44 protein-coding genes, 1 tRNA gene and 1 pseudogene are annotated in these 52,590 nt (G+C 37.5%); 14 read left to right on the top strand and 32 right to left on the bottom strand.

The window, feature by feature from the left end:
• Nucleotides 1–19: 19 nt before the first annotated feature.
• Nucleotides 20–307 (top strand): annotated as a pseudogene (locus tag K2N75_RS04580) (fumarate hydratase); the annotation flags it as partial.
• Nucleotides 308–317: 10 nt separating this feature from the next.
• Nucleotides 318–875, top strand: coding sequence for a Fe-S-containing hydro-lyase (locus K2N75_RS04575; RefSeq protein WP_297679763.1), 558 nt, complete (start codon nucleotides 318–320; stop codon nucleotides 873–875).
• 105 nt (nucleotides 876–980) lie between these two features.
• Here K2N75_RS04575 and K2N75_RS04570 read toward each other — a convergent pair whose 3' ends face one another.
• From K2N75_RS04570 to tgt, 7 genes are all read right to left on the bottom strand, one after another.
• Nucleotides 981–1,250: a type II toxin-antitoxin system YafQ family toxin gene (locus K2N75_RS04570; protein ID WP_115551795.1), complete on the bottom strand. Its 270-nt coding sequence runs from the start codon at nucleotides 1,248–1,250 to the stop codon at nucleotides 981–983.
• A complete protein-coding gene (locus K2N75_RS04565) occupies nucleotides 1,250–1,444 on the bottom strand; it encodes a hypothetical protein (protein ID WP_115551796.1) in 195 nt (64 codons plus the stop codon). The genes K2N75_RS04570 and K2N75_RS04565 overlap by 1 nt, the downstream gene beginning before the upstream one ends.
• Before the next feature lie 52 nt (nucleotides 1,445–1,496).
• Complete coding sequence (locus K2N75_RS04560) at nucleotides 1,497–2,681, bottom strand: protein kinase family protein (protein ID WP_297679762.1); 1,185 nt, start codon at nucleotides 2,679–2,681, stop codon at nucleotides 1,497–1,499.
• Nucleotides 2,681–6,490 carry an Eco57I restriction-modification methylase domain-containing protein gene (locus tag K2N75_RS04555; RefSeq protein ID WP_297679761.1) on the bottom strand — a complete coding sequence of 1,270 codons (3,810 nt, stop codon included), beginning with the start codon at nucleotides 6,488–6,490 and terminating at the stop codon, nucleotides 2,681–2,683. Before K2N75_RS04555 ends, K2N75_RS04560 begins: the two co-directional genes overlap by 1 nt.
• 64 nt (nucleotides 6,491–6,554) lie before the next feature.
• Nucleotides 6,555–8,351, bottom strand: coding sequence for a flagellar assembly protein A (locus tag K2N75_RS04550; RefSeq protein WP_297679760.1), 1,797 nt, complete (start codon nucleotides 8,349–8,351; stop codon nucleotides 6,555–6,557).
• Between the two features lie 14 nt (nucleotides 8,352–8,365).
• Nucleotides 8,366–9,031 carry a hemerythrin domain-containing protein gene (locus tag K2N75_RS04545; RefSeq protein ID WP_297679759.1) on the bottom strand — a complete coding sequence of 222 codons (666 nt, stop codon included), beginning with the start codon at nucleotides 9,029–9,031 and terminating at the stop codon, nucleotides 8,366–8,368.
• 204 nt (nucleotides 9,032–9,235) lie between these two features.
• Nucleotides 9,236–10,369 (bottom strand): tRNA guanosine(34) transglycosylase Tgt, encoded by a 1,134-nt coding sequence (gene tgt / locus K2N75_RS04540; protein ID WP_297679758.1) that lies wholly within the window; start codon nucleotides 10,367–10,369, stop codon nucleotides 9,236–9,238.
• Between the two features lie 55 nt (nucleotides 10,370–10,424).
• Here tgt and K2N75_RS04535 point away from each other — a divergent pair, with 55 nt between their 5' ends.
• Nucleotides 10,425–11,831: a TrkA C-terminal domain-containing protein gene (locus tag K2N75_RS04535; protein WP_297679757.1), complete on the top strand. Its 1,407-nt coding sequence runs from the start codon at nucleotides 10,425–10,427 to the stop codon at nucleotides 11,829–11,831.
• 45 nt (nucleotides 11,832–11,876) lie between these two features.
• On the opposite strand, the gene K2N75_RS04530 is transcribed toward K2N75_RS04535, so the two are convergent.
• Nucleotides 11,877–12,008, bottom strand: a complete 132-nt coding sequence (locus K2N75_RS04530) for a hypothetical protein (protein WP_297679756.1) — start codon at nucleotides 12,006–12,008, stop codon at nucleotides 11,877–11,879.
• 10 nt (nucleotides 12,009–12,018) lie between these two features.
• Entirely contained in the window at nucleotides 12,019–14,217 is a 2,199-nt protein-coding gene (locus tag K2N75_RS04525; protein WP_297679755.1) for an NADP-dependent isocitrate dehydrogenase, read from the bottom strand.
• Nucleotides 14,218–14,483: 266 nt separating this feature from the next.
• Here K2N75_RS04525 and K2N75_RS04520 point away from each other — a divergent pair, with 266 nt between their 5' ends.
• Nucleotides 14,484–16,661 carry a WD40 repeat domain-containing protein gene (locus K2N75_RS04520; protein WP_297679754.1) on the top strand — a complete coding sequence of 726 codons (2,178 nt, stop codon included), beginning with the start codon at nucleotides 14,484–14,486 and terminating at the stop codon, nucleotides 16,659–16,661.
• 21 nt (nucleotides 16,662–16,682) lie between these two features.
• A complete protein-coding gene (gene ispG, locus K2N75_RS04515; RefSeq protein ID WP_297679753.1) occupies nucleotides 16,683–17,774 on the top strand; it encodes a flavodoxin-dependent (E)-4-hydroxy-3-methylbut-2-enyl-diphosphate synthase in 1,092 nt (363 codons plus the stop codon).
• A gap of 32 nt (nucleotides 17,775–17,806) precedes the next feature.
• On the opposite strand, the gene K2N75_RS04510 is transcribed toward ispG, so the two are convergent.
• From K2N75_RS04510 to K2N75_RS04500, 3 genes are read right to left on the bottom strand one after another with little or no spacing between them, the layout of a single operon-like run.
• Complete coding sequence (locus tag K2N75_RS04510) at nucleotides 17,807–19,009, bottom strand: type II secretion system F family protein (protein WP_297679752.1); 1,203 nt, start codon at nucleotides 19,007–19,009, stop codon at nucleotides 17,807–17,809.
• Nucleotides 19,010–20,449 (bottom strand): GspE/PulE family protein, encoded by a 1,440-nt coding sequence (locus tag K2N75_RS04505; protein WP_297679751.1) that lies wholly within the window; start codon nucleotides 20,447–20,449, stop codon nucleotides 19,010–19,012.
• A complete protein-coding gene (locus K2N75_RS04500; protein WP_297679750.1) occupies nucleotides 20,446–21,138 on the bottom strand; it encodes an SH3 domain-containing protein in 693 nt (230 codons plus the stop codon). The genes K2N75_RS04505 and K2N75_RS04500 overlap by 4 nt, the downstream gene beginning before the upstream one ends.
• Nucleotides 21,139–21,263: 125 nt before the next feature.
• Here K2N75_RS04500 and K2N75_RS04495 point away from each other — a divergent pair, with 125 nt between their 5' ends.
• The 5 genes from K2N75_RS04495 to K2N75_RS04475 all read left to right on the top strand — a co-directional run bounded on the left by K2N75_RS04495 (nucleotide 21,264) and on the right by K2N75_RS04475 (nucleotide 24,929).
• A complete protein-coding gene (locus tag K2N75_RS04495; RefSeq protein ID WP_297679749.1) occupies nucleotides 21,264–21,506 on the top strand; it encodes a type II secretion system protein in 243 nt (80 codons plus the stop codon).
• A 9-nt stretch (nucleotides 21,507–21,515) separates the two neighbouring features.
• Nucleotides 21,516–22,358, top strand: a complete 843-nt coding sequence (locus K2N75_RS04490; RefSeq protein ID WP_297679748.1) for a prepilin-type N-terminal cleavage/methylation domain-containing protein — start codon at nucleotides 21,516–21,518, stop codon at nucleotides 22,356–22,358.
• The gene (locus tag K2N75_RS04485) at nucleotides 22,358–22,768 is read left to right on the top strand and encodes a hypothetical protein (protein ID WP_297679747.1); all 411 of its coding nucleotides are present in this window, start codon (nucleotides 22,358–22,360) and stop codon (nucleotides 22,766–22,768) included. The genes K2N75_RS04490 and K2N75_RS04485 overlap by 1 nt, the downstream gene beginning before the upstream one ends.
• 125 nt (nucleotides 22,769–22,893) lie before the next feature.
• Nucleotides 22,894–23,859 carry a CNNM domain-containing protein gene (locus K2N75_RS04480; RefSeq protein WP_297679746.1) on the top strand — a complete coding sequence of 322 codons (966 nt, stop codon included), beginning with the start codon at nucleotides 22,894–22,896 and terminating at the stop codon, nucleotides 23,857–23,859.
• A gap of 8 nt (nucleotides 23,860–23,867) precedes the next feature.
• Nucleotides 23,868–24,929, top strand: a complete 1,062-nt coding sequence (locus K2N75_RS04475; RefSeq protein ID WP_297679745.1) for a CNNM domain-containing protein — start codon at nucleotides 23,868–23,870, stop codon at nucleotides 24,927–24,929.
• Nucleotides 24,930–25,013: 84 nt separating this feature from the next.
• Here K2N75_RS04475 and K2N75_RS04470 read toward each other — a convergent pair whose 3' ends face one another.
• From K2N75_RS04470 to K2N75_RS04465, 3 genes are all read right to left on the bottom strand, one after another.
• The gene (locus K2N75_RS04470) at nucleotides 25,014–26,762 is read right to left on the bottom strand and encodes a Na/Pi symporter (RefSeq protein ID WP_297679744.1); all 1,749 of its coding nucleotides are present in this window, start codon (nucleotides 26,760–26,762) and stop codon (nucleotides 25,014–25,016) included.
• Between the two features lie 395 nt (nucleotides 26,763–27,157).
• Complete coding sequence (locus tag K2N75_RS09195) at nucleotides 27,158–27,268, bottom strand: DUF805 domain-containing protein (protein ID WP_363318424.1); 111 nt, start codon at nucleotides 27,266–27,268, stop codon at nucleotides 27,158–27,160.
• 7 nt (nucleotides 27,269–27,275) lie between these two features.
• On the bottom strand, nucleotides 27,276–27,410 hold the full coding sequence (locus tag K2N75_RS04465) for a hypothetical protein (RefSeq protein WP_297679743.1): 135 nt from the start codon (nucleotides 27,408–27,410) through the stop codon (nucleotides 27,276–27,278).
• A gap of 170 nt (nucleotides 27,411–27,580) precedes the next feature.
• Between K2N75_RS04465 and K2N75_RS04460 the strand changes: the two genes are divergently transcribed.
• Nucleotides 27,581–28,255: a hypothetical protein gene (locus tag K2N75_RS04460; RefSeq protein ID WP_297679742.1), complete on the top strand. Its 675-nt coding sequence runs from the start codon at nucleotides 27,581–27,583 to the stop codon at nucleotides 28,253–28,255.
• Nucleotides 28,256–28,273: 18 nt separating this feature from the next.
• Here K2N75_RS04460 and K2N75_RS04455 read toward each other — a convergent pair whose 3' ends face one another.
• The 6 genes from K2N75_RS04455 to K2N75_RS04430 all read right to left on the bottom strand — a co-directional run bounded on the left by K2N75_RS04455 (nucleotide 28,274) and on the right by K2N75_RS04430 (nucleotide 33,346).
• On the bottom strand, nucleotides 28,274–28,762 hold the full coding sequence (locus tag K2N75_RS04455; protein WP_297679741.1) for a GDYXXLXY domain-containing protein: 489 nt from the start codon (nucleotides 28,760–28,762) through the stop codon (nucleotides 28,274–28,276).
• On the bottom strand, nucleotides 28,755–29,897 hold the full coding sequence (locus K2N75_RS04450; RefSeq protein WP_297679740.1) for a DUF2157 domain-containing protein: 1,143 nt from the start codon (nucleotides 29,895–29,897) through the stop codon (nucleotides 28,755–28,757). The genes K2N75_RS04455 and K2N75_RS04450 overlap by 8 nt, the downstream gene beginning before the upstream one ends.
• Nucleotides 29,898–30,010: 113 nt before the next feature.
• Nucleotides 30,011–31,036 (bottom strand): ketol-acid reductoisomerase, encoded by a 1,026-nt coding sequence (gene ilvC, locus K2N75_RS04445; RefSeq protein ID WP_290879095.1) that lies wholly within the window; start codon nucleotides 31,034–31,036, stop codon nucleotides 30,011–30,013.
• 393 nt (nucleotides 31,037–31,429) lie between these two features.
• Nucleotides 31,430–32,518, bottom strand: coding sequence for a 23S rRNA (adenine(2503)-C(2))-methyltransferase RlmN (gene rlmN, locus K2N75_RS04440; RefSeq protein WP_297679739.1), 1,089 nt, complete (start codon nucleotides 32,516–32,518; stop codon nucleotides 31,430–31,432).
• Complete coding sequence (locus K2N75_RS04435) at nucleotides 32,515–33,090, bottom strand: purine-nucleoside phosphorylase (RefSeq protein ID WP_297679738.1); 576 nt, start codon at nucleotides 33,088–33,090, stop codon at nucleotides 32,515–32,517. The genes rlmN and K2N75_RS04435 overlap by 4 nt, the downstream gene beginning before the upstream one ends.
• Nucleotides 33,091–33,094: 4 nt before the next feature.
• Nucleotides 33,095–33,346 (bottom strand): RNA-binding S4 domain-containing protein, encoded by a 252-nt coding sequence (locus K2N75_RS04430; protein WP_297679737.1) that lies wholly within the window; start codon nucleotides 33,344–33,346, stop codon nucleotides 33,095–33,097.
• Nucleotides 33,347–33,430: 84 nt separating this feature from the next.
• On the opposite strand from K2N75_RS04430, the gene K2N75_RS04425 reads away from it, so the two are divergent.
• Entirely contained in the window at nucleotides 33,431–34,645 is a 1,215-nt protein-coding gene (locus K2N75_RS04425) for an argininosuccinate synthase (RefSeq protein WP_297679736.1), read from the top strand.
• 119 nt (nucleotides 34,646–34,764) lie between these two features.
• On the opposite strand, the gene K2N75_RS04420 is transcribed toward K2N75_RS04425, so the two are convergent.
• The 11 genes from K2N75_RS04420 to panC form a co-directional block, all read right to left on the bottom strand.
• Nucleotides 34,765–37,881, bottom strand: a complete 3,117-nt coding sequence (locus K2N75_RS04420) for a multidrug efflux RND transporter permease subunit (protein WP_297679735.1) — start codon at nucleotides 37,879–37,881, stop codon at nucleotides 34,765–34,767.
• 80 nt (nucleotides 37,882–37,961) lie between these two features.
• On the bottom strand, nucleotides 37,962–39,248 hold the full coding sequence (locus tag K2N75_RS04415) for an MFS transporter (protein ID WP_297679734.1): 1,287 nt from the start codon (nucleotides 39,246–39,248) through the stop codon (nucleotides 37,962–37,964).
• A gap of 90 nt (nucleotides 39,249–39,338) precedes the next feature.
• Nucleotides 39,339–39,962 carry an HAD family hydrolase gene (locus K2N75_RS04410; protein ID WP_297679733.1) on the bottom strand — a complete coding sequence of 208 codons (624 nt, stop codon included), beginning with the start codon at nucleotides 39,960–39,962 and terminating at the stop codon, nucleotides 39,339–39,341.
• Between the two features lie 32 nt (nucleotides 39,963–39,994).
• Nucleotides 39,995–41,458: a class I SAM-dependent methyltransferase gene (locus tag K2N75_RS04405; protein ID WP_297679732.1), complete on the bottom strand. Its 1,464-nt coding sequence runs from the start codon at nucleotides 41,456–41,458 to the stop codon at nucleotides 39,995–39,997.
• A 9-nt stretch (nucleotides 41,459–41,467) separates the two neighbouring features.
• Nucleotides 41,468–42,622 carry a glycosyltransferase gene (locus K2N75_RS04400; RefSeq protein WP_297679731.1) on the bottom strand — a complete coding sequence of 385 codons (1,155 nt, stop codon included), beginning with the start codon at nucleotides 42,620–42,622 and terminating at the stop codon, nucleotides 41,468–41,470.
• A gap of 9 nt (nucleotides 42,623–42,631) precedes the next feature.
• Nucleotides 42,632–43,840 (bottom strand): glycosyltransferase, encoded by a 1,209-nt coding sequence (locus tag K2N75_RS04395; protein WP_297679730.1) that lies wholly within the window; start codon nucleotides 43,838–43,840, stop codon nucleotides 42,632–42,634.
• 3 nt (nucleotides 43,841–43,843) lie between these two features.
• On the bottom strand, nucleotides 43,844–44,839 hold the full coding sequence (locus K2N75_RS04390; protein WP_297679729.1) for a glycosyltransferase family 2 protein: 996 nt from the start codon (nucleotides 44,837–44,839) through the stop codon (nucleotides 43,844–43,846).
• A gap of 241 nt (nucleotides 44,840–45,080) precedes the next feature.
• Nucleotides 45,081–47,600: a molybdopterin guanine dinucleotide-containing S/N-oxide reductase gene (locus tag K2N75_RS04385; protein WP_297679728.1), complete on the bottom strand. Its 2,520-nt coding sequence runs from the start codon at nucleotides 47,598–47,600 to the stop codon at nucleotides 45,081–45,083.
• Entirely contained in the window at nucleotides 47,597–48,175 is a 579-nt protein-coding gene (locus K2N75_RS04380; RefSeq protein WP_297679727.1) for a cytochrome C, read from the bottom strand. The genes K2N75_RS04385 and K2N75_RS04380 overlap by 4 nt, the downstream gene beginning before the upstream one ends.
• Nucleotides 48,176–48,304: 129 nt before the next feature.
• Entirely contained in the window at nucleotides 48,305–49,993 is a 1,689-nt protein-coding gene (locus K2N75_RS04375; RefSeq protein ID WP_297679726.1) for an ABC transporter ATP-binding protein, read from the bottom strand.
• Between the two features lie 87 nt (nucleotides 49,994–50,080).
• Nucleotides 50,081–50,926 carry a pantoate--beta-alanine ligase gene (gene panC, locus K2N75_RS04370; protein ID WP_297679725.1) on the bottom strand — a complete coding sequence of 282 codons (846 nt, stop codon included), beginning with the start codon at nucleotides 50,924–50,926 and terminating at the stop codon, nucleotides 50,081–50,083.
• Between the two features lie 123 nt (nucleotides 50,927–51,049).
• On the opposite strand from panC, the gene K2N75_RS04365 reads away from it, so the two are divergent.
• Both K2N75_RS04365 and K2N75_RS04360 read left to right on the top strand, forming a co-directional pair.
• Nucleotides 51,050–51,982 carry a hypothetical protein gene (locus K2N75_RS04365; RefSeq protein WP_297679724.1) on the top strand — a complete coding sequence of 311 codons (933 nt, stop codon included), beginning with the start codon at nucleotides 51,050–51,052 and terminating at the stop codon, nucleotides 51,980–51,982.
• Between the two features lie 106 nt (nucleotides 51,983–52,088).
• A tRNA-Phe gene (locus K2N75_RS04360) sits at nucleotides 52,089–52,164 on the top strand.
• Nucleotides 52,165–52,590: the final 426 nt, after the last annotated feature.

Here is a 52,590-nt window from a genome sequence, read left to right as displayed (position 1 = left end):
AGATTTGTATTAGAGACAGATGGTGATTGGTGTAGGAATCGGTGGGACAATGGAAAAGGCAGCACTTCTAGCAAAACAAGCCGCAGTGCGTGAAATAGATTCCAAGAATCCCGATGCGCGCTATGCAAAACTTGAAGAGGAATTGCTAGAAATTGCAAACAAAACCGGTGTGGGACCGCAAGGGCTAGGAGGCACGACTACGGCGTTCAAAGTCAATGTAGAATGGTATCCTACACACATTGCAGGGCTTCCTGTCGCGGTGAATATCAACTGCCACGCTGCGCGACACGCGGATATTGAGCTATAAGGAGGGAAAAATGTCAGAGCCAAAAAAAATTACTGCACCTTTGAGTAAAGAAGTAGCAAAAAGTCTTAAAGCGGGGGAAAGCGTGCTTATTAGCGGAACGATTCTCTGTGCGCGTGATGCGGCGCATAAAGCCTTAACAGAAGCTCTAGCGCGTGGAGAAAAACTCCCTGTGGATTTGAGCGGCGAGACGATTTATTATCTAGGACCCACTCCTGCAAAGCCGGGCAATGCGATTGGTAGCGCAGGACCTACGACAAGCGGGAGAATGGATAAATATACACCGACAATCATTGAACAAGGCATTCACGGAATGATTGGCAAGGGTTATCGCAGTAAGGAAGTCATAGATTCTATGGTAAAATACGGCGTGGTGTATATGGTGGCTGTAGGTGGCGCAGCGGCACTGATTTCAAAATGTATCACAAAATACGAAGTGCTTGCCTATCCAGAGCTAGGACCTGAAGCGGTTGCTAGACTTACGATTGAAAATTTCCCAGCCATTGTCGCAATTGACGCAGAGGGCAATAACTACTACGAAGTTGGGCAAGCACCGTATAAGAAGATTTAGGCTGCTTTCTTTTCCGCGCCTTTAGGGGCGCGGGGCGATTGTCATCACAAACAAGCTTAAATTCAAAGTGGGCTACAATGTGGTGCAAGGCGAATGGTCTATCGCCTATCCAAACAAATCACTATGGCTACCCACAGAAACACAAGTTAAAATCAAAAGATTTTCTTGCTTTTGATAGACAAGCAGCAAATCGGGCTTGATATGACATTCTCTAAAATCCTTATATTCACCTTTGAGCTTATGGTCTTGATATTTTTCTTCCAAGCGTTCATTGTTGGCTAATTTTTGGACAATATTATCAACTAACATTTGGTTATCTACCGAAAGCTTCTTGTATTGCTTTTTATATCCCTTAAGAATCTTAATTTTATACATTAAGATTCCATTATTTTTTTGTATTCTTCAAAGTCTCGGCAAATCTCATACTCGCCATTTTTTATTTCTTTAATGGCTTGTTTCATCAAGCATTCTTTCTCTCTTTTAGTCTTAACTTTGGCGTTATCAAGCTTTGCCATAGACTTGATAGCCTTTTGCAACTCTTTGCTTGCGTTTTCGATGATTAGCGTCATTGTGTGCTCCTTGTTGTTTGGGGTTCTGGTTTTATGAAACATTTGGAATCTTTTAGTTCTGTTTATCGTATTGACTGCAATAACCCGAAAAGGCTTTTTCTAATTCATCTAATGTTTTGTATCTTTCCTCTATATTTCCACTTGTTCCTTTATCAAAAAAAGGGCATTTTATCCTACCATTATTGGTTTTGCCTGTTACGACAAAAAATAAAATACGAGTAAGAGCAAAAATTTCGTGGTGTTTATCGTAATTTTCAAACCCTACCCTTGACAAATCAGAATAATCATTAAAAGAACCTTTAATTTCTGTATTTTCGCTTGTTAATTCGCTATTTGGTGTTTTGACTAATCCAAAATCAGAAATTTTTACCACAAGCAAATCATTATCATATTTTTTTAATAAAATATTGTTTGGGCTTATGTCTCTATGGAGTATATCTTTATCAAATACATATTTAAATGCTTTAATAATTTGCAATCCGATATTTTTTCTAATTTGTATATTTAGATTATTGTTATGTTCATCAATATAGGATTTAAGGGTAAAATCTGCATATTCCATAATATATTCATTCCTTTGAGGATTAAATGAATAAACTTCTAGCATATAGGGATTATTAAATGACTGCATTGTGTCAAATTCTCTTTTAAACCTTTCTAGCTCTTTTGTGTCTAAGTTCTTTTTTGCTCTTTTTAATGTAAAATATTTATTATAAAATTTATCTTTATATTTAAAAACTTGAGCATAAGAACCCTCACCAATTAGTTTCAAATTAGCCGATATTGTGGGATTAGTTGAAATTTCTATATTATTTTTAGGATTAAAAATAGAGATTTCATAATAAAGCGTTATTTTTTCCATTCCAATAGGTAATTCACTGCCGCCACTACTCTCTAAAAAAATTAAACATTTATCAAATATTTGATTATAGTTAGATTCAATCTCAAATGCAAAATTTGTTTCTTTCAACTGCCTCTCAAGTCTTTTTGAAATCTCTATGGCTTGTCGTAATTTTTTACTTTCTTCCGCCCAATAATGTTTATTACTTGTCTCTGTTGCTGGAAGTCGTTCATTCATAGCTTTAAAGCAGGTAATAATTTGTGAATGCAGTGTTGAAAAAATAATTTGTAACTTTTCATTCCTTGTATTTTTGTATAGCTCTTTATATTCATTACTCAAAACATTTTCTAACTCTTTTTCGGTAGCAGTTATAGCATTTAAAATAATCTTTTCCATTATTTATCCTCTATGATATTTATTTCGTTTTCGTTTAGATTATATAATTTATACACTAATTTATCAATTTCGGATTCTAAGGTGCTTGTATTGGTTGTGGAATCTTTGGCTTTGAGTTTTAGGATTTTATCTGCTAAAGCAATAAAAGGTTTTTGCTCTTTTGGTGTAAGATTAGGGATACAAAAATTTTCTATATAGGCTGGTTTGATTCTGTAAAATCCTCCCCGCATAACGACACTTATTTTTTGTAAAAACCACCAAGTCAATTTGGAATTTAATATAGCTAATAAGTATTTATAATCTAAATGCTTAAATTCCTCACTTTGAATATATCCGTAAATAGTAGCAGAAAAATAAAATTTGCCCGTAAAATCTAAGCTAAAATGTGTGTTATTGCAAATATCTGGACAAAGTAACTTTTCTATATTTTCTCCTTTTAACCCTTGCGCTCTCCCAAACTGATACCATTTATCTGTATCAAATCTTCCTTTTTCTCTGGCTCGCAAAACTTGTTCGCATTGTTTCAGATAGGCATAACCTTTAGGGAAATGTGTTTGCAAATCTAGCTCGCTATATAGGCTCATTTTTTCTTTACCTTTAGAATCCACTTCTTTAAAATAGGGAAAAATCACTCTTAAATCAGATTCTAACTTTTCATAGCGATGAAAGCTACTACCCATTAACAAAGGCTTTGCAAAATCTGATTCGATCTCTACAATCAAACCAAGTTCTTTAGAGTAGCCTTTTATTAATCCTTTGGAAGTTTCTTTGCATTGTTCTAAGAAATATACGCTATCTTTGCTCGTAGCAATTCCTACATATATTTTCTCAAAAATATCTCTTGCACTAGGGTGTTGCAAGATTTTCATTAAAATATTTTGCGTTTTATCGCCACTTAGATTCCAAACTCTGGAATCTAAATCTTTGTGTGGGAATATCCTCAAATCATCTTGAGTTATAGAATTTAGAAATTCTGTCATTTCTTGCTCTGTTTGAATTGAATCTGGAGATTTAATAAATTGTAAATTCTTTGCTTGATGATTAAACCAATGTAAAGCTGTATAGGTGCTTGCTTTAAAAACTTGAAAATCTCCAAAGTGAATGATTTTTGCGGCTTTATTTTTGACAAGATTTCTTAGCCCTTCTCCAAAATCTGCATTGAGCCATTTATGCGGCATAATAAAATTAATGGGTGCATTAGGCTTTACAATTTTTAATCCCATTTCGACAAATAGCACATAAATATCATAATTTTTTGTTGCTGCTTGGTAGGATTTTTTGTATTGTTCTGAAACTTGTTTATTCAAACCTTGTATTCTGATATACGGCGGATTCCCAATCACCAAATCAAAGCCTAGAAAGTCGCCATTACTATCGAGCACTTCAGGAAAGGCAAAACGCCATTCAAACGCATTTTTGTAGGTTTCTCCACTTAGGGCTAAATCTAGCTTTTTGCGTAAGGCTTGGATTTTGCCATAGGATTCTAATGCCCTCTCTTGCTCCTCTTTACTCAAAGTCGGAGTGCCAAAAAGATTAAATTGCAAAGAGTTTAAGCCCTCTAACAAACTTTCATCATCAAGCAAATAATTGTTGAATTGTTTGATATGGGATTCTATTGCCTTTTCTAGCTCTCTTTTTGTCTTTGGGTCTTTGAGGGTTAGGGTAAAGGTTGCTTGAATCGTCTCGATTTGCTTTTCAATATCTTTTTTAGAGATTGTTATCAAGCTTTGGTCGGCATTTTTGTATTCAAAAACAAGTTTTTTGTATTGCTCGATTTGGAAATTGATATTTGGAATCGTGCGTAATGAATCGCTTAGATTAAAGCGAGAGATGAGACTATTCCCACACTTGATATTAATATCAATATTAGGCAAAGTTTGGAGTTTGTGAATCTTGCAATTTTGGTCTTTGCTAAAGTTTAGATAATACGCATTTTTAAGCAATTCTATCCAAAGCCTAAGCCTTGCGATATTGCACGAATTGGGATTAATATCCACGCCAAAGAGGTTATTTTCAATGATAGATTTTTTAAGCGTAAAAAGTGCGATTTGGATTGTGTGGTTAGAATCTTGTAGCCTTTTGTAAGCAAACTTTTCGCCCTCTTTGGTAGTAAGGTGGATTTCATCGTCTTTAATTTGCAAATCTTTATACCCAAATCCCAAAAGCCCTAATTTGTGATAAATTGCAATCATTTCATTAAGTGCAGAGACAAGAAAATGTCCGCTACCCACGCTTGGGTCGCAGATTCTAATGCTTTCTAAAAGCTTTTTAAATTTTGATTCTTTGTCAAAATTCCTATCAATCTGCTTACGCAGGGATTCTAAATCTTTTGCACTCCAACTAAAAGCTGTATTGAATCTATCTAGAACAATTTTTTGCAAACTTTCCTTACACATATAGGAGGTAATGAAGTTTGGGGTATAGAAACTGCCCTCTTGATAGCCATTGAGCTTTTCAAACATTGCTCCTAACACGCTAGAGTTAATCAGTTTATCGCTTGGTGTGGAATCTTGGCTCTTGCCAAAGTCAAAGCATTCTAAGAAGTCAAAGAGATAGGTGAGAAAGCGGACAGGCTCTCTCTTTTTGTATTCTGTTTGTGTAGTGGCAAAGGGCAGAATCTCTAAAGCATCATCAAGCGCACTTAAGTCGCAAATTTCTTTTTCATCTCGGATAAAAAGTGAGGAATTGAGATAGGGCAGGAAGTTAAAGCCTTTGTCTTGTTTTCGCTCCGCATAATCCTTTGCCAAAACCTCAAAAAAGAGATGAGCCAAAATGCTAAAACTCGTGATTTTTGTAGAGGTTAAGAATCGCAAGTTTTTGTCAAAATTGTCAAAATTATTGAAATGCAGCAAGTTTGCTTCAATGAGCTTGAGGAACAAAATACGATTGAGCCAAAGAATGATATGGCTCATCGTGGTTTCAAAATCACTTGGTTGGTTTTGGGATTCTAATTTAGAGGCAATATGTTTGGCAAAACTTGATTTTTGTGCCTCGTCTATTTGAATAAGAATCTTGCCCTTAGTCTCTATTTCTTTTAAGCCCAAAATATGCAAAAGCTCATAGTAGAATTTGGGATTAAGTGCGTTAGAATCTCTGTGAAATTCATCGTGCAGAAATTCTTTGTTTAAAATCGCATAAGATTGCTTGAAATGTTTGTCATTACGCAAGTCAAAATGTGTGCCTTGCAGTGAAGTATTAAACAAATCTCCCTCTAAATTGCCTTGAAACTCTTTGCTTAGAATCTTTGCGAGTTCTGCATAGAAATCCTTTTGATTCTCAAGCAAATCTTTTTTATTTAAAGATTTATAAGCGTCTTGAATCTTCTTATTTTTGTAAAAATATCTTTCAAACTCTTTTGCTCTAAAAAGATAGAATTGATAAAAATCTGTGATGAGGATATATTTTAGTCGCGTGTTGTTTTCTCGTTCGCGCAAATAGTAGAGGATACACTCGTGCAATGCCTTGCAGTTAGGATTCTCTGCACTAAACATTTCAGTTTTATTCTTTTGTGTTTTGGCTTCAATGAGGATTTCAACCTGCGAATCTTTAAGCAAAGCTAAGTCAATTTCGCTATTGCCTTTTTGTTTGAAAGCCGCTTGAGTGTGGAATCCTAACCCTTGCAAAAAGGGTGCAAGAACATTTGCAACAATGGCTTTTTCATTTTGCCCTTTGTGTTTTTCAAGGGATTCCAAATATTGCGCAACTTTTTCTTTAAACTCCTCTAACTCCGAAATTTTGGATTCTGCATAGTCTTTGTTACAAGAAGCAAAAAATTCTTTTGGGGTGAGAGGTTGGAATTGTAGAGGCATTGGGTTCCTTTGTTTTGGGGTTTGCATTGCGCTTGGAGAGGATAGATTTGCGCGATTTTATGCCTTATTTTTGTTGTGGGCGCATTTCATCAATCCAACTTAGCAAGGACAAATCAAAATCTTTGTTGCTCCTTAGTCGGAAAAAGTCCCCGTCTTTGATGACTTCAAAGAAATGCGCAGGTGCTTCTTGGCTAAGAACCGTTTTGAGCGTTTCTTCGCGATTGCCCATATAGGCTTTGAATTTTATCATCGTTTCTGCCGCAGGAGGATTGCCACGAATCATCATTTTAGCACTCAATGCACCTTCATCAATGCCCTTGAGGCGCACTTCATTAGTGTAATAAAGATTGACAATCTCATTATATTCTACCAAATGTTCTTTGTAGCGCTCTAACGCTTTTTCGTATTGATCTACAATACTTTGGAGGTTTTTGGGCAATTTTTCCTCCGGCTTTTCTTCTTGGTCGTGCTGGATTTTATGCACTTTGCCTTGAGAGGCTAGCAAGTAGGCATAGATTTCGTCCATTTGCTTTCTTAGGTGTCTTAAGCGGATTTTGATTTGGTCAGAGAGCATTACATAATCCAAGCGGTCGCGGCGCATAAAGGAGAATTTAGCAGGATTAAGTTCAAAGGTATTGTGTTCGCCCAAGATATTATCTACCACGAGGCTATAACGAGGATAAATTTCATTATAAGAGCGCACCTCTTTGATATAAATATAATCCGCTATAATCGTGCCTCCAAGCGTGCTATTAATGTAGGCGACTTTGGCTTCCACGCTTCCTTTTTCTAGCACATCAATCACGACGGTGTGCGCCTTGATTGCGCCGCGATGAGAGCCGATGAAGGCGGTGTCGGTTTGGATTTTGGATTTGCTGTGTGTTTGTCCCTCAATGTTGAGTGCAGCTGGCTGTGCAGCAGGGGCACTTGGGGTATTAGATATATTTTCTGTTGTTTCGTCTTGTTTTTTGGGGGCAGATTGTCTGGTGTTTAATTCATCACTGATGATAAAACAAAGCGGTTTAATTTCCTTAAAGAATCCGTCTTTGCCTGCTTGAAATTTGATTCTATCTACATCTTCTCGTGCGCGGATGCTCGCATCTACACTTACTGCATTGGATTTAATAGGCTTGATTGCGAGCATTTCTCCTTTGAGATTCCGCCCCACGCGTCCCGCAACGGGCTTGATGTATTCAAAAAGCTCATCGCCTTTATGCACAGCTTGCATACAGATTTTTGGCACGAAAGCTTCAGTAGGTTTTTGCGCTTCTGCACCAAGAATCTCGGTTTGTAGCTTTTGGTGAATTTTGAGTTCCCCATCTTTCCCTTCTACGCTTGCGACGCCCGTGCCAATAGTTAGAATGGTTTTGGGAGAAATTTTACCCCTAATAAGTTCATTGATAAAAGCGTCAATTTGCGAGGTGAGCTTGCCATATTCGCGGATTCCGATGAGATAATCTTGCAATATCATCGTTTTGTAAAGTTCTTGATAGATTTCAGATTTTAGCTCTTCGTGATGTTTGATTTGATTGTTACAAAGCAAAACTGCGTGCAAAGCGGTGTTTTCGTTGGGAACAAGTTTGATTCCAAAGGTGCGCGCAGGTTTTTCGCTTTTTTTGCAAATCTCAATCTTATAAAGCTGCTTAATGTCAATATTGGCGGTAAAATTAGAATTTTTATTAAAAAGGCTAATGTCGCTAACAGGTTTGTATTTGTTCTCACCCTTTTTGCTATAAAAGGTGCGGAAATCTAGTAAATAAAAGTCAATTTCTTCACCAAAATTTTTGCGCTCTTGCAATAAAAGATTCCGTAAATTTTTAACATCATTGAAAACCTTATGTCCTTTTGATGTAAATGCCATTGTGTTTTTATTTCCTAGAATTGTTTAAAATATTTTTTAGCAAGTGTTTCAAAATTGTCCTCATCATCTAAATTGGAATCACGATAAACAAGCGGTTGTTTGCAAACTTTGCACCGCACAAATGTGCCTTCTTCTTGCATAATTTTGTGCAAGGCGTCGCAGACTTTAAACTCTTTTAAGAGGCAGAGGCAAATGTATTTGTGCCACGGCTGGTGGGCTATGTCTTCTGTTTCGGCTAGAATTTTTGTTTTTTGCTCTAAACTATAAGGAATCTCTTTGACATCGTGGAGTCGGTTGCGGTAGGATTCTATTTGTTTGTCTTCGGTTAGAATATGTGCAATGAGCCAATTATGCAAACATTCATAAAATTCCTTAGCGGTATGTTCTATATCTTCTAAATCCATTAGCAGCATAGAAAGGTTGGAAACTAGCTCACGATGACGCGTTTTGTGCTGGTTCAAAAAAGGATAGCCAATGTGCTGCATATATTTTTCTTCGTCGTTGAAATGCTCTTTGGCGCTTTCAATGACGGCATTCATTCGTGATTCTAACTCTTGAGCTTTGTTGGGAGAAGCGCTTTTGACGAATTTTTTGGTTTCTATAAGTAATTGCATAAAAGCTTTATGTTGTTCGTCTAAATGTTGATTTTTAATGCTAAATTCTTCACTCCACGCTAGCACCGCTATCCCTTTTTGATTTCTTAATGAAAGTATTTTAAAATTATAATATTTTGCACTTTAAATTTGCTTTTATAATATAAAGTTTATTTAATTATTCAAGATTCTGTGTGCAAGGACAAATCCTCCTGATTTGTTATTGCAAGTTAGTATTGCAATCTAGTTCTTGTAAAAAAGAATCGCTTACAATGGAATCGCGAGCAATTTTTATGCAGACATTGATTCTATGGAGTCCTTATAAAATCGTGTAAATTCTCCTCTTAAAATCGCCTCTCTTGCGTCTCTTACTAAGTCCAAATAAAATGCAAGATTGTGAATGCTTGCAAGACGAAAATAGCTGATTTCACCTGCGCGAAACAAATGGTGTAAATAAGCGCGGGAATGGTTTTGGCAAGTGTAGCAGGAGCATTTGGAATCTAGGGGTTGTGTGTCAAGTTTAAAGCGTGGGGATTTAATAGCAAATTTACCAAAATGTGTAAAAATCGTGCCGTTTCTTGCATTTCTTGTAGGCATTACGCAATCAAACATATCCACACCTCTCGCGATTCCTTCTAGTATATCGCGAGGCGTGCCAACACCCATTAAATAGCGTGGCTTATCTTTTGGCAAAAGCGGTGTAGTAAAATCAAGCGTTGCATACATTTCTTCGTTTGGCTCACCCACTGCTAGCCCGCCAATGGCATAGCCGTCAAAATCTCCCAAACTCGTTAAATCCTTTGCACTTGCTTCTCTAAATTCTTTATCTGTGCCACCTTGCACGATTGCAAAGATGTTGTTCGTTAGGATTCTGCCTAAATCAGCGGCGCTTTGTTTTTTGTAATTGTGGTAGTCAATGGCGCTTTTAGCCCATTTAGTCGTGCGCGCAATGGAATCCCTAATGCGTTCTTTACTAGCGGGCAATCCGACTAAATCGTCTAAAATCATCATAATATCGCTATTTAGATTGTACTGAATGTCTAAAACCTTTTGCGGAGAGAAAAAATGGCTAGAGCCGTCAATATGGCTTTTAAATATGATTCCGTCCTCACGCAATTTCACATTAGAATTAAGGCTAAACGCTTGGAATCCACCACTATCGGTTAGGAAGTTGCGGGGAAATTTGCTAAATGCGTGCAGCCCGCCAAGTTCTCTAATCACCTCATCGTTAGGGCGCAAATAAAGATGATAAGTGTTGGCTAAAATTATCGGGGCGTTGAGGGCTAAAAGGTCGCTAAAATCTAATGCCTTGATAGTTGCTTGTGTCCCAACAGGCATAAAAATCGGTGTTGGCACTTCGCCGTGTGCGAGTTTTAGCACGCCTGCGCGCGCATTTTCGTCCGTCCTTTGCAAATTAAATTCCATTTTCAACCTTTTTTTGCTACATTTTCGCGAATTTTTATCACTACAAAGGGGAGTTATGCGAAAAGTGCTTTTGATTTTAGACGGAATTGTAGCAAAAGAATTCCTAAGCATATTAATGGCAAAGCATTTGGATAAAAATACTTATATTTTTGTTTCGCTTGATAAGAATCTTTTGCCCCAAAATCTCCCACAAGACCACGAGTGCTTTTCGTTTGACCCGAGTTCGCCCAATAAGTTGCGCGAGATTCTAACTGCGCAAATTACAGATTGCTACATTATCACAGACAAAGCAGAAGAGCGCGAGATTATCTACCATACTTTGCGCTCCTATAGCAAAACCTTGCAAATTAGCATTTTAGGAGAGATTCCTTTGCAAGGTAATGATAAGCAGCTTTTGATGATTAATGAAGCACTTGTATTAAGCGGTAAGCTGTTTGAAAAATTCCCCAATGTGCCACGCACTGCAAAATATATTGGTTTAGGACAAGGCGAAATTATGCAAATTAGCGTGCCTTTTGGAAGCCCTTATGCGTATCGTAGTGTGGGAGTGATTAAGCAAAAGAAATGGAAAATTGTTGCGATTTATCGCGCTGAAGAGTTGATTTTGCCCAAATATTCTACCACGATTCTGCCTAATGATTCTTTGTTGCTCATCGGCGAGCCCAATACTTTGCGAGAAATTTATCATCGGATTAAAGAGGAGTTTGGGCAGTTTCCAACGCCTTTTGGGCGCGATGTGGTAATGTATTTTGATTTGTCGCATTCCAAAAACCTTGAAGAATGTATCCATCAGACATTATGGCTCTTTTCACATTTTAAAAACAAGCGTCTGCATTTATGCTTTTTCAATCCCACAAGCATAGAGGAGATTGTGTGCTTAAGAAATGATATGCGTTTAAATGGAGAGCATATCTCGTGGAGTGTGGAATTTTATGAAAATTCGTTAAAAGAAATTTTGAATCGCGATAAGACAAACAAAAACATTGGCTTGATTTTGTTAGAGGGATATTTGTTTGAAAAATATAAAGACTATTTATTGGATTTGGGGATTCCGCTTTTGAAGTTTGGTATGCAATCTTTAGAAAAACTAACCCACAGCGTGGTTGTGTTGCCCGAAAAACTAGAGGAAGCAGAGAAAATCTCCTCTGTTGTTTTTGATTTATCAACCCAAATTGGGCTTAAGATTCTGCTTTATGACTTCAATCCCAATGAGGAGGACCACGACCAAGCTTTGGATTATTATAAACACATTGCTAAGGTGTTTGACAAAAAGATTATCATTGAGCAATCCAACACTCAAAATCCTATCCTGTGGCTTAATCGTCAAAAGCATATCTTGCAGATTCTGCCTTTGCGCAAAGAAAATGTGAAAAAATTTTGGTTCTTTTCGTTGCGCAATGTAGAAAATTTAAGCACACACTTAACAAATCTCCCGCAGCTTTTTATTCCGCTTTCTGTATAGGCTTCGTCCTTGTTGTGTTCTCTTTTGCAAGATTATAGATTTGCGCTAAAGCGGGTGCAAATGCTCACGCAAATCGCGCCACGACTTCTTACGAAGTCTCGCAATGACAAAAATCAACCATTGTGTTATTGCGAGCAAAGTGAGAGACAAGGCAATCTGCGATATTGCGCGCAACAATAGGCGCGCTCTATTTAATCTTGGCTAAAATCGCATTAAAAGTTGCACTTGGACGCATAATCGCATCGCATTTTTCATCGTCTAGCTTGTAGTATCCGCCTAAATCTACTTTTGCGCCTTGTGCGCTTAAATATTCTTGATGAATCCTCTCTTCATTCTCGCTTAATTCCTCTGCGATTCCTTTAAAAAAGTTTTGCAAACTAGAATCGCTACTATCTCGCGCAAGAGATTGGGCAAAATAAAGCGCAAGATAGAAATGGCTTGTGCGGTTGTCGTCTTCTCCTACTTTGCGTGAAGGGGCTTTATTGTTGTCTAGCCATTCTCCAATCGCACTATCAAGGCTGTTTGCTAGAATCTGTGCTTGCTTGTTGCCTGTTTTTTGAGCATAAAATTCTAGGCTCGCCTGTAATGCCAAAAATTCGCCCAAACTATCCCAACGTAAGTGATTTTCTTCTACAAGTTGTTCTACTTGTTTTGGCGCGCTTCCGCCCGCACCGGTTTCAAACATAGAGCCGCCGTTGAGCATTGGCACGACAGAAAGCATTTTTGCGCTTGTGCCAAGCTCTAAAATCGGGAATAAATCGGTTAAGTAATCACGCAAAACATTTCCGCTAATGGAGATTGCGTCTTTGCCTGCACGAATGAGCTTGAGGGATTCTAAACACGCTTCTTTTGGAGGTAGAATCGCAATGTCTCTGCCTTTTTCTTTTAAGCGCGCCTCTACTAAATCTATCATAATTTTATTGCTTGGACGTTTGGAATCTAGCCAAAAAATTGCCTTGTTGCCCGTTAAATCTGCGCGTTGTATGCCTAAGTCAATCCAATTTTGCACCGCTTCAAATTTTGCTTGATTTGCGCGATAAATATCACCTTTTTCTACTTTGTGCTCTAGCAGAGTTGTGCCTTTTTCATCTACGATTCTAAAGATTCCATCTTCTTTAGCGATAAAGGTTTTATCGTGAGAACCATATTCTTGTGCTTTTTTTGCCATTAAGCCGACATTGGAAACGCTACCTAGTTGGCTAGGATTGAGTGTGCCATTAGCACGCAAATCCTCTACAACGGCTTCGTAAATTGTTGCGTAAGTTTTATCCGGAATCAGCGCATTGGTGTCGCGTTCTTTTCCTTCTTTGTCCCAAAGTCTTGCACCATTTTTAAGCATTGCAGGCATAGAAGCATCTACAATCACATCGCTCGGAATGTGTAAATTTGTAATGCCTTTGTCGGAATTTACCATAGAAAGCGGCGCGCTTTTGGCAAGAATTTCATTGTATTTTGTAAGAATCTCTTGTTTTTTGGGGCTATTTTCTGCTTTGCTTAAAAGCTCGCTAACGCCATTGTTAGGATTCACGCCAAGTTGTGTTAGCTCCTCACCAAAAGAATCAAAAAGTTCTTTAAAATACACCTGCACTGCGTGTCCAAAAATCACAGGGTCGCTGACTTTCATCATTGTGGCTTTGAGGTGGAGAGAAAGCAAAATGTTTTCCTTTTTACATACTTCAATTTGTTTGGCATAAAATTCATCTAACACCTTTGCGCTCATAAAAGTTGCGTCCAAAATCTCGTTTTTATCTAGTTTAAGATTGTCTTTTAAGATTTCCGTGCCTCCTTTGCCGATAAATTCAATTTTGGCTTTAGTAGCTTCTGGAACTAAAATTGCTTTTTCGTTGTCAAAGAAATCTCCCTTTGGCATATAAGAGACGCGTGTTTTAGAATCCTTGTGGAACTCTACGACACGATAGGGATTTCTTTTGGCGTATTCTTTGACTGCTTTTGTGCAGCGGCGGTCGGAGTTGCCTTGTCTAAGCACGGGATTGACTGCAGAACCTAAAACCTTTTGGTATTTTTCTTTGATGGCTTTTTGTGCTTCATCTTGAGGTTCATCAGGAAAATTTGGCACATCGTAGCCTTTGGCTTGTAGCTCTTTGATTGTTGCTTTTAGTTGTGGAATAGAGGCGGAAATGTTGGGCGTCTTGATGAGGTTTGCGTCGGGCTGATTGACAAGTTCGCCTAAAATTGCAAGCGCATCTTTGACTCTTTGTGATTCTTTTAGATTTTCTGGAAATTGCGCCAAAACGCGCGCAGAAAGAGAAATATCAGAAGTCTCTACGGCAATGCCAACTTTTCCTAAAAATGCTTGAACAATAGGCAAAAAGGAGTAAGTCGCAAGGGCTGGGGATTCGTCTGTTAGGGTATAGGTGATTTTCATAAAGATTCCTTTAATGTAGAATTTGTCGTTTGAGTATAACAAAGAATTGCGCAAATTTTGCTAATTTTAGTCAAGATTCTTTTTACTTTCTTGATAAAATGTGAATTGTGTTGCACTTTGTAAATTTTGTGGTAATAATTTCGTATTTACACATTTTGTTGAAATATTAAGAAAGTTATAAATTTAAAACGCAAATTCAAAGAGTTTAAAGTATAATAATAAATTATGATTTAGATTTGACAATTTCGTCAATTAAGGAGCACAGAATGTTTCCTGCAAAAAGCAGTTTAAAGTTAGTCGGTAGCGTGCTTGGAGTCGCAACGGATAAGGATTCCATTATTTGTATGGATAATTTTTATAATATTTCTACTTTTTCCAAAGAAAATAAAGTGATTGATAAAGTATTGCAACTTTCTAAAGAAGTTGAGCCTTTACATCATTTTAGCAAAGCGGTTGCTATTTCTTATACGACTTCTAAAATTGCTATGGGTTTTGTCAAGGCAACCAAAGGCGTAGTGGTCACTACTACGCCGGAGATTGCGCCTATAGCACAGCTTACTTGGCAAAAACTTGCAATTTCTAAAGCTACTTTTTCTCACGAAGATGATTATTTAGCAACAGGAGGTGAAGATGGACGCGTGTTGCTGTATTCTGCCGACAATTATCAGCTAGTTTTGAGTATGCCTCCTTTGCCTGATTATATTTCTTCTATTGCGTTTAGTCAAGACGAACGGCTAGTTTTTGCGGGTTGTTTTGGCAAAAGCGCAATGATTTTTGATGTGGTGAAAAATGATTTGGTTGCTATGATTAAGACGGAATCGTTGATTGAAGACGCATTTTTTTATGCAGACAATACAAGATTGTTTTGCGTAACTAAAGAGGGGCAAACTTTGATTTATGATGTGTTGGAGCAAAAGTTCATCAAAGAAAATCTATTAAAAGGAGCTTGGCTTACACGATGCCGCCCGCTTGCAGGCGAGGAATTTGCACTTGTAGGGGCAAAGGACAAACAATTACGTATCATTGATTTGAGCGATAATACTTTAAGCGATTCTATTACTCTTGAACATAGCGGAATCACAACAATGAGAGTGGAGGATAACCTGCTTTATCTTGGATTTTCCGATGGAACAATAGAGATTGCAGACCTCAACGAAGCCAAAGAAGAAATGCTAGAATTGCTCAATAATAATGACCTTAAAGGCGCGTTGGGCTTGATTCAGTCTAAAAATATCTTTTTGCAAACTTTAAAAGAATACCGCACAAAACTAGAAACTCTTTGGAAAGAAATGCTTGCAAAAGCTATTGATTTGCTTGCAAAAGACCAACTTCAAGAAGCGACTGCGGTTGTAGAGCCATTTATGCTAGATCAACGCAAGAGAGAAGAGTTTGATTATTATTGGCAGCAAAAAGAAGCGGTAGCTAAATTTATGGACGCGATTGAAGCAAAAAACTATATGGAAGCTTATAAGTTGGTTGAACAAAATGCATATCTAAAAGAAACGGTGGCTTATACTAAACTAGAAGAAACTTGGGAAAAATCTTTTGAAGTCTCTAAGAGATTGCTTTTCCAAGACCCTCAAGGCAATTTAGTCAAAGCGCAAGACTTGTTACGTCCCTTTGTAACGGTGAAATCTAAAAAAGATGTGGCAATGACATTGCTTAGAAATAGCGATAAATTCGTGCAAGCCGATAAAGAATATAAGGCAAAAAATTTTGTAGAATATTTTAAATTATGCGATAGATTGCCTTTTTTGAAAGAAACTTTGATTTACAGAAGTGCAATGCTCATTGGCGACCAGATTGCACAACGTGTAAATGCTTGCGAGAATCAAAACGATTATACAAAAGCCTTAGAGATTTGTAAGTTACTTGCTTCTATGTCGCCTTTTAAAACACTTGCAGACGAAAAGGCTAAGACGATTCAGATTAAGCTAGATTTTGCACAAGCTTGCAAAGAGCGTAAATTAGCTGACGCATTTAAAATGGCGGAAACTTACTTTGAATTGCGTTCTATGCCAGAATACAAAAAGCTTTATGATGATTTTAAGAGATATGAGAAAATTGCCTTTGGATTTGCTGCAACAGGTAATGGAAAGGCGACTTTGGATAATCTAAAAGATTATCTTTATATTGAATATTGGCGCGATAAAATCGCTGCAATTTTAAAGATCGCTTATCTTTCCGAGTTTATGCTTAATGCGCCCGGCAAAGAGGGCGCACAACCAGACATTTGCTGGAAAGAGACTTTTCAATATTATATTGAAAGATATGGTAAAGATGAGGAGATTAAAAAGTTAGCAAATGAGATTGGATTGCAAGATGTATTAGATAGCATTCCTTTTGATGGAAATCCAAAAGGGTATTTAACAACCATTGTAGCAGATTCTTTATTATGCATTGATAATCAGCCGCTACACCAACACGAAGAAAATAAATCATAAAGAGCTAGAGATAAACAAAAAATGGAATCTCAAGCTTTAAAATTGCGCTATAAAACAAAGCAAATTGCAGTGGGCAATGTCCTAGTGGGCGGAGACGCACCTATTTCTGTGCAGAGTATGACTTATAGCAAAACAGCTAATTTACAAGCAACAAAGAAGCAGATTGATTGTTTGCAACTTGCAGGGTGTGATATTGTGCGTGTGGCAGTGAGCGATGAAGAGGACGCAAAGGCGTTAAAAGCACTTAAAAGTATGGTTTCCATTCCTTTAGTCGCAGACATTCATTTTCGCTATAAATTCGCCCTTATTGCGGCAGAATCGGTGGATTGTGTGCGCATTAATCCGGGAAATATTGGCTCAAAAGACAAAATCAAAGCAGTTGTCAATGCGTGCCAAGAGCATAGAATCCCAATTCGTATTGGCGTGAATGCAGGTAGTTTAGAAAAACCTTTTGAAGACAAATATGGTGCGACACCCAAAGGAATGGTGGAATCCGCATTATATAATGTCAAGCTTTTAGAGGATTTTGGCTTTACAAATCTCAAAATTTCTCTCAAGGCAAGTGATGTAGAGCGCACAATGAGCGCATATCGTATGTTGCGTCCCTTGGTAGAATATCCTTTCCATTTGGGTGTTACAGAAGCGGGGGATTTGGAATCCTCTATGATTAAAAGCTCCATAGCACTCGGTGGATTGCTTATGGAAGGGATTGGCGATACGATGCGTGTATCTATCACGGGCGAATTAGAAAAAGAGATTGAAGTTGCGCGTGGAATCCTGCGCTATTGTGGAAGACAAAAAGAGGGGATTACTTATATTTCGTGTCCTACTTGTGGGCGTTTGCAGGCAGATTTAGTGCCGATTTTGAAAGAGTTAAAAGAGCGAATGCCCAAGATTAAAACACCTATGCAAATTTCTGTTATGGGTTGTGCGGTCAATGCCTTAGGCGAGGCTAAACATGCAGATGTGGCGATTGCTTTTGGCAGTGGCGATGGATTGGTGATTAAGCACGGAGAGATTGTGGGCAAATACAAGCAAGACGAATTGATTGATGTTTTTATTAAAGAAGTGGTAAAGACAGAAAAAGAGATTGCTAAAAATCTTAGGGAATAAGATTCGCTCTTAAGTGCTTTTGCGCATTGGATTTATAGTGTTTGGATTTGCATAGGTAATTCCCAAAGAGGTAGGAAAATCGCAAGAGCCAACCACAAAACTAAAGCGCCCAAAACAAGAACCATAAGGGGTTCAATTAAGGCAAGCAAGGTTTCACTATGTGTGGCGAGCTCTTCTTGGTGTAGTTCAAGGAGAACTTCTAGGGATTCTAAAAATCCCTCTTCGTTTTGCGCTCCACAGAGTAGTTGGATACTTAGAGTATCCAATATACCACTTGCTCTAAAGGCTTGTGCAATAGGGATTCCACGCACAATTGCTTCAAAAATCCTTTCGGTTTTTTGCTTGATTTCCGCGTTACTAAGTGCTTTAGATGAAATATCTAATGCAGTTTGTAAAGGCACTTTGCTCTTGTAAAGCCAAAAGAAACTAAGTAAAAATTGGGAGAGTTGATAATAATGCAACACCGCGCCTAAATAAGGAATCCTAAGCCATAGTCTATCCATAAAACATCTAAACTTTTGAGAAGTCTTGTAGAATCTGTAAATAAAAAATGCGATTCCACAGAGACCAAGAAAGCTAAAGTAGCCATAGTCTAGCACGAGCGTGCGCATAAAAAGCAGACTTCTACTCACAAGCGGCAAAGGCGCGTTGATATTTGCGAACAAAACTTCAAATTGGGGCAAAACAAATAAGGTAATGCCTAAAAATACAACAATCATTACAAGGCTGACCAAAAGCGGATAAAGCAAAATTTTGGTCAAAAGCTTGCGATTCTTGTGCGCATTTTTGAGCTCAATGAGGATAAATTCTATGGCTTGTTCTAGCATATCGGCTTTTTGTCCGATTTCTAGCATAGAACAAATAAAATCTGAAAATCCTGCTTCTTTGAAACTAAGAGAAAGGGATTTGCCAGAATTAAGCGCAAAGAGTGCTTTGGCAAATTGAGAACTAAGGAGAGGATTTTTGGTGTGGGTTTGGAGATTTTCTAAAAGCAAATTTAAAGGCAAATGCGCTTTAAGCCCGAGTTTAAGCTCATAAAAAGCACTTAAAATTTCTTTTGTTTTAGGGGTTTGAAGGGTGAATAATTTGTCTTTGAGGCTAGATTGTGGCGTGATTTTAAGAACAAAAAGATGTTGCGATTGGAGTTTATTTTCTAATTCGCTTTGCGTTTTGACATTGTAGGTTTGTGTTTGAATCTTGCCTTTTTGTTTGTATTGGACTTGGAATTTTGGCATTTATTTAACCACGCGATAAATTTCACGCATATCCGTGATTCCATTTGCAACCAATTGATGAGCCTTTTGCTCTAATGTGAAATTTGGTGTTTGCTCCTCTAGCCTTTTTAAAAATTCTAGTTTGCTTATCCGATGATGAATGAAATCTTCTAAATCCTTACTAGCAAGCACAATTTCAGCAATTGCGATTCTGCCTAAATATCCCGTGTGATTGCATAATTCGCAGCCTGATGTATCTTGTGGATTTGGTTTATCCAAAGTGCATCTGCAGAGTTTGCGCAAAAGTCGCTGTGCTAGGATTCCGCTAAGGGATTGCGCAATAAAATGTGGCTCTAATCCCATATCTCTTAGGCGCACAATCGTATCTAATGCGTCGTTTGTGTGCAATGTAGCAAAAACTAAATGTCCCGTAAAAGCAGCTTGAATTGCGATTTGCAGGCTTTCTTTGTCGCGCACTTCTCCTAGTATAATCACATCGGGGTCTTGGCGTAGGACATTGCGTAGGACATTTGCAAAGCTGACATTTTGGCTCATTGCCACTTGATTGATATGCGGCAAGCGATATTCCACAGGGTCTTCAAGCGTGATAATCTTGAGATTCCGCTCTTTTAAGATATTTAGGATTCCATACATTGTGGTGCTTTTGCCGCTACCCGTAGGTCCTGTAATCAGCACAAGCCCATAGGGCAAGTTAAAAAGCGATTGGATTTGTGTCAATTCTGTCTCTCCAAAGCCCAAAGATTCTAAAGGCAAAAGAGTTTTGTGCTTGTCTAAAATTCTAAGCACGATAGATTCTCCCTCAACTAAAGGCAGAGTAGAGACGCGAAAGTCAAAGAGACGAGGCAAGTCATCACAATGCAATAATTCTAGCTCAAAGCGTCCATCTTGTGGGAGTTTGGATTCTGTCAAATTCAAATGGGATAGCAGCTTAATACTTGCGCTTAAAGGAGCAAAAAGCCATAATTCAAATGTGAAACATTCCACCAATACGCCATCAATGCGGAATCGCACGCGCATAGAGTCAAAATCGCGTTCAAAATGCACATCACTTGCGTTTTTGGATACTGCAATTTGTAGCATTAGCTGCACAAGACTTTGAATGCTTGAATCTTTTTCTTTGGATTCTTGATAAATTTCTTGTCGGATTTTCTTGAGCAGTTTTTGGAGTTGCTCTTCTTGCTCTAGCCACGCAAGTGTTTTTTTAAAATCGTCCAAGCCAATTACGCCAAACTCTAAAATATAATTTTGAAAAAGACTTTGGAGAGTGTCTTTGTGGGGATTATTGGAGGGGTTTAGCAAAGCAATTTCTAGTGTATTTGGTGGAATCTCTTGTGCAATAATTGCGTTGAAATGTCGCATTTGTTCCGCACTAAGACGCAGTGCAGAATCCTTATGAATTTCTTGAATACTCCAATGCTTTTGCGAATTTTGAGCAATCAAATTTTTTGCCCTTGTTGCATTTGTTTTAAAAGATTTGTTAAATCTTTGTTATTGTTTTGTCGCAAGAAGTTTTGTAAAATCAAAATGGCTTCCTCTGGATTCCCCTCCAAATAAGTGCTTTTAGCAAAGATTTCCCAACTTTCTGAATCTTTTGGATTTGCAAGATTTGCGCGTAGGGCTAGATTCTTGGCGCGTGTGTAGTTTTGGTTATCCATTGCGGCTCTTGCTTGCATAATTGGGCTTTGCATAGATTTTTGATTTTGTGCAATGGAAGTAGAATTTTTTGTTGTGCTAGTAAGCTTGAATTTTGGTTTATTGGAGACTTGATAATTAAGAATCGTATTAGAATGGTTTTGTAAAGCAAGCGCGGAATCTCGTGTATAATTTGGTTTTTTAGGCTCTAAATTCAAATATTTTGTGGCAATCCAACCCTCTTGAGTGTGCAAAAATCCATTATGTGTTTCAAAATATTCACATATTTTAGAATTTTGTGGTAATTGATGAATAATTTTTGCTTCTAAACTCGGAGCATTGCGGACATTTAATGTGCTAGATTGCACAAAAAAGCATAGTTTATTGTGTTTGCTTGGAGCGATTCTTGAATCTTGTGTGGTTTTAAAATCCCCAAAGCTTCCCGCTAAGATAAGCATAATTCCGCTCAATGCACACAATAAAGCAGTTTTTATCATCTTTGCTCCTTATATTTTAGAATTTATTTTGGATAAATGCTTGACTTTTGCTTGAATATGCAGTAATTTTTAGATAATTAAACTTAAAAATGTTTAAAAAATAGGGATTTATTGGAATGTTTGCAATGAAATCACATACAAAAGCTTTTGCCTTGTTAGAGTTTTTAATTTTTATTTTGGTGCTAAGCATATTGATGTCTGCAATGTTGGGGAGTTTGGCTGTTATTGGGTTAGAAAATTTTAGAATCACGCAAGATGTGGATATTTATAATGTTCCAATTTGTAACAAGATAGCAGAGCATTGTGTTTTTCGTTCTCCTCTTTTGGATTCCACTCTTGTTTATGAGATGAACGCTACGATTCCTTAAAGGAGAACAATGCGACGCGGATGGACTTTAATTGAAATGCTTTTTACTTTGATTTTGTTAGGAATCTTAGGCGTTTTAGGCGGTTCAACGCTGCTTAGAATGTATCAAAATTATCATCACCAAAACAATGGCTTTATTCAAGAAATCCAAGCGCAAAATGCTTTATTGCAAATTAAACACTTGCTTGAAAATTCTTATTTAGAAAGCCTTATGCTAAGCAGCGGTGAGGAGATTGGCTCAAATCCTTTAAGTCTTAAGGGTAAGAGTTTAATCTTTTATGAAAAAATACAAGAATATGTAGTCATTGGAGATTATTCTCTGCCTTGTCTGCACGGCTTTTTTACACCAGAGAGTGCCAAAATAAATGATGTTTTAACGCTAGAATTTTTAAGTATAGATTCGGGTTCTAATGGAATCTTAAACAAAAAATGCTCTGTTTATCAAAAAGTGAATTTACCGCAAAAGGCACTTTTTGTTACTTCAGATTTCATTGCGCCAAAAGATTTTTATAATTCTAAATTTCAAGGAAAGATTTTAGGGCTTAATGCCAATCAAATCACATTAGAGATTCCACCTTTATTTAAGAGCTTTATACAAGCAAAAGCCACAATACCAATAATGCCTAAAATGTATTTTCTACATTCTGTTTCTTCCTTGTCCTTTGGGGATTCTATTGTTTTGGAATCCAAAAGCCAATTACAAGGTGTTGCGCGCAATATGCAAGAGATTATCCAAGAGATTGCGGATTTTAAGATTGCTAAAACTGCCTTGGGTATTGCACTTGAAATTTGCGTCAATGACGCAAGAGGGAATCCACATTGTGCGAATACTCTTGTCGTTGAGGTTGAATAATGCGTTGCCATAAGCATTCGAGAGGAGTAGTTTTATTGCCTTTGACTTTGCTCGTTTTTCTAGGGGCATTGGTTTTGATTTTAGGACTTAAAAGCGAATCGTTTAAGCAGGATTTAAAATCAATGAATCAGCAGATTTTATGGCTAGACTTATATCTATTAAGTTTTAAAGAGCAGTTAAAAGTAGAACTTCAATCCATAAACCCACCCATTCAAGATTTTATGGTTTTTTCTAGGGTGATTGCGGAGGATTTTCATTACAAGGCAGTAGTCAAAAGATTAGAGGGGGACAAAAAGAATCTGGAAGCATTTTATTTTGTGGATATTTTTGGAGTTTATCGGGATAGCAGCAAAGAGTTTTTGCAAGAATTTTCTGTAAGGCGAACTTGGGTTTTGAGGTTGCAAATTTGAATCGTTTGGCTTGTGATAACAAAAATTATCGTATGACAAATTCGCTTCATTTTGTTTCGCTTTTATGGTAATATTTATGTTGTAAAATTATTTTAATTAAAGGTTTTGAGAATTATGGAGATTCAATGTTTTCTCTAATTGGTTATTTTTTATTGGCAATCGTGATTTCTTTTGTTTGTTCTGTGTTAGAAGCGGCTTTACTCTCTGTTACGCCGCCTTTTATGGAAAGCTATGCAAAAACACACACTAGAAGTGGCAAGATTTTAAAATATCTTAAAGCAAATATTGACAATGCTGTGGGGGCAATTTTGGTTGTCAATACTTTCGCCAACACCGTGGGAGCAGCAGGAGTTGGTGCGCAGGCTGTGGAGATTTTTGGGCAAGATTGGCAGGGGTTTGTTGCTTTGTTTATGACATTGTGTATTTTATATCTTTCTGAAATTCTGCCCAAAACAATTGGTGCGACTTATTGGAAAATGATTGTTTCTCCGATGTCTTATTGTATTTTCGTGCTTTATTGCATTACTTTTCCTTTTGTTTATATTTCACGCATTATTACGCATTTATTTAAAAGAAAAGACGCAAATCAAATGAGCCGTGATGAGATTTTGGCGATTATGGATTTAGGGGAAAAAAGCGGCTCTATCAATGAATTAGAGGGAGATATTTTAGAGCATTTGATTTTGCAAAAAACCCTGAAAGTCAAAAACATTATGATGCCAAAAGAAAAAATCTTTGCCTTGCAAGAGGGGATGAGCATAGATGAATCTTTGAATATTCCTAATGTTCATCAATATTCTAGGATTCCTTTGTATGCCGATACAATAGACCAAATCCACTCCATTGTTTTTAAAAAGAGTATTTTACACGCTAGCCTTGAGAAAAGGGGTCAAGAGGCGCTCAAAAGCATTGCAAAGAATATTACAAAAGTAGAATCTGAAATGGGGCTGTTAGATTTGCTAGAAAAATTTATTTTGCAGAAAGAGCATTTGTTTTTGGTTGTGGATAGTGAGCAAAATGTCGTTGGCGTTGTCGCATTAGAAGATGTGATTAATGCCGCACTTGGTGTTGGTAATTTGCAACATCGTTAGGAGATTGTATGATTCTTTTAATTGTCTATTGTTTAATTGCGATTGTTTTTACTTTTTTGTGCTCTATTATGGAATCTGTTTTTTTATCTATCACCCCCTCTTTTGTCGCAAGTTTTGAAAAACAAAACCCAAAAGTAGGTGGTTATCTGAAACATCTTAAAGAAAATGTAGATGATGCAGAGGGAGCGATTTTAGTATTAAATACCTTTGCAACAACTGCGGCAGCGACAGGTGTCGGAATCCAAGTCGCAAGCCTTTATGGATTGAACTATCAGGCATTGGGAGCGAGCATTTTAACTATCGTACTGATTTATTTCTCTGAAATTCTGCCCAAAACAATTGGTGCGACTTATTGGAAGATTTTAGCACCTTATGTAACCCTAAGTATTCATTATCTTTTGAAAATTGTCTTTCCTTTTGTGATTGTGGCAAAGCTGATTACGCGTTTTGTCAAAACAAGCTCAAGTTTATTTATTGGGCGCGATGAGATTCTAGCGGCAAGTCAAATCGGGCATCAAAGCGGCTCAATTTCTATGCGCGAGGAATTTATTATAGAGAATCTCTTAAAGCTGAAAAATTATCAAGCTATTGACATTTTAACGCCTCGCAGTGTAGTGGTTTCGTTGTGTTATAGCGACACAATACAAAAGGCATTAAATACGCAAGATATTTATAACTATTCGCGGATTCCTGTCTATGGAGAAAATGTGGATTCTGTAATTGGTATTGTGCATACACAGGATATTTTAGAGGTGGGATTAAATAAAGCACAAGAAAATGTCAATCAACAAACAATTGGTGATTTAATGCGTCCAGTATATGTTGTGTCCTTTAATGTTTCCGTGTTAAAATTGTTGAATCTTTTTATCGCCCAAAAAGAACAGCTCTTTGTCGTGCAAGATAGATATGGGCAATTTTATGGAGTCGTAACGCGCGAAGATGCGATTGAAACCTTGCTTGGTAAAGAAATTTTAGATGAATTTGACAAGGTGGCAGATATGCAGAAGGTAGCGCAAGAAAATATCAAAAAATATCGCTTGAAATATTCTGATAAAATTAAAAATATTTAAAGTCTTGTAGTAGCTTTTACAAGTATAAGGCAATGTTTGCTTGAGCTTGCCGCAAAGGTGGAATCGCGAGAGATTCCAACAAGATTAATTTATAGGTGCGTATTGTTCAGTGTAAAGATGCTGTGTCATCACTAGTAAGTCTTTGCTGATTTTGTTTGCGGTGTCAATGTCGTTTAAAATAGAGGAAACATTTGTCGCATGGATTTTATTATCAAGAATCAGTTTTTCTACCTTATTGATTGCATTGTCATCGGTTTGGTCTAATTGCTGAGAAACCTTGCGAATGCTCGCAAGGATTAATTGAATATTTTCATCAGAGCTTTTTTCAAGATTCTCAATACTGCGTAAAAGTTCGGCTAAATCAATGCGTATTTCATTATAAAGCTCCATTAGCGCACCATTAGAAGTTTGTGTCGCACTTTTTAGGTTGCGATAAAGCATTTTGAGTTGATGGACGGATTCTACCGCGCGACGCGCAGCATTTTTGATATGGACAATCTCATTCATCTGTTCTTTGTCGTGGATATGAGTTTGTGCAATCGTCGCAAAGTCAAACATTTTATCAAACAAATATTTGATATTTTTTTGATAAAAATTATCAAAATCTACATCACGCCGATAAAGCTTTTTCTTTGCAATAATTTCGCGGAAAGGCGTATTGGAATGAATTTCTTTGCGTGTAAATCCAAGCGCATAGGTAAGAACTAAGAAGCAGTTATCATAGAGATGTTCCATTTCGTTGCGCAAGGCTTCAATCGCGGTGTCCGGGTATTCTACAATAGAATCGTTTAGGTAAATTGGCTCGTATTCTTTCGCTTTTTTATCTACGATGACTTTTTCAAGGAATTGCACCATTTTGCCGATAAAAGGCATCATCAGCGCAATGCCGACGAGATTAAACAATGTGTGGAATGCGGTGAGTTGCAAGATGTAATCATTGCTTGCGATTCCAACTTCATTACAAAAGAACCGCACCACAAAAATCATTTGATGCAAGAAAATTACCGCCACAAGTGCAGTTACGCTATTAAAAAGCAAATGGGCTGCCGCAAGTCGCTTGCCTGCAATTGTTGTGCCAATAGAGCCGATGATTGCCATTACCGTGCTACCTATATTTGAACCAATCGCAAAACCAAGTGCATTTTCATAGCTCATTTGTCCAGCTGCTAGAATCGTAATGGCTACGAGCAAACTTGCATTGGAGCTTTGCATTACCACGGTGAGAATAATGCCCACAAGCACGAAAAGTGCTACTCCCATAATGCCCGGCATTTGCCCATATTGCGCAATATCTATAATGTCTTTTAAGTCATTAAAGCCGCTTTTGACAAGCGAAATACCCAAAAAGAAAAAACCGATTCCACACAGGATAGAGCCAAATGCCCTTGCGGTTTTGGAGCTTTGGAAGTTTAGAATCACGCCAAAAACAAGCAAAGGCATAGTAATAGAGGAGATGTCAAATTTCACCCCAGCAATCGCAATCACCCAAGCGACAATCGTCGTGCCAAGATTTGCACCAAAGATAATCCCAATTCCCTGCCCTAATGTAATAAATCCTGCAGAGAGAAAGGAAATAGCAAGCACGGAAACAAGCCCGCTGCTTTGCATAATCATTGTGGAGATTGCACCAAAAATCAGGCTTTTTGAGGCAGTATTTGCCCATTTTTTTAGCACTCTTTCAATAAAAGTGCTAAAGTTACTAAATCCATTTTTGAGACACATTACTCCAAATAAGAAAATTGCGATTCCAGAACTTGCGCCCAAAAAAGAACTAGACTCATAGAATAAATACCCTAAAATACCAAAAACAAGAAGCAATATAATGTTTCGCATAATTTTTCCTTGAAATTGTTTGCGTTTGAAAAAGCAAAAAGTTATTTTACGACGATTATTATTAAATTAATATAAGCTTAAATCTAAATAATAAAAAGAAATATAAAATTATTGTGTTGTTTTTTCTTGTGATTGTATTTCCTGTCGCGCCATTGCAAGAAAGCGCAAGCGGGCAAAACAATCTATAATTTGTGGAATCTCACCAGTGCAGATTCTATTGTAGAATCTACTTTTGGTTTATGGATTGCTGCAACTGATAAATCAAATCTTGCAATAGTGCATTAGTTGGCTTATTGTGGGACTTCTCCGAAGTGATTTCTCCCAGCCGTTCCTTTAGAAACAAACCAAACAAGCAAAATAATTCCACCTATTAAAGGAACAAAACTAATCAAATATCACCAACCAGAGCGGTCTAAATCGTGAAGTCTGCGGATTGCCACCGTGGTAACTGGAATCACAAACAATAAGAACATAAGAATAGGTATAATTCCTTGTCCTTGAAGCATAAGGGCATCAAGGATTGAGGGTGGCTAAACTCAAGCAAATATAATACAAAACAAACCACCAATATTCGCTCCGACTTGCTCTGCCTTGTATGTTAAGGAATCCTTTGGTGAAGCAAAATTTAACCGACTGATTAAAAGTCATCTTAATTCCTTTAGAAAAAATTAAGCTAAGATTATAGCTTAAAACAAAGCAGATTTCTATCTTTTGTTTTAAATCATTTCAAAATATAGTAAATTCCTAAAATTTACAAAAATCAACCAATAAGGAGTAATAATGTCGTATGAATTACCAAAAAAGCAAAGATTCAACTATTGGATTCTTATTATAAATCCGATAGTTTTCCAAATGGGAGGCTATTTAAGTCCTTTTTTGTGGAGTTTTGCGAACAGGCATTTGCGGTAAATCTCAAAGCACAAAAGGGCTTGGGGATTTTTCCGATGATGTTTGAGGAGAAAAATGCTTATGCGCTGCATTCTTTGACTCCTTATGTGTTTAGTGAGAATCCTATAAAGTATAAAACAAAAAACAAAGGAGAGTTAGGAGATAAAAAATGGGCTTGTAGATTTTTGGTGTGCAGAAAAAATTTCAAATTTGAAGCCTATATGGAATCCAAAAAACTATGGTTAAATATCGGTAAAAATGTTTGGGAGTTTAGTGGAGCGTGTAATTCTCTCATAGAGGAAGCTTTTAGTCAAATCAAAAGACTTAAAAGCGCAGGAGTGGATAAAGAGGACACCAAAAGCACAAAGGGCGCAGTGTTTAAAGTCGCTCTTTTTCAGATTCCAATCGTTTATCGCCCTAACTTTAAACCAGAGGAAGCGGATTTGGAATCTGCACCGAAGCATTTAGAAAAACTCTTAGCAGATAAGCTTAAAAACAATATGGGCTTACTCCTTAGCGTGCTAGATATGCGCCCTTTTGGTAATTGGGAGGGAGAAGCGGAGTGCAATCCCTTTAATGTCCTTGCTGCTGTGGTGATACAATAATTTCTTATCATTTGTTAATTATTGATGAGATTCCACCTTTAAATCCACAATCCTTGCCTTGCCTCTAAAGATTTTCAAGGTTACAATTGCTTGATTGTTAGGCTTGGCAAGGAGGCTTTGCATTTCTTGCGCCTTGTCTTTTGTGGTGAAATATTTTTCTATGCCTCCTAAAGAAAGACTCGAAAATTCGCTTTTCGGAGCTTTTGTTTTGATATAAAGTTGATTTTTGGGTGGTTTAGTTAGAATCTCTTTAAAGATAAAATTTCTTTTATCTGCTTTTTCAAGACATACGAAAACCTCTGCATTGAATGGAATCTCTGCATACATAGATACCCCATAATCTAGCCACACAAAATTCCCTGCAAGTAAATCTCTAGGGTCGTATCCTTTGGCAATGACTTTCACTTCTGTGCCGAAATAGATTGGCAAATAAGCATTGATAAACATTGTGCCAATCAAAGCAAATTGTAATCCACACGCAATTAAAAGCCATTTTACTTTAAGCATTTTTGCTCCTTGCAAACAAAAGCAATCCTAGTCCAAAGCACAAAAATATAAGACTTGCGCCGATATAATCCCCCAACAAATCCAAATAGCGCACCAACGCCAACAAGCACAAAACAAACAATCCTGAGATTGTATGGTTTTCTTTGATGAGGTGAATGCCTAAAAGAAGTGTTAAAAAGGAATACAACCCTTTGTGAATTATTGTATCTAGGGAGTATAAATGGGAATAAAAATCCATCAGAGCAAAACCGATGATGAGAATCCCTAAAGGATAGTGTTTAAAATATAGATTCACAACGCCTAATACGACAAGCAAAATAGGTAAAGAAAAGGAGAGAGACAAAAATGAATCCCCTAAAGGATAATAGCTTGAGACAACAAGGATTAAAGCCAAAGCAAAATAAGCATAAATTTTGTAGGGCTTGAAATGAAAGCCTAAAATGATGAGAGAAAGCCATGCAAAAGCGGATAGGTTTAAGCTCTCTTCCTGAATCTTGCACAGATACAAACCAAGAAATATAAAATTAGGCAAAGCAAGAATCTTTTTTGCATTTAAGGAGATGGGAAAAAGGATTCCACTCTGCACGATAATTCCAAGCGCAATAATACAAATAAATAAGCTCATAGAGTGATAGTATTCCACAAGATTTAAAAAATACCATACACTAGTGAATAAATAGCCCACAAGAAAAATGGCAGAGGACTTGAGGGCAAAAGCCAACACCAATACGACACAGCCCACACTTAAAAAGGCTAAAGCAGTATCCTCCCCTAGATGATAAATTTGTGAAAGTAGAGCAATATTTGCAAGTAAGGCAAACCCACTTAGGATTCCAAAACTCTGCTTAAATAAGGGGTTTTTGGAGTAAAATATTCCCAAATGCGTGGCAAAAAGTGTGGTGAGAAGTAAAAAGGTTTTTAAAAGATTCGGAATCTCTTGCCAATTATAAGCAACAAGCGTGAGGATAGAAAGCCCTATAAAGATAAAGGCAAAGACGACTAGAAAAGGAAAATCTGAACCTTTATCAAGAGAATAAAAATTTAGAATCTCTCTTTCTTGTGTTCTGTTAATCAAACCCTCGTTTGCGAGTCTAGCGATTTCGGATTTTAGAAAAGATTTTTTATTGAAAAACAATTTTAAATCCTTAGTGCAATGATAAATCTTATCAAGCGTTAAGAGCGAGATTGTAAAGATTCTGTGGCATAAATTTATGTTTGCAAAAAGTTGCAAACATAAAAAGTCATTGGTTAGTTTTTGCTTTTATCTACAAGTTTGCCCGCAGAAATCCAAGGCATCATTTCACGAAGTCTTGTACCGACTTTTTCAATTGGGTGATTTGCTAAATTTTTGCGTTCCGCATTCATTCTTGCATAACCTGCTTTGCGTTCTAGGATAAAGTCTTTTGCAAATTTACCTCCCTGAATGTCTTTCAAAATCGCACGCATTGCCTTTTTGGATTCTTCGTTGATGACGCGTGGTCCGCTTATCATATCGCCATATTCCGCTGTGTTGGAGATAGAATAGCGCATATCTGCCAAACCACCTTGGTAGATTAAATCCACGATAAGTTTTAACTCGTGCAAGCATTCAAAATATGCCATTTCTTCAGGATAACCAGCTTCAACAAGTGTTTCAAATCCAGCTTTTACCAAGCTAGAGACGCCACCACAAAGCACAGCTTGTTCGCCAAATAGGTCGGTTTCCGTTTCGTCTTTGAAAGTTGTTTCAATGATTCCACTGCGTCCGCCACCGATTGCGCTTGCATAGCTTAATGCAATGGCTTTTGCGTCGCCTTTGCTTGTATCTTGTTCTACTGCAATCAAATCAGGGATTCCACCACCTTTGACAAACTCACTGCGCACGGTATGTCCGGGAGCTTTGGGTGCAACCATAATCACGCCTACACCTTTTGGTGCTTTGATTTGTCCGAAATGCACATTAAATCCGTGCCCAAATGCAATAATTTGGTCCTCATTTAAATTTGGTTCAATATCGCGCGTGAATACATCGGCTTGCAATTCATCAGGGATTAGAATCATTACTAAGTCTGCCCATTTTGTTGCTTCGCTTACTTCTAATACTTTAAAGTTTTTGGCTTCCGCTTTTGCCCAGCTTTTGCCACCTTTATAAAGTCCGATTGCTACTTCTACACCGGAATCGCGCAAGTTTTCTGCGTGTGCGTGTCCTTGAGAGCCAAAGCCAATAATTGCAACTTTTTTCTTTTTGATAAGTCCTAAATCGCAGTCTTTGTCGTAATAAACTTTTAATGCCATTGTTTCCTCTTTTTAAGTGAAATGTAAGATTCGTGATTATATTGCATTTTTCCTTAGCAGATACTTTGCCAAGTGGAACTCATTGGCTTGATATAATAGATATTTTAATAAATTTTTTTATTATAATTATTTTTATATTTAGAATCCGTGGTAGAGAAAATGTTATAATTGTAAAATTACTTATAAAGGATTTAGAAATGGTACTTTCTTTTTCTTTATTTTTAGTGTTGCTTTTGATTTTACTTTTGAAAGTATTTTATTGGTTTCGTTGAGGATTTAAATCAAAATTTTATCAACAATAAGATTATTTTTTGTAAGCATAATATAGAAATGCTCCCATTCCTACGATAAATACAATAACCAAAAATACAATCATTATAATGTCTAATAGGCTCATATTTTTCCTTTTTGATTGATTTCGCGTTCTCTTAGTTGTCCGCACGCAGCACTAATGTCTAAGCCTTTGGATTCTCTAATGCTACAAAATAAACCTTTTTTAAGTAAAAATTCTCGGAATGCTTCTACTTTTTCTTGTTGTGGTCTTTGGTAGGGACTGCCTTCGTGGGGATTGAAATAGATTAGATTAACTTTTGCCTTGATTTTGTTCAAAAGTGTAACAAGTTTTTTTGCACTTTCTAAATCATCGTTTATTCCGTCTATCATTAGATATTCAAACATTATGCGTTTGCGACTATTTATCGGAAAAGCTGCTATTTCATCAATAATTGCTTGGATATTATAGGCTTTGTTGATAGGCATTAGTTGTGTGCGCAGCTCATCACTTACTGCGTGTAGAGAGATTGCAAGCTGCACTCCTAGATTAAGCATACCTAGTTTTTTGATTTTGGGAGCGATTCCGCTTGTAGAAATTGTTTGCCTACGCACAGAAATATTTAAGCCGTCTAATTCACTTAAAATATGGATACATTGCGTAACATTTGTTAGATTATCTAGTGGTTCTCCCATACCCATATATACAATATTGATTGCTTTGTTATTTGGTAAATTTTGGTCTTTTTTGATTGCAACAACTTGATAAACAATTTCTCCAGCTGTCAAATTTCGCACAAAGCCTCCTTTCGCAGTTAGGCAAAAACTGCAACCAACTTTGCAACCAATTTGTGAAGAAAGACAAAGAGTGAATTTGTCTTCTTTCATTTTTAAAAATACCGCTTCATAAGTTAGATTGTCTTGTGTTGCAAATAGGTATTTTATACTTCCGTCTCGGCTTTGTTCTTTTTTGTTTATATTGATATTTTGACTAGTAAAATATTCATTTAAATAGGATTTTAAATCTTTTGGCAGATTATTCATTGCGTCAAAGTTGGTTTCATAATGCACATAAAGCCAATGATAAATCTGCTTTGCACGAAATTTTTGGAATCCCGCTTGTTCTAAATTGACACCTAATTCTTCCAAAGTCAAATCAAAGATATTCTGCTTGCTTGTCTGTGTCAATATTTTCATTTTATCTTTGCTCATTGATTAAGATTCTTTGATTTGGAATAGATGTAGGATTCTAGCTTTTCCATTGCTGCTTTGTGATTGGCAAAAAATTCTTTTTGTGCTTCCAAATGCGTATGATTTGTAACGCAAAAGATTCCAAGCACGGGAAGTTCAAATGCCTTTGCAACTTGTAAAATACTAAAAAATTCCATATTCTCATAAAAAATTCCAAGCTTCACAAAGTGTTTAGCAAGTGCGGAATCCGTCGTAATATAATTACTGGAATTAACGATTTTTAAATTTTGTGACAAAATATTATTAGAATCTTTTGGTGTTGTTTCACATGAAACATTTGTCAAAAAATTATTTAAAGGCGTGTAACATTGTTTTTGTAAAAAAGATAATTCTATATTTGCAGCACTTTGTGTTTCAAACACTTCAAGTAAAGGAATGGAATCCATATAAGCACCACAAGTGCCAATAAAAATAATTTCCTCCGGTCTATCATATAAAATAGAGCGCGTCAAATTGATTGCGGATTCTATTAACCCTACACCAATGCTTTTAGCAAAAGAAAAAGCCTCCATTTTACCCGCACAATAAATCATTATCTTATCTCTGCATTTCTTTGTAGTATAAATGCGATTCGTTTTTTTTAATCGTTTTTTGTTCCGGGATTTGAAGAACTTGATAGAATCGCGGCTTTTCCAAATAGTCTATTTCAATAACATCGCCTATTTTTATATTACGACTTGCTTTTATGATAGCTCCATCAATTTTGACAACACCACTTGTGAGCATATCTTGTGCAGTGGAGCGTTTTTTTGTGATATTCACTGCATTCAGAAACTTATCTATACGCATATTTTATCCTTAAAATTTACAAAATTGTAGCCAAAAGAATATTAAATTGTTGCTATAATATCACAAAATTTTTAAGGAGTAAGAATGAGTAAGAAAAATATCAAAAAAGTCGTGCTTGCTTATAGTGGCGGTTTGGATACAAGTGTGATTCTAAAATGGCTCGGAGATAATTATCATTGTGAGGTTGTAACTTTTACGGCGGATATTGGACAAGGTGAGGAGGTAGAACCTGCACGAGCTAAGGCACAAAAACTAGGAATCAAGCCCGAAAATATTTTTATTAAAGATTTGCGCGAAGAGTTTATCCGAGATTTTGTTTTCCCAATGTTTCGCGCAAATTCTATTTATGAGGGTGAATATTTGCTAGGAACAAGCATTGCACGTCCTTTGATTGCAAAACATTTGGTAGAGATTGCAAAACAAGTTGGTGCAGACGCAATCTCACACGGAGCAACAGGCAAAGGTAATGACCAAGTGCGTTTTGAAATCGGTGCATATGCTCTAAATCCGGATATTAAAGTCATTGCTCCTTGGAGAGAATGGGATTTAAATAGTCGTGAAAAATTGTTAGAATACGCAGAATCCTCAGGGATTCAAATTGAAAAAAAGGCAAATAAATCCCCTTATTCTATGGACGCAAATTTGCTTCACATTAGTTATGAGGGACAGATTTTAGAAAATCCAAATGTTGCTCCCGAAGAAGATATGTGGCGTTGGAGCGTTTCTCCTAAAGACGCACCCAATGAATCAGAAGTGATTAGCATTGAGTTTAAAAATGGTGATGGAATCGCAATCAATGGAGAAAAGTTAAGCCCAGCAAATTTTTGGGCTAAATTGAATGAATTAGGTTGTCGTCATGGAATCGGGCGTTTGGATTTGGTAGAAAATCGTTATGTGGGAATGAAATCACGCGGTTGTTATGAAACTCCGGGAGGAACAATTTATCTCAAAGCTCATCGTGCAATAGAATCGCTTTGCCTTGATAGAGAAGAGACGCACTTAAAAGATGAAATAATGCCAAAATATGCTAGCTTAATTTATAATGGTTATTGGTTTAGTCCAGAGCGCGAGGCTTTGCAGGCTTTAATTGATAAAACACAGCAAAAAGTTGAGGGTATCGTGCGATTGGAGCTTTATAAAGGCAATGTGATTGTGCTAGGGAGAGAATCCAAAAATTCACTTTTTAATGCAGCATATAGCACTTTTGAAGAGGATTCTGTCTATAATCAAAGCGATGCAGAGGGATTCATCAAACTTAATGCCCTACGATTCATTATTTCAGGCAAAACTCGTAAGTAATCACAGCAAAACTCCTGTTTGTGCGGTTTGAGTAAAATCTCACCGCACGCAAAAATCATAAAAAAATCATATAGTTAAAATTAAAATAATAAATAATATTGATTAAAATATTAATTTTATTAATTACTTTTATATTTTTTCTGTATCCATTCGCTAAAAGTTGCAAGATACATATAGAATAATGGGATAAAAAACACCGCCAAAAAGGTTGCGGCAAGCATTCCACCAAGCACACCTGTAGCAATAGAATGTCGGCTTAATGCTCCCGCTCCACTGCTTACCGCCAAAGGTAAAACCCCCATACTAAAAGCAAGTGAGGTCATAACAATTGGACGGAATCGCAATCTTGCCGCGCCAATAGCAGCTTCTACAATGCTTTTACCCTCGTGTTCTCTAAGTTGCATAGCAAATTCCACAATTAAAATCGCATTTTTTGCCGCAAGCGCAATGAGAACGAGCAATCCAACTTGAAAGTAAATATCGTTTTCTAATCCTCGCAAAAAGGTTGCAAGAATCGCTCCAAAAAGCGCGAAAGGCACAGCACTAAGGACGCATAAGGGCATTAACCAACGTTCATATTGTGCAACAAGAATCAAAAACACAAAAACAAGCCCAAAAATAAAAGCGGTTGCGCCACTAGATTGACTTGCTTTTTCTTGATAGGTCGAACCAGCATAAGCAATATCGTAGCCTTGTGGTAGAATCTCTGCGGCAATTTCCTCTATCGCCGCTATTGTATCCCCGCTAGAGTAGCCCTCATTGGAATAACCGATTAATTGAGCCGCAGGAAAAAGATTAAAGCGATTGACGATTTCTGCACCTGTTGTGTATTGGAAGCTTAAAAGCGTGCTTAAAGGGATAAAATTGCCATCCCTAGATTTGACAAAAACACTGCTTAAATCTTCTGGAGATTGCCGATAATCTTGTTCAGATTGCGCAATAACGCGGAATGTGCGATTAAAAAGCTCAAAATTGTTAATATAGTAGCTTCCAAAAGTTACCTGCATTGTGCGGAAAATATCATAAATATTGACATTAAGCGCAGCTGCCTTTTCTCTATCCAAATATACTGAAACTTGAGGGGTATTAACGGCAATACTCGTAAAGGCATTGCGAATCTCTTTGCGCTTTAAAGCCTCTTGCACCATTAAATCGGTGTATTTTTTGAGGTCCTCTAGGCTTCCGCCCTCCTTGCTTTGCACATAAATATTTACACCGCTGGAATCAAGCCCAATAATGGTTGGTGCTTGCGTGGCAATAAAGCGCGCATTTGGATATTTTTGCATTTCTTTTTGAATGTTTGCAATAAAGGCTCTATCGCTTTTATTTTTGTCTTTGCGCTCATTCCAATCAATGAGTCTATAAAATCCTACGCCATCACTGCTTTTGAAGCCTCCTGCGAGGAAGCTATACCCAACAATAGTTGTCATTTCGGCTACAAGAGGATTTTTTTCCAAAGTAGCAATCAAGTCTTTTTGCACTTGTGTCGTGCGTGAGAGTGCCGCTCCATCGGGTAGAATCGTATGAATATTGACGATTCCCATATCCTCTGCTGGGACGAGTGAATGCGGTGTTCTTTGGAAGAGGTCATAAGTTACAAAGAGCATTACAACTAATAGACAAAGGAAAAGTAGCCCTCTTTTAAGAACTTTTGCCACTTGTTGAGAAAATTTAAATGTAAGCTTCTCAAAAAGTTCGTCAAATTTGGTAATAAAATAAAAAGGTTTTGTTTTTGTTGGCTTAAGATACATTGCGCAGAGACTTGGTGTGAGGGTTAGGGCAACACAACCTGAAATTACGACAGAAATTACAATGGTGATTGCAAATTGTCGGTAGATTTCCCCGCTAAATCCTCCCATAAAAGCAACAGGGATAAAGACTGCGCTTAAAACCAAGACAATTGCAATGACGGGAGTAGTAATTTCTTGCATAGATTGAATCGTGGCTTCCTTGGCATTTAAATGCTCTTGGTGCATAATGCGTTCTACATTTTCTATAACAATAATTGCATCATCTACCACGATTCCAATCGCAAGAATTAACCCAAAAAGCGTAAGGAGATTAATCGTAAAGCCAAAAAGATATAATCCGATAAAAGTGCCAATCAGCGATACTGGAATCGCAATGCAAGGAATAATTGTTGCGCGCCAATTTCCCAAAAAAAGATAAATAATAAAGACAACAAGAACAATGGCTTCAAAAAAGGTTTTTACAACTTCTTTCATAGATTGCACGATAAATTCTGTGGGGCGAAAGGGATTAGAATACTTAATTCCTTCGGGAAATTTTTGCGATAATCGTTCCATTGTTTTTTGAACATTGTTTGCCACATCAAGAATATTCGCACCCGGTTGTAATGTAATACGAATCGGAACGGAGGGAGTAGAATTGTAAAAATAGGAAGTTAAGTATTCTTGTGCTCCAAGCTCCACCCTTGCGACATCTTTTAGTCGTAGCACAGAACCATCAGAATTTGCTTTAAGAATAATATTTTCAAATTCTTCTGTGTTAGAAAATAATCCTTTTGTTACGATAGTGTAAGCAAATTCACTCTTTTTGATAGGCTCTACCCCTAGCTTGCCCGGAGCAAATTGAGAGTTTTGCTCTTGAATTTTATCAATCACTTCCAAAGGCGCAAGATTAAAAAAATTTAATTTATCAGGCAGTAGCCATATACGCATTGCATAATCCGAGCGTCCCCATAAATCCACATCCCCGATTCCATTAATGCGTTTGAGTTCATCTACAACATTTAAGAGTGCGTAATTTGCTATATCAAGCTGTGAATGGTTGGGATTATCCGAATAAATATGATACATTCCAATCACAGCAGTGGAACGTTTGCGCACGGTTACGCCAAGTCTCTGCACCTCACTAGGGAGCTGGCTAAGAACCGCTTGCACACGATTATTGACATTTACGACTGCCATATCGGGGTTAGCACTATTATTAAAAAAAACGCTAAGGTTCATTGTGCCGCTTGAGGTAGCGGAAGTTTGAATATAAATCATATCCTCCACGCCATTAATACTATTTTCTAAAATACTTGCTACATTAGTAGAAATCGTTTCTGCGCTCGCTCCAGGATAGTTTGCACTCACAACAACTTGTGTTGGGACAAGCTTGGGGTATTGTTCTATGGGGAGATTAAAAAGACATAAAAGCCCAGCAATGACGATGATAATAGAAATTACTGCGGAGAATGCGGGGCGGTTGATAAAAAACTTTGAAAACATCAATTTTCCTTAGGATTCCATAATAATTCTTTACTTTTAATCGCAACATTCTAGCATAAAAGCGTGAGGCAAATGTGAATTTATTGCAAAGAATCCTGATTGGTATTTTTTTCATAATTTTTTCCCAAAAATACGCCCAATATGCCCCAAACAAAAGAAATCGCAGCACCGCACAAAAGCACGCACACAATTCCTACGCTTGCAAGCAGACTTTCTGCTTGAGCCGAGAGAGCATCTCCTCCACGATACACAACCGCGTCAAGGAAGTTTTTGACTTTGTATTTAGAATCCGCGTCCAGTGGCACAAAGAGCATTTCGCGTCCGGGCTTTACAAGCGCGTATTCGCCTACGCGGCGGATACTCATCAAGATTGCCAAAGGCAAAAACGCGGGGTGCGTGAAGCTAAGGACGATGAATCCTAGCGCAATGACAAAGCCAAGTGTGCTTAAAAGGTAAGTAATGCCTAAAAACTTCGCGATTTTTGCGGTTAAAAAGATTTGGATAAATAGGGCTGAAATTTGCACGATAAGGTCAATGTTTGCAAATGCTGCGATTCTTGCCTCACGCGTGGGGAAAATCTCACGCACGATTCTTGCTTGTTCCATATACAAAAAGGTAGAAACGCTTGTGAGCAAAAGGATAAAGGCACAGAGTGCAAGCAGATATTTGGAAGCGATGATGAGCTTGAAGCCGATAAAAGGATTCTTTGAGCCAATCACTTGATTGAATCTCTCCAACGATTCCGTATTTTCAAAGTGTTTTAACTCGCGTAAAATGAGGTTCTTTAGCACAATACCCACAACAAGCAAAGTGATGGAGAGAAATACGAGATTTGCCACACCAAAATTTGCCACTAAAATTCTTGTGCTAGCTGCCCCTGCAATACTCCCAAGACTTGCTCCTGCGGAGATAATGCCAAAAAGTCTCGTGCTTGCCTCCTTGCTAAATACATCAGCAAGCAAGCTCCACGCAGAGGAGAAAGCAAAGAGATTAAAGACGCTAATCCACACATAAAATATGCGAGAAAGCCAAATAAATTCAGGAGTATGGGGTGTAAAAACTTGCATTAACGCATAAAAAATCAGCAGATTGAGCGCAAAAAAGATAAAGACGCAATCGGCGTAGAATCGCCGCTTGATTTTAGTGCTAAGCCACATTAGGAGCAAGGACGCAAGGATACAAGCGATAAAAGTCGCCAAAAAGAGCCATTTTAGCTCCTTCTGTCCTCCCTCTAGCCCTAAAGCATCGCGCATAGGGCGCAGAATCGCATAGGAGCTAAAGAGCATAAAGATAAACCCACAAGAAAGAGCTAGAATCTTAAATTCTCCGTCTTTAAGGCTAAAGAGTTTGTAGATAAGTGCGTGCAACTTCAATCCTTGATTATAAAGAGATTCTGTAATTATAAAGCATTACACTTGGTGTCTGTCAAGGGGGAAAGCATAAAAAAGATAAAAGCTTCAATCCTCGTATTCTTTCAATTTCTCTAGCAATTCTTCTGCACTAGCAAATTCATTATCTTTTAGCGCATTTGCTCCCCATTTGGCTTGCAGATAAGGAATCTTTGCATTTTTTGCTGCTCCCTCGTCTTTGAGGCAATTCCCAACAAATACGGACTTGGCAAAGGGAGCATTTCGCAAAATAAGATAAATCATCATCGGATTGGGTTTGGATTCTATTGTATCGTTTGTGCCGAGGATAGAATCAAAATACTGATTTATTTTATGCCTTTGTAAAATCGGCTTTAACCCTTGTTGTGGAGCATTGGAAGCAAGGGCTAGAAAGTAATTTCTTTTTTTGCAAGCTTGCAGCATTTCGTGCACCCCCTCAAACAAAACTGCGCCTTGCTCGTAATACTTGCTAAAATAAGATTCAAAGCCAACTTTGTAGCTTTTATGTGGAAAATTCTCAATACCATAAAAGATTTCTGCGCAATTAAGATTTGGCGTATGAATTGCACGCTGCATCGTTTCTTGCGGAAGTGCAGGGAGATTCCTATCCGCCCTAATTGCATTAATGGCTTCATAAATCGCATTTTCACTATCTAGCAATGTCCCATCCATATCAAAAATAACATTTAACATTCATTCCTCCATAAACTCATATCCATTTCTCTTTAATCCAAAATTCCCAACACTTGATAAAGCAGAATCTCTCTTAAGAATCGTTCCACCAAATTTTCCAAAGATTCTTTGGGTAAATTTGGAATCTCGCACCTTACAAATTCTGCTAGCGATTCTTTGTTGCAGTTTCCTTGAATATAACCTTTTAGGCAATTCCAAGTTATCGCGTCTAAAAAAATTCCCCCACCAATGCTTGCAGAGGCGAGAAAAAGCCCCACATTTTTAGGCTTTTGCGAGAAAAGCACTTGATTATGGGATTTTGCTTGTGTTGAGATTCTGTATGAGTATGCTTGTGCGGGGTGTAAGAATCCTTGCGTCATCATCGCACAAACAATAGGCAACAAAAACTCCATTTCAAGTCCAAAGTTTTGCACAAGACTTTGCAGAGTTTTTGGTTGGTAAGAATCTTTGGCAAAAAAATCTAAAATTTTTTGACAGAGGGCTTGAAATTCTAGTGGTGCTTCAGGAGGATTTTGGAATCCAAAGGGAGATTTTAACAGCACAAAAGGAGTTTGCAAAAGTCGCTTTGTGCGCTCCTGCTGCGTCAGATTCCTTTTGCCTCGCACAAAGCAATCCATTCTAAAGGATTCGTTAATCCAATAATCTTTAAGTTGTTCTTGTAAGATAGAATCCCCAGCCTTTGCCAATAATGCTTGTTGCTGTGTGCTAAAGGTTTGCGGGTCAAAATGCCACATTAGCTTCGCGCTTGTGCTAAATTCACACGATATTTGGCGCATAGATTCTGCCATTTGGCTAAAAAACAAGCAATGCCAATCTTTGTTAAAAAACTCGTGGCATAAATAATTGATTTCTCTTGTTTGCAATTCTTGATAAATCTCTTGTATGCGAGGATTTTGCTGTGCATAAAGCGAGGAGGAAGCAAAAAAATCTTTTGCCCAAGAAATCGTTTGTTGGATTCTTTCTTTTTGATTGCCACTTGCATTGCTTTCATAGATTTTTAGCAAGTGTCGCAAGGAATATTTCCCCTCCCAACCCGGAAAAACATTGTAACTTACATAAACGACCCCCCCCCAATCTAAACAATAGTTAATAATTTTTAAAATAACCTCTTGATTTTCTCGCGACACCCAGCTCCAAACGCCGTGTAAAATAATATAATCAAACTTACGATTCTCTTGCAATAATCGCTTGTAAAACTCCAAAAAGTCCTCTTCATATACTTGCGCGCAACTTTGTGAAGCGGTAATAAATTCTTGCGCGTGTTGGCAATGTGCAGGAATAAAATCATTCCCCATAAACTCTCCCTCACTGCAACTTGCGTGAAGTGTAAAGCTGTTTCCCAACCCAAATCCTAGCTCAAGATAGCGGAATTTTCCTTGCGGTTTTGGACATTCCACCCCCGCTAAAGTCAAAGAAAAATCTATCCATAGAGGATTAAGCGCAGGAATAAAGTCATCTACATATTCTAGCTCGGTAGCGTATCCATAGGATTCCATTGTGTTTCCTTATTCAAAAACCCATTGCTTATAACGCGGTAGTTGTGATTCTATGGCAAATTTACGCGCTTGAGACTGGAGAATCTCTAAAGAGAAAAAATGGGGTTGCGCATAAATAAAGCGCATAGCCTCGCTAAAAGCCTCTTTGTCATTAAGAGGGACAAGAATGCCTCCCTTGCAGACTTCACAATGTTTTTGGCTATCTATAAACTCGCCTAGTGGCTCTAAAATCTCTTTGGGCGCACAATTCGTCGTAAGAAGTGGAATCCCAAGTGCGAGGGATTCTACAAGCACATTAGGAAAGCCCTCGTGATTGGAGGCAAAGACGAAGCAGTCCGCAACACTCAAAGGTGCGTAAGGATTTGGAGTGCGTCCAAGCAAATGCACACAAGATTCTAAACCCAAGTTTAGAATCTGCGCCTCTAACTCGCCTCTTTTCTCTCCTTCGCCTAGAATAAACAAATCCGCCTTGTCTTTAAAATCTTGCATACACTCTATAAGCAAGCGATGATTTTTGCCGCCATCTAGGCGTCCAATACTGACAAAAGCGAATTTTCCGCGCGCCTTGCTTGCCAAAATTTGTTCCTTTAATGCAGAATCCTCGCGACTTTGTGCATTGATTTTATTTAAATCAAAGAAGTTTAAAAGTAAGGTGATTTTGTCTCGCGTGATTCCAAAATTTTCTACTAAGTCCGCGAGATTCTGCGGAGAATTTGCACTGATTTTGTCTGCTTTGTTGTAAAGCAATGCAATCAGCTTGCGATTTATCGTAGAAGCGAGATTGGAATAACCATATTGTCTGCTTGGATAGCTTCGCTCGCAAATCAAGATTTTAGGGCTTTTGCGTGTTAATTTACACAACATTCCCGCCAGAATATTAATATAGTTTGGGCGCGTCATCAAAGAAAGTGAAATCTCACAATCTTTCATCACCTGATAATATTTTAACGCAAGCAAAGGAAGTTTAAGGAGTTTTTTAAGCCCGCTTTCTGTGGTGCGATTCTGCCCTAAAATGATTTTTTGCACATTGAGTGGATAATGCTGAATGTCCTCTAGCAAAACGAGCGTAATAGCATATTCCTTTGCCAGATTCTCCAATAAAAGTGAGGTAATGCGCTCCGCTCCTCCTGCTCCCAAAGAATAAAGCAAAACCACAAGTTTCATCGTAGTAACTTAATCCTTTGGAGATTTCGTCTCATTGTTGTTGTGCAATTCTACTTTTAAAATTTCTACACTAACAGATTGCGCAAGAGAAGTTAGAATCTTTAAAGTTGTGCCAACCATAGAATCTACGCTAAATTTTTCTACAATTTGCGCGCGCGATTGTGCTTTAAGGGATTCTAACTTGTCTGAATGCTGCAAGGCATAGAGGGATTTTAGGCATTCTAATGCACTTTTATCATCTTTTGAAGGAAAAAGAAATGTATAGGAATCTTGCCCAAAATCCGCGATAACTTTGCTCTCACCCACATCACTGACGATTGGCACACAACCACACGCCATTCCCTCTGCAATAGAATTTGAAAAACTTTCTGTATAAGAAGTAGAAAGGATACAATCAAAAAGCGGATAATAGGCTTCCACATCATTTTTTGCCCCCAAAAACAATACATTGCGTTGTGCGTCCCCTAGAATCTTTAGGCAATCTTTTAAGATTCTTTCTTCGCATTTTCCAAGCGTGATGAAAGTAACCTCTACGCCTTGTTGTGCTTTGGAATATTCTATCATTTCCTTTGCAATGCGTGCAAAAAGCGGATAATCTTTGACTTTATCCATTCGTGCGACGATTCCAAAAACAAATGCGTCCTCTTGGATTCCAAGTTCTTTTTTGAATCTTATACTCTCTCTAGGGTGAAATCGCCTCGTATCCACTCCATTATAAACTACCAATGCCTTTTTCATATAGTAGCCCTTTTTTTGATAAAAGCTAAGTGCGTCATAGGAATTGCAAAGAATCGCGTCGGCAAAACGACTTAAGAATTTCTGCGTATAAAAATACAGCTTAGAAGCAAGGGTGAGATTGTTTAAATCTATTGCACTTGAACGGAATCCAAAAACTACTTTTGCGCCCAAAAATGCACCACAAATAAGGCTAAAAATATTCATTTCGGGCATAAAGGCATAAATACAATCAGGTCGGAAATCTTTGAGGACTTTGCGATAACGCAACAAAAATCCAATGTCCTTGCGCCCTTTTTTGTGCAAACAAATATGAGGGATTTTTGTAATCTCGTATTCTAAGCGTCCGCCACTATAAAGCGTGCAAAGGCGCAAATCTACTTCCGAATGTTTCGCGAGTTCTTGTGCAAGAAGAACCCATTGTCTTTCTGCTCCACCGAAATTTAAAGACCTAATTGCTAGTAAGATTTTAATTTTTTTCATTGATTATTTCTCTACTCTCTGACGAATTTTTAGTTTTGGCAAGAAAGAAACAGGCAAAAAAAGACAAGCAAAAACCTGCAATGCAAGCCAGTTTGGATAGATTGCTAGACTTTGTAGAATCTTTTTAAATGCCTTTTTGCGATTCCCTCCTTGTCTGTAAAGTAATGCCGCTGTCGCACAGAGTTTCGCCAAGTGCGCGGGACAATATTTCAAACGTTCTTTATAAAAAAGCAAAATATCTTGCTCATAGTTTTTTACCATTTCCAAAGGCTTATATTTCAAGCTTTGCGTGAGCGATTCTGCGTGGATTCTGTAAAACTTCAGAGGCTTATGGATATAATAACAGGGTCTTTGCTTGTGCAGTTTAAGCCACAAAAGCCCCATATTACCTCTTTGCAAATTTTCATTAAATCTCCTCTGTCCAAGCAGTTTGCGCTCAAATAAAGTTACAAACTCCCCGTCTAAACTCCCCGCAAGCACTTCTTGAAAGCTAATTTCGCGTGATTCATCTAGCCCTTGCCCCGAGAGAAATCCATCATCACTCCTTGTGCAATTGGCAATGATAATGCCATATTGTTTATCAAAGCGCAAATAGGCTTCTACCATTTGCGAAATAGCTTCTTTAAACAACAAATCATCATCATCTAAAAGTAACAAAAGTTCGCCGCTCGCATAATCCAATCCATTGTTGCGATTCCCTGCGCTTCCACGTGTTCTTGCATTGCGCACAACTTTGATATTTGGATTATCTCTTGCGTATTCGCTTGCAATGCTAAAGGTATTGTCCTCCGAACCATCATCACTCACGATAATTTCTAAGTTAGGGTAATCTTGGTCTAAAATGCTTTCAATGGATTCTGTAAAAAAATATTCACGATTGTAAGTCGTCAAAATCACGCTAACTTTTGGAAAATTTGGGTTATCTGGAATCTCGCTAAGGAGTTTTTCGCTAAATTCTTGTGGTAAGTCTTTGATGCTAAATTCTTTGAAATTTTCCATTACCCAATCTCCTTTTTATTTGCAATATCGGCTAAAAACACCAAAGCACAACATTTACCTTTGCTATTTTACACTTTTTTCCGAATTTTAATTTTACCAAAAGCATATTTTAATTTTGTTAAGAAATCACGAGAGTTAAAGCAAGGAATCTAAAAAAGTAAGCCAATCAACGCAGCGTGCGAAAGAATTTTAAACCACAATGACAAGCAAATATCGGCTTGGCATTGTGGGAGATTCTAAATTAAGCTTTGATTTTTGGCTCACTAAATGCGCTTACTTCAGGCAATTCTCCTGTGTATTTTTCAAGATTTACCAAGCTTGTATGCGCAATATTACCATTTGCTAGTTTTGAAGTTGGAATGTCCATAGTTAGAACATTTGCATTGCCATATTTGCACAATCCCTTGTCATTTGGGTCATACCACCCTCCCTCACATAGCCTCACGACACCTTCTAAGATGTCATTGCTTACTACTGCGCCAGCTAAAACTTCTCCTCGTTTGTTAAAAACACGCACTACATCGCCATTTTTAATACCTAGATTCTTTGCGTCTTTTGTGTTTATCAAAATCGGCTCTCTACCTTTTACCGCATAGCTTTCGCGCAAGGCTGTGTGGCACATTTGCGAGTGCAACCTATCTGCAGGGTGATTGCTAAGTAAGTGAAAAGGCGCACTTTTGTTTGCATTGCCTAACCATTCTATTGGCTCAAACCACATTGGGTGTGCTTTACAATCCTCGTATTTATATTTTGCAATCGTGTTAGAGTATATTTCAATTTTGCCTGATTCTGTGCCAAGCGCATTCAAAATAGGATCTTCTAAAAAGTCTGCGAATCGCACATAATCTTCACTCTCTAATGTAGAAGCAAAGGTAATAGGCTTGTTTTTCTCCCAAAATTCATCAAAGTTTGGCATTGGCGTAGCAAACTCACTGCCATAAGATTGTGTTTGTCGCAAGGCACTTTCGTAATATTCTTTGATAAAGTCTTTCGCGCTTTTGCCATTCTCGGTGTAGGCATTATACACTTTCTCGCCATATTCCTTGCACAAATCAGAGAAAATCACATAATCATCACGACTTTCCCCGATAGGCTCTACTGCTTGTTTCATCGGCACGATTTGCATATTAGAATAATCCCCTGCCATCGTCAAGTCGTCTCTTTCATAAGAGCTTGTTGCGGGCATTACGATGTCTGCCATTTTTGCCGTTGGCGTCCAATAGATTTCATTTACAACGATTGTGCGAGGTTTGCGCCACGCTTTGACATTGGTATTTGTATCTTGATGATGCACGAGAGGATTCCCTCCAGCCCAATAAATAAAATCAATCTTTGGATAAGTGATTTTTGCGCCGTTGTGGTCTATTGTTTTGCCCGGATTCAAAAGTGCGTCCGCAATTCTAGCAAGCGGGAAAGAATAGCTCGCGGCATTTTGTAGCCATTCTGCACCTCCTTGCGCTGCTCCGGCTTTTGGCATACCGACAAATTTACCATTTTTCCAGATTCCAACAGCTCCGGCACTCATTCCCCCAATCACGCCACCTTTGCAAGTAGGCACTCCGCCGCCACTATAATGATAGCTAAGACCGAATCCCCCGCCTTTTGTGCCGATTTGTCCTATCATAGAACAAAGAGTAACAAGCATCCAGTGTGGCTGTTCCCCGTGATGCGCCCTTTGCATTCCCCAACCGCTCATTATCATTGTTGGATTATCGTAGAATTGCTCCGCTAGGCTTGCAATTACATTGGCAGGGATTCCACAAATTTCACTTGCCCATTGAGTATTTTTGACTACATTATCACTTTTGCCTTCTAAATATTCTTTAAATTGCTCAAATCCGGTCGTGTAGTTTTCTAAAAACTCATAATTTACTTTATTTTTCGCAATCAGATGACTAGCCATTCCCAACATCATTGCTACATCGGTATTTGGTTTAGGAGCAATCCATTCTGCTTTTAAGAACTTCGCAGTTTCTGTTTTGACAGGGTCAATGCAAATGACCTTAATCTTACTTTTTTGCAGTTTTTCAAAATATTCTATTCCCTTTTGTTCGTTTGCAGTCCAAGAGATTCTTAGTGTATTAAGAGGGTCTGCACCCCAAATCACGATGACTTTAGAATATTTTAAGAGATTTTCCCAAGAAGTTTGTTGCTCATAAACTTCCAAAGAACCCACAACATAAGGCATAATCACCTGCGAAGCACCTGTGGAATAATCCCCGCTCACGCCCACAAATCCGCCAGTAATATTCAAAAATCTATGCAACAAGATTCGGCAGTTTTGCATATTTCCGCTTGATTTCCACCCATAACTTCCGCCAAAGATAGCTTGCGTGCCTTTCTTTTCTCTTGTTTTTTTAAGCTCCTTTGCAATGAGTTTGATTGCCTCTTCATAACTCACACGCACAAACTCGTCCTTGCCTCTAAGCTCTGGCTTAGGATTATCGGGATTCTCTAGGTAGCTTTTGCGCACATAAGGATATTTGACGCGTGATTTATACACCATATCCGCAGTATGATACCATAGCGGATTGTCTGTTTTGGTTAGCTTGTCATAAGGCTCGCTTTTAATGATTTTGCCATTTTTGATTGTGAGATTTAATACGCCCCAATGTGCCGCAGTGAGCACTTTGCCATTTTGCACTAAACCACTTTTTGCGGCTTTGTCTTGCATTTCTTTTGTGAAGCTGATATTTGGAATCAATGGCAATGCCCCAAGAGCCGCGCCAATTTTTAAAAACTTTCTCCTACCTAAACTCATTTTATTCCTCCTTTAAAATCTTTTGCGTTTTTTTGCAAATATTCTATTACAAGCCAATGGTCTTTTTTGTCAATCCCTGTTCTGCTCACCATTCCGCGAAAAGTCGCTGCCCACTGATTGACGTTAAACTCATTTTCTTTATGCAATGCGTGGCAGATTCCACAATTTTGGCTAAACAGCTCCTTTGCTCTTAACATCATCGTTTGGTTTTCGCTTGCAAACTTTCCTTTTTCCACCCAAGCTTCAAGATTGACGAAGCCCCATTTGCCTCCCTTGCTAGCAACTTTTTTGGAAAATTTCAATGGAGTATCCTTAGAAAAAGCCGCTACGATAATGCGCTGAAAGTCATTAAAATAAATCACTGATGGGGATTGTGGATTGACATAGCCACGGATACGAATCTTTGACCGATTCCCTTCTGTTTGCAGAATCTCAAAGGGATTCGTGGGCAACAATCTGCCCGCTGCCTTTGTATCGTCCTTGCCAAGATAGATGGATAACACTTCTTCGCTATAAAACTCCTTACAATGCAACAACGAAGCCACCATAAAAAACAAAAAAACCACTCTCCTCATTTTTTCTCCTTATCTTAATTGGCTGAAAATTATATAACTTTTCGCTATATAGATTCAAATATATAAATGAGGTTGGGACTTAATGGAATCCTAGAATTTCCACTTGCCGCATTAAGCGCAATCCAAAGCTTACGCTAGCTTCAAAGTGCCATTTTGTAGACGATAGATAGAATCGCAATGCTCAATCGTGCTTAAGCGGTGTGCGATGATAAGCAAAGTTTTATCCTTTGCAATCTTGTAAATTTCTTCCATAATTTTTGCTTCCACTTCTGTGTCTAGCGCGCTTGTGGCTTCATCTAGCACAAGTATTTCGGGATTCCCATAGAGTGCGCGTGCAATCGCGATGCGTTGTTTTTGTCCCCCGCTTAATGCGATTCCACCATCTCCTACTTGCGTTTCTAAACCCTCTTTGGTTTGCAAAAACTCATAAATCTTTGCGCTTTTGAGGCAGGCGATAATTTTTTCTTCGTCTAATTCTCTCCCAAAAGCCACATTATCTGCAACACTTCCAGCAAACAAATAAACATTTTGTGGAATATATCCTATCTTTTTGCGCCAACTTTTTAGGTTTGTTTTCTCTAGTTTAACATCATCTATCCAAATTTCACCATTTTGAGGGCAAAGCAAGCCAATGATGCAATCCACTAAAGTGCTTTTTCCGCTTCCAGATTCCCCGATAAATGCGACTTTTTCTCCCTTGTGAATCCTAAGATTAATTTCTTGCAACACGCGTTTTTGTTGATAGCCAAAAGAAAGTTTTTCTAGTCTAATTTCTCGTGCAAATTGAACTTCCTCTTCCCCTAAATCTTGGGTTTGCATTTTTAAGTCTTGATAGATGATTTCTAAAGAGCGAAAATTAAAAAGAATCTTATTGTAAGAATCCAAAATACGATTGATAGAGGGCAAAAGGCGATAAAGTGCTAACACATACATAGACAATAAGGGTAAATAACTTGTTACATTGTTGGGGTTTTGAATCAACAAATATAATACGACAAGAATCATCATACAAAAGCCAAGTGCTTCCAAACTCAAGCGCGGAATATGAAAAAAAGTTTGATTTTTGATATTTGCCGATGAATATCCCTCTAAAGAGCTTGAAAAATTTTGCCAAATGGAGGCAGAATCGCTTTGAAGTTTGATGATTTTATAATTCCCAAAGCTTGAGCTAAGTGTTTCAAAAAAGGTTTTTTGGTGCGATTCCTTTTCTCGCCCCTGTTTTTTGATTTTTAATGCAATCAGCCGCGCCAAAAGGAATCCCAAAACCACTAAGATAAGGGTCAAGCCAAGTGTAATTTTGAAATCCACAAACAATAAAGTGCCATAAATTAAAAGCACAACAAAAACTTCGGAAGTCATAAACAAAAAAGCGGCAAGCAAAATCGTAAAATTATGCGCTTCTGTTGTAATAGTTTTTGTTAAATGGCTTGTGTTTTTGGTGATGAAATCCTCATAATTAATGCCCAAATAATTCCTAAACAATCTCTCCACAATCAAATGATAGCGTCCAAAGGTAAAGCGCGCTAAGAGGTGTTGATAGAGGAGATTAATCAAACTACGAAATACATAAAATACCAATAAAACAACGCCAAAACACAAAACAAATGTATAAGGAGAATCAAAATGCAAAAAATGATAAACAAAGGCAAAATAAGTTTTGCTTTCAATCAAGCTAAAATCGCTTGCCACAGCAATGAAAGGAGCGATTGCAGAGATTCCAATAAGTTCAATTAAAGACACCAGCAAAGAGAGTAACAGCATTCCATAAATGTAATGTTGGTCGTGGTGTGATAGGATAAATCTAAGCTTTGAAAACATAACCTAAAGACTTTAAAGAATAAATGGCATTATTTTACCGATTTGTGCCTTAAAGAGCAGAATCTTAAATAAGGCAAAATCAAAAAATCAAAACCATAAATTATCCAACAAGCGAACCCCTTCAATTCGCACTACAATGAGAATCAAAGTAGAATCTTTTTGGATTTGCTCTATCTCTTGTAGTTCGTGATTGACAATTACAAGATATTCTACCTCTAATCCCTCTAACACCTCTAAAGCGATTCTTTTTAACTCACAAGAATCCTTAATGCCGCGCATAATTGCTTTGGTTATCGCGTTTAAAGAGGCTGAAATTCGCAAAGCCTGTGTAATTCCACTTGCGCTCAAATAAGCGTTGCGTGAGCTTAATGCCAGTCCCTCTTCGTTGCGAACAATAGGACAGGGCACAATCTCTAAAGGTAAAAATAAATCCTGCACCATTTTTTGAATGATGAGTAATTGTTGCGCGTCCTTGCGCCCAAAAAACGCCTTGTTGGGACGCACAAGATTGAAAAGCTTTAAAACAACTTGCAGCACGCCATTAAAGTGCCCTTGTCGTGTTTTGCCCTCTAGCACATTTGCCATTGCCGCTGGGGCGTTAAAGGTGGTTTGCAAGGTGGAATCTAGCGGATACATTTGAGCGATTTCTGGCATAAAGACAATCTCTACACCTGCTTTAGCGCAAATATGCAAATCAGCGTCTTTTTTGCGAGGATATTGATTGAAATCCTCATTTTCTCCAAATTGTGTTGGATTGACAAAAATAGAAACAATCGTGCAATCACAGGTGGCAAGACTTGCTTCTATTAGGGATAAATGTCCTTTGTGTAAAGCCCCCATTGTCGGAACCAAGCCGATTGTTTTTTGAGGATTTTGAGATTTGAATTGACAAATAAAGGTGCGCAAATCTTGCGTGGTAGTGAATATTTGCATACGATTCCTTTAAATTTCTAGGAAATGAAGCGCGAATTATGCGATGAGAGAGTTAAAAAATAAATAAAAAACATAGAAATATGCTAAAATCTTAATAAAAATTTATTCTAAGAAGGTTATGATGTGCCATCACAAAAACTAAAAGAATTGGTCAAGATTTCTGATTGGGATTTTTTGGGTTTAAGCGAAAAAATCATTTCATCTTATACCAAGCCCGGAGATAAAGTGATTCTGCCTTATATGAGTGCAGATAACTTTGTATTTGAAATAGCAATTAATGAGCGTCAATGTTTAATTTATGATAACAATCCGTTGGTAAGAATTAATTTTGAAGCCGACTTTTTTTATCCAAGTTTAGCTGGAATCAAAAGCCGCTTGAGTGAAATTAAGGTAGTAGGCGATTTTCCAGATTGTGGAGTGAAAAAATTTCTTCACCCTAGAACCTATAATGAAGCAATGGCGATTCGTTTATTTTTAGATGGTGAGCCAAAAGATGCGATTAATCTATGGATTAAATGCTTAAGCGCAGAAGCACTTAAAATGCCAAAAACAAGCAAGGGAGAGCTAGAAGAGCTTGAATACATTGACATAAAAGACTTTATCCTAAAAAAATATAAAATTATTTTTAGTGAAGTGGATCCTATGAGGCTTTTGCTTTTGCACAAATCTGCTCCAGAATTTTTGCACGATGAAAAAGAGCTAGATGAGATTCTAAAAGGAACAAAAGTAAAATTAGCGCATTATGCCCCATATCGCTTCAATGTGCGCGAATATTTTAGTAAAAACCTATTAAAAATGTGGTTTCACAATATCAGTAAAGAACAATTAATGACGGCTTTTGTAGAAGACGAAACGGCTTGGAATCTCCGCTGTAAAAAAGATTTTTTATCTTTACACAAAAGATTGGGGAGCGGAGGAATGATTTTGGTAGAAAAGGCAAATGAATATGTAATTGAGGAATTTTTTAAGCTTGCGTTTTTCTATGGTTATGAAAATGTGCGTGCATTTTGTAATACAAAAGGTGTGCAAGCCTATTTGATGAAAAAATTAGGATAATTTTATTATAATTTCGTGATAAATTATATCAGCAGATTCTATGTTGGATTTAAAATTTAAGTTATTATTAAAAATTTTAAGATAGAATTATAATTTCGCTTTAAATGGCTCGATAGCTCAGTCGGTAGAGCAGGAGACTGAAAATCTCCGTGTCGGTGGTTCGATTCCGCCTCGAGCCACCACTTATTGCTTTTAGGCTTCCCACATTATATTTTTAGCTTTATTTTTATCAAAATTTGCAAATTTTTATTTTAATTTTATAATTTATGAGTAGAATTGCAATCGCACTTTTTAGTGTAATGTTTCTTCATTGCGGATATCCCCCCCGTCCGCGAAGAACATTTAGTATAAAATTAAATGTTTAAACCCAACTAGCCAATCCTTTTTTGGATTGGTTTTTATATTTGCCTCCATTTAGATTCCACATTTTTTTATTTTTTGTAATGCAAAATCTATGATAGTAAAAGTATTCAAGGGCAAGGTTCATATTGTGGATTTGTAGGTGTAGAGGGCATTTCTAACTATAAAATGCAGAATTTATCCCCCCCCCCAAACAAACTTTATATTTCCCTTTCCTTTGTGGAACTCCACAAGGACAAGGAATAAAG

Source organism: Helicobacter sp., assembly GCF_029067145.1.
GTDB lineage: Bacteria > Campylobacterota > Campylobacteria > Campylobacterales > Helicobacteraceae > Helicobacter_D.
This window is presented reverse-complemented; position numbering and strand designations above follow the sequence as displayed.

Coding starts and splice junctions, on each gene's coding strand:
- K2N75_RS04575 (WP_297679763.1), top strand. CDS start 318: ATGTCAGAGCCAAAAAAAATTACTGCACCTTTGAGTAAAGAAGTAGCA.
- K2N75_RS04570 (WP_115551795.1), bottom strand. CDS start 1,250: ATGTATAAAATTAAGATTCTTAAGGGATATAAAAAGCAATACAAGAAG.
- K2N75_RS04565 (WP_115551796.1), bottom strand. CDS start 1,444: ATGACGCTAATCATCGAAAACGCAAGCAAAGAGTTGCAAAAGGCTATC.
- K2N75_RS04560 (WP_297679762.1), bottom strand. CDS start 2,681: ATGGAAAAGATTATTTTAAATGCTATAACTGCTACCGAAAAAGAGTTA.
- K2N75_RS04555 (WP_297679761.1), bottom strand. CDS start 6,490: ATGCCTCTACAATTCCAACCTCTCACCCCAAAAGAATTTTTTGCTTCT.
- K2N75_RS04550 (WP_297679760.1), bottom strand. CDS start 8,351: ATGGCATTTACATCAAAAGGACATAAGGTTTTCAATGATGTTAAAAAT.
- tgt (WP_297679758.1), bottom strand. CDS start 10,369: ATGGAATTTAATTTGCAAAGGACGGACGAAAATGCGCGCGCAGGCGTG.
- K2N75_RS04535 (WP_297679757.1), top strand. CDS start 10,425: ATGCGAAAAGTGCTTTTGATTTTAGACGGAATTGTAGCAAAAGAATTC.
- K2N75_RS04525 (WP_297679755.1), bottom strand. CDS start 14,217: ATGAAAATCACCTATACCCTAACAGACGAATCCCCAGCCCTTGCGACT.
- K2N75_RS04520 (WP_297679754.1), top strand. CDS start 14,484: ATGTTTCCTGCAAAAAGCAGTTTAAAGTTAGTCGGTAGCGTGCTTGGA.
- ispG (WP_297679753.1), top strand. CDS start 16,683: ATGGAATCTCAAGCTTTAAAATTGCGCTATAAAACAAAGCAAATTGCA.
- K2N75_RS04510 (WP_297679752.1), bottom strand. CDS start 19,009: ATGCCAAAATTCCAAGTCCAATACAAACAAAAAGGCAAGATTCAAACA.
- K2N75_RS04500 (WP_297679750.1), bottom strand. CDS start 21,138: ATGATAAAAACTGCTTTATTGTGTGCATTGAGCGGAATTATGCTTATC.
- K2N75_RS04495 (WP_297679749.1), top strand. CDS start 21,264: ATGAAATCACATACAAAAGCTTTTGCCTTGTTAGAGTTTTTAATTTTT.
- K2N75_RS04490 (WP_297679748.1), top strand. CDS start 21,516: ATGCGACGCGGATGGACTTTAATTGAAATGCTTTTTACTTTGATTTTG.
- K2N75_RS04485 (WP_297679747.1), top strand. CDS start 22,358: ATGCGTTGCCATAAGCATTCGAGAGGAGTAGTTTTATTGCCTTTGACT.
- K2N75_RS04480 (WP_297679746.1), top strand. CDS start 22,894: ATGTTTTCTCTAATTGGTTATTTTTTATTGGCAATCGTGATTTCTTTT.
- K2N75_RS04475 (WP_297679745.1), top strand. CDS start 23,868: ATGATTCTTTTAATTGTCTATTGTTTAATTGCGATTGTTTTTACTTTT.
- K2N75_RS04470 (WP_297679744.1), bottom strand. CDS start 26,762: ATGCGAAACATTATATTGCTTCTTGTTTTTGGTATTTTAGGGTATTTA.
- K2N75_RS09195 (WP_363318424.1), bottom strand. CDS start 27,268: ATGCTTCAAGGACAAGGAATTATACCTATTCTTATGTTCTTATTGTTT.
- K2N75_RS04465 (WP_297679743.1), bottom strand. CDS start 27,410: ATGACTTTTAATCAGTCGGTTAAATTTTGCTTCACCAAAGGATTCCTT.
- K2N75_RS04455 (WP_297679741.1), bottom strand. CDS start 28,762: ATGCTTAAAGTAAAATGGCTTTTAATTGCGTGTGGATTACAATTTGCT.
- ilvC (WP_290879095.1), bottom strand. CDS start 31,036: ATGGCATTAAAAGTTTATTACGACAAAGACTGCGATTTAGGACTTATC.
- rlmN (WP_297679739.1), bottom strand. CDS start 32,518: ATGAGCAAAGATAAAATGAAAATATTGACACAGACAAGCAAGCAGAAT.
- K2N75_RS04435 (WP_297679738.1), bottom strand. CDS start 33,090: ATGATTTATTGTGCGGGTAAAATGGAGGCTTTTTCTTTTGCTAAAAGC.
- K2N75_RS04430 (WP_297679737.1), bottom strand. CDS start 33,346: ATGCGTATAGATAAGTTTCTGAATGCAGTGAATATCACAAAAAAACGC.
- K2N75_RS04425 (WP_297679736.1), top strand. CDS start 33,431: ATGAGTAAGAAAAATATCAAAAAAGTCGTGCTTGCTTATAGTGGCGGT.
- K2N75_RS04420 (WP_297679735.1), bottom strand. CDS start 37,881: ATGTTTTCAAAGTTTTTTATCAACCGCCCCGCATTCTCCGCAGTAATT.
- K2N75_RS04410 (WP_297679733.1), bottom strand. CDS start 39,962: ATGTTAAATGTTATTTTTGATATGGATGGGACATTGCTAGATAGTGAA.
- K2N75_RS04405 (WP_297679732.1), bottom strand. CDS start 41,458: ATGGAATCCTATGGATACGCTACCGAGCTAGAATATGTAGATGACTTT.
- K2N75_RS04400 (WP_297679731.1), bottom strand. CDS start 42,622: ATGAAACTTGTGGTTTTGCTTTATTCTTTGGGAGCAGGAGGAGCGGAG.
- K2N75_RS04395 (WP_297679730.1), bottom strand. CDS start 43,840: ATGAAAAAAATTAAAATCTTACTAGCAATTAGGTCTTTAAATTTCGGT.
- K2N75_RS04390 (WP_297679729.1), bottom strand. CDS start 44,839: ATGGAAAATTTCAAAGAATTTAGCATCAAAGACTTACCACAAGAATTT.
- K2N75_RS04385 (WP_297679728.1), bottom strand. CDS start 47,600: ATGAGTTTAGGTAGGAGAAAGTTTTTAAAAATTGGCGCGGCTCTTGGG.
- K2N75_RS04380 (WP_297679727.1), bottom strand. CDS start 48,175: ATGAGGAGAGTGGTTTTTTTGTTTTTTATGGTGGCTTCGTTGTTGCAT.
- K2N75_RS04375 (WP_297679726.1), bottom strand. CDS start 49,993: ATGTTTTCAAAGCTTAGATTTATCCTATCACACCACGACCAACATTAC.
- panC (WP_297679725.1), bottom strand. CDS start 50,926: ATGCAAATATTCACTACCACGCAAGATTTGCGCACCTTTATTTGTCAA.